This is a genomic window from Massilia pseudoviolaceinigra, assembly GCF_030846505.1.
GTDB classification, from domain to species: domain Bacteria; phylum Pseudomonadota; class Gammaproteobacteria; order Burkholderiales; family Burkholderiaceae_D; genus Telluria_A; species Telluria_A violaceinigra.
Map to the genome: position 1 here is coordinate 115,344 of NZ_JAVCWL010000016.1, position 57,671 is coordinate 173,014.

Here is a 57,671-nt window from a genome sequence, read left to right on the forward strand (position 1 = left end):
GGGGCTGGCCGCGCCCCTGGTCGTCAGCGGCGACTACGACTACGCCAGCGGCGGGCGCGGCCTGCGTGAAATCATCGCCGGCCTGGGCCGGCTGCCGGACGCGGTCATGTGCGGCAACGACATCATGGCCATCGGCTGCCTGGACACGGCGCGCCACGACCTGGGGCTGGACGTGCCGGGCCAGCTGTCGGTCACCGGCTTCGACGGCATGGCGCCGGCGGGCTGGCTCAGCTACAACCTGACCACCCTGCGCCAACCGGTGCAGACCATGACCCTGGCCGCCAGCGCGATGCTAACCGGCCTCATCTGCACCAGCACCGGCTGCCCCGAGCGGCGCGTGTTTTCCGCCACCGTGGTCGAGGGCGCCACGGCGCGCCTGGGACCGGGCGCCTGAGACCAGTTCGTCACCCGCTTCAAAAGTTCCCTCCAAAACGCACCCGCTTGACCCGCGCCAAAGCCTGCATGCCGGGGAATCGTGCGCCGGGGCGCGCTCGCTATAGTCATCCGTGACATCGATGCACGGAGAGCCTGATGAGCGTGACGATCCTGCCCGGCCAGGGCGAGCTGGCCCATGACGAACAGCACACCCACCCGCACGGCTGGCGGCGCTGGCTGTACGCGACCAATCACAAGGATATCGGCACGCTGTATCTGTGGTTTTCGCTCAGCATGTTCATGGCCGGCGGCGTGCTGGCCCTCTTCATCCGGCTCGAACTGTTCCAGCCCGGCCTGCAGTTCTTTTATCCCGAGCTGTACAACCAGTTCGTCACCGTGCACGGCCTGGTGATGGTATTCGGGGCCATCATGCCGGCCTTCGTCGGCTTCGCCAACTGGATGATTCCCTTGCAGATCGGCGCCTCCGACATGGCGTTCGCGCGCATGAACAATTTTTCGTTCTGGCTGCTGCCGCCGGCCGCCGTGCTGCTGCTGGCGGCCTTCCTCACCGGCGGCGGCGCCAGCGCGTCGGGCTGGACCCTGTACCCGCCGCTGTCGCTGCAAATGGGCGCGGGGATGGACCTGACCATCTTTGCCATCCACCTGATGGGCGCCTCCTCGATCATGGGCGCCATCAACATCATCACCACCATCCTCAACATGCGCGCGCCCGGCATGCGCCTGATGAAGATGCCAATGTTCTGCTGGACCTGGCTGATCACCGCCTACCTGCTGATCGCCGTCATGCCGGTGCTGGCGTGCGCGGTGACCATGCTGCTCACCGACCGCCACTTCGGCACCACCTTCTTCAACGCGGCCGGCGGGGGCGACCCGATCATGTACCAGCATATTTTCTGGTTCTTCGGCCACCCGGAGGTGTACATCATGATCCTGCCCGGCTTCGGCATGATCTCGCACATCATTCCCGCCTTCGCGCGCAAGCCGCTGTTCGGCTACGCCTCGATGGTGTACGCCACCGCCGCCATCGCCATCGTGTCGTTCATCGTGTGGGCGCACCACATGTTCACCACCGGCATGCCGGTCACGGCCCAGCTGTTCTTCATGTACGCCACCATGCTGGTGGCCGTGCCGACCGGGGTCAAGGTATTCAACTGGATCGCGACCATGTGGAAAGGCTCGCTGACCCTGGAAACGCCGATGCTGTTCGCCATTGGCTTCATCTGGGTGTTCACCATCGGCGGACTGTCCGGCCTGCTGCTGGCGGTCGTTCCCATCGATATCCAGGTGCACGACACCTACTATGTCGTGGCGCACTTCCACTACGTGCTGGTTGCCGGCTCGCTGTTCTGCCTGTTCGCCGGCTTTTACTACTGGGTGCCGAAATGGACCGGTCACATGTACAACGAATGGCGCGGCAAGTTCCATTTCTGGAACTCGCTCATCTGGGTCAACGTGACCTTCTTCCCGATGCACTTCCTGGGGCTGGCCGGCATGCCGCGCCGTTATGCCGACTACGCCACGCAGTTCACGGACTTCCACATGCTCACCTCGGTTGGCGCGTTTCTGTTCGGACTGACGCAGGCATACTGGCTGTTTGCTGTCGTGCTGCCCACCGTGCGCGGGGGCGAGAAGGCCGCGGACAAGCCGTGGGATGGCGCCGAAGGACTCGAATGGACGGTCCCCAGTCCCGCCCCCTTCCACACCTTTGAAACGCCGCCGCTGGTCAAGTAACGCTCATGGAACGCGAATGGCTATTGAAGAAAAACTGTTCGATGTCGCCGCGCCAGGTGGGCGTGGCGTATGGCTTGCTGTGCCTGTTCCTGCTGGTGATCGGGCTGGGGTTTGCGCTGCATGGCGCGTGGTTCGTGCTGATTTTTGTGGTGCTCGACATCGGCGTGCTGGCGGCGGCGCTGCTGTGCTATGCGCGCCACGCGGGCGACCGCGAACGCATCGCGCTCAGCGACGGCTGCCTGCTCGTCGAGCGGGTCGAGGCGGGCCAGGTGAGGAGCATCCGGCTGGAGGCGTGCTGGACCCGCATCGCCATGCCGGACCGCCAGCGCAGCCTGATTGCACTGGAGTCGCGCGGGGTGCGGGTCGAGATCGGCGGGTTTATTGGGGAAGAATTGCGTGCGCAGGTGGCGCAGGAATTACGCCGTGAACTGCGCAAGTCAGCGTTTTTGCGTTAAGAAAAATAGGCGCGTGGGCGCGTTGGGGCGCGCGCGTTGCCGCACGCGCCGTGTACCTGCGTCAAAACTCGTCCCACTCCTCGGCTGCCGGCGCTTTCGTCAGCGCCGGCTTGGCCTTCGTGACCGCCAGGTGCGACGACGGGGTCGAGCGCGCCACTGGCGCCGCGCTGCGTGGGGCGGCGCCGTTATGCCGGTCGTCGAGCTTGAAGACGTTCACCGCGCGCGCCAGTTGCGTAGCCTGGAACTGCAGGCTTTCCGCCGCCGCGGCCGCTTCTTCGACCAGGGCCGCATTCTGCTGGGTCACGCCATCCATTTCGGCAATCGCCTGGTTGACCTGCGAAATACCCTGGCTTTGTTCGCCCGTGGCCACCGTGATCTCGGCGATGATGGCATTGACCCGGCCAACGCTGGCCACCACCTGCTCCATGGTGCTGCCCGCTTCGTCGACCTGGCGGCTGCCGATAGCCACCTTGCCCACCGAATCGTCGATCAGGGCCTTGATTTCCTTGGCCGCCGCCGCGCTGCGCTGGGCCAGGTTGCGTACTTCCGAGGCCACGACCGCAAAACCGCGCCCCTGTTCCCCCGCGCGCGCCGCTTCCACCGCGGCGTTCAGGGCCAGGATATTGGTCTGGAAAGCAATCCCATCGATGACGCTGATGATGTCGACGATCTTGTTGGACGACTCGTTAATCGACGTCATCGTGGCAATCACCTGCGACACCGCCGCCCCGCTCTTGCGCGCCACGTCCGAGGCCGATGCGGCCAGCTGATTGGCCTGCTTGGCGTTTTCGGCATTGTCCCTGACGGTCGCGGTCAGCTCTTCGATCGACGCCGCCGTTTCCTCCAGCGAACTGGCCTGTTGCTCGGTGCGCGCCGACAGGTCGTTGTTGCCCTGCGCGATCTCGGAACTGGACTGGGCCACGTTGTCGGCGCTTTCGTGCACCTGTACCAGCACGGTATGGATCTTGGCCACGAAGGCATTGAAGCCGGCGCCGATGACAGCCAGTTCATCCTTGCCGTGCACGTCGAGCCGCACCCGCAGGTCGGCCTCGCCCGAGGACAGATTGGTCATCGTCCGGCCCAGCGTGCGCAGCGGACGGGTCAGCCGCGACACCACCATTACCAGGATGCCAGCCGTGGCCAGCGCGCAGACCAGCGCGACGATCAGGGTGTAGAGCAGCAATTCGCGCGCCGACGCCGTTGCCACGCTCTGCGGAAAACTCAGTTCTACGCTCCACGGCGCAATCTCCGGGTGGATCGAGAGCGGCTGCAGCAGCCGGATGTTGCCGCGGCCATCGTCAAATTCGTACGCCTTGCCCTGGCGGATGCGCTCGAGCGCGGCGGGCGGCAAGTCGTCGGCTGGCTTACCCAGGCGCGCCGGCAGCGGGTGGCTGGCATACACGCCGCCGTTCGAGACCAGCGACAATTTGCCACCCTCGATGACCTTCAGTTCAGCCAGGATCATGCTCAGGCGCGGCAGCATGAAATCGGCGCTGGCGGTGCCGATGAACTTGCCCTCGATCATGATCGGCGCCACCAGCGACGCCATCAGCACATCCTTGCCCGCCACCGGATACACGTAGGGCTCGGTGAAAAATACCTTGCCGCTGCGCTTGGGAATGTCGTACCAGTCGTTGGCGCCGGGATCGGTGCCGAACACGATCGGTTCGACATTGACTTCGTTCTTGTCATTGCGGGTGAAATACGGCATGAAGCGGCCGCTGGCGTCGTAATGCGGCTTCTTGTCGGCGAACTCGGCATCCTTGGCGTCGAGTGCGTTCGCCTCAAAGGTCACCGCCGCCCCGATCAGGTCCTCGCTCCCCAGCAAGGTCGCCTTGGTCATCTCGTAGATCTGCTCGCGCTGCAAGGGCTGGCCCAGCGCCTTGGTCGAGCGCATCGCCGAGCCGAGGCTGATGATGCTGGCCAGGTTGGTCGACAGCCGGCTCTGCAGCGCGCCGACGACCTCGCGCGAGGAGGTGCGCGCCAGTTCCATGGCCGCCGCTTCCGCGCTGGCGCTGCTCTTGAAGCCGATCACGGCCGCCGTGACGCCCAGGCTCAACACCACCAGCGCGGTGGCGGCGATACAAATCTTGCTGTTGAGCGAAAGACCCGATCCGAATGCTGCCATGGTTTTCTTATCCTCTTCGGTATTATGGGACATCAAAATGTCTTGGTCAGCGCCACCACAAAGGTTCCGACCGCCGGATTCGACACCGCCACCTTGCCGGACGAATCGGCAATGCCGAGCGTATAGGCGTCGTACGCATTGGTGGCGCCGCGCGCCTTGGTGTAGGCGCCGGACATGGTCCAGCCGCCGTCGAAGGCCTTGCTCACGCCCACCTTCACATCGCGCCAGTTCCAGATATCGTTGCCGGCGCCATGGACCCGGCCATCGCCCGCATGCAGGTTCAGGGTATAGCCTGAGCCGAGGTCGACATTGGCGCCCACGTCCAGGTAACCGGTGCCGCGCGCATTGGTGATGCCGAAGAAGTCCTTGGTATAGGTGCTGTTGTACTTGGCGTAGAAGAACTTGTACGTCATGCCCAGCGACAGTTCGCCGTAGTCGTACGACACGCCGGTGGCGTTGTACTTGGCACCCGGATACTTGTAGTAGTACAGGAGCGCGCTGTAGCCGATGGGACCGGCCGTGCCGGTGTAGCCACCGTACATGTCCACTTCGAGCGTGCCGTCTTCGACAAAGCGGTTGCTGACGGTCGACATCCAGATCCCCGCCGAGAGCCCGCTGGGATGGCCGATATCGAACCCGCCCTGCAGCGCCGGCTTGCCCCAGGTCTGGCGGAAGCCCCGCGAAATGTACTGCGACGCCAGGGTGACGTTGGCGGTCATGGTGGTCGTGGGAGCCGCGGCGGCCGGTTTGGCATCGGCAGGCGTGCTCTGGGCCGATGCCTGGGAAGCGAGCGCGAGCAGGGAGACGAAAGAAAGCGCGTAACGCTGTTTGACGATAGAAGGCATCTTGAATTTTCCGTAAGGTTACTGGACACGCAAGGGCAAGCGCACCAGGTACATCTTGAGCGAAGAGTCAGACGAGGGTCAGGTCAAACGTGCGGCTGTACTTGCCGGCGGCGTTGGGGCCGGCAACGGCACCCGGAAATGCTGGGGCTCGGAACAAAGTGGACTTGCGCACGCGCAGGCCATGCGCCAAGGATAGGCGCGAGCGCGCGCCAATGTCAAACGTGTTGCACTCAGAGAAGGGAATCCGTTGTATAACGGAGAGTGGAGCGCCGGCAGATACCTCTGCTGGCCGTCGGCGTGTGCTGCAATGCCCGGCACGCGGATGCCGACCGGCGCCGTTCACGTTGCCGCAGCTGTATTCCGGCAACGCGGCGCGCGCTGCGGCGATGCCGTTGCGACATCACCGCAGCGCGAGGGCATGGCCCCCGCGTTTTCCTGCTTACGGTGCGGCGCCCGGCGCCTTGCCGGTGCCGTACACCGTCTCCAGCGCCAGCGCTTCGCTCGCGCGGTAGATCGTATCGTGGCGCTCTGTCGGCATCGGCTGATAGGTCCAGCTGACGTTGGCCGGCGCATGCGCGCGCAGCGATGCCGCCAGGCGCGCCGTGCCGGGCACGATGTTCTCCTCATCGGCCGAGGTCAGGAAAATCTTCGTCGGCTTTTTCGGCAGTGCCTTGATGCGTGCATCCGCGGCGCGCACCAGCGCTTCGTCATTCCACCAGACGCTCGGGCTGATCGCCACGTAGCGGTCGAACAGTTCCGGCTCGGCCAGCAAGGTCTCGACGATGAACAGGCCCGCCAGCGACTCGCCCACGATGCCGCTGTCGGCCGTGGTGCGGTAGTGCGAGCGGATGTGCGGCATCAGCTCGGTGCTGATGAACTGGCGAAATGCCGCCGAGCCGCCCACGCGGAGCGCGATTTTCCTGTCGTTCGCCACCGTGGTCGGCCCGGTGAGGTCGCGCCGCCGCTCCGTGTTTTCAATGCCCACCAACAGCACCGGCATCATGCGCCCGGCCGCCACCAGCGTCTGCACGGTCTCGGCCACGTGCGGGAAGTCTTCGGCCTTGCCGCCGTCCGGCATGTAGAGCACCGGCAAGGGGGCTCCCGTTTGTCCGCCGTGACCGCTCGGCACGAACACATTGATTCGCCGTGTTTCCGACAACACCTTCGAGTCGAGCGTGAACGTGTGCGACACCACCGGCGCGGCAAACGACTGCATGGCGGCACAGCCAACCATCAAGGCAAACAGAACATTTTTCATGGGAAGTCCAGGGTGGAAAGAGCAACATACTGCCACCAAAACATTGTCTATACAACACAGTTATCACAAACGATGCATTGCACGGCCGCGCATGGCAAGCCGGTGCTGCCGGCCATCCTGCAACAGTGCTCAAATCTGCGGCTTGATGGCCTTCTCCGGCGCCGGCGGCGGGGGGCGCGAGGGCACACCCCTGGTCGCGATGAAGTGCGATTTGACGTCGATGACCTTCAAGGTGAAATCGTGCACCATGCCTTCGTACTCGTAATAGCTGAGCACAATACGCTTCCCGCATTTTTCGGGAAATGTGAGCGGCGCCGAGATGCTCAGGCCCGTCATGTGGAGGCGCTGCATCCTCAGGTCGCTGCACGGATTTTCCGGGTACTGGCCATGGAACTGCGCCCCTGCCCAGTCGTAGTCCCAGGAATTGACCCTCTGCCCGGATATGGGGGTAAACGATGGTTCGCCAAATTTTTTCTTCAGCGAGGCAAGCAAGTCCGCCATGGACACCCGCGCACCGGGTCCCATTTTCTGATAGCGTGCCACGAACCAGACCACCCCGCGCTCGTCCTGCAGCGCCACGAACTGGTCGGCGTAGCCGTGGATGGAGCCACCGTTCGTGTCGCCCGCGACCGCCTTGATCCCCTTGACCTCTCCGCCCTCGTAGTTCCACACGGTCGACATCGCGTAGGCGTTGTTGGCCCGCTTGATGGCGATGCTCGCCTCGGACAGCGTGCTGCCGATGCGCACCCCGGAAATATCGCTTGCCGCGGCACACTGGGCAAACATGATCGATAACACGGACACCACGGCGCAACGAACCTTCATCAAATCCCAGCCTTTTATCGATATCGGACAAGGGGACATTCTATATCGCAACAAAAGCGGTCGTCATGCCGGATGCGCTTATTTTCAAACGCGCCCGCGACGCCTCAGGATGGCTTGGCCGGCGCCGGATTCGCGCCCGCCAGCAAAAGCAGCTGATCGCGCACGCGCGGAAAATACGCCGGCCGTTCGCCGCGCGCGAGCAGCCAGTCGAACCAGGCGCCGTCGGCCGCCAGCCGCGCCACTTCCAGCAACGGCGCGCCATCGGTGTCCGCATGCGCCTCCAGGCGGCGCGCCAGCCACGCATCCCAACGCTGCTTGAGCGCGGGATCGGCGATCAGCGACACCGGCAGCGCAACGCTCCAGGCACTCGCTGGATCGGCCGGCACGTCGGCGAACACGATGCGCACGTAGGCGCGCGTAAAGCAGCCGTAGCAGCCGTCGTCACCGGCAAGGCAAGCGTCCAGATCTGCGTCCAGGCGCGCGATCATGTCGTCGAACATGCTCTCGACCAGGGCCTGCTTGTTGGCGAAGTGGTGGAACAGGCCGCCCTTGCTTACCCCGGCCGCCTGCGCCACGGCCTGCACGGTGACCCCGGCCAGCCCTTCCTCCACCGCAATCTTCGCAGCGCAGCTGAGCAAGGCGCTCCTGACGCGCCCGGGCTGTTTCTTCCTCGCGGAACCGGTATCCATGGTCAATGGACCGTCGAGGTCGAAAAGGCCTGGACCAGCACCACGCCCGTCACGATCAGGCCGATGCCGACGATGGCCACGGGATCGAGGCGCTGTTTGAACACGATCACGCCGATCACCGCCGTCAGGACAATGCCCACCCCGCCCCAGATGGCATACGCCACGCCCAGCGGCACATGCTTCAATGCCAGCGACAGGAGATAGAACGACCCCGCATAACACAGTGCCATCAGCGCGGTCGGCAGCATCTTGCTGAACTGCTCGGATTTGCCGAGGAACGTGGTGCCGATCACTTCGCACCCGATGGCGCCTGCCAGTGCAAGATAGGAAAACCAGGCAGTCATGTTCAAACTCCGTCAATTGATTCAGGGCCGATTTTAACATACCGACCGCGCGGTATGGTTTGCAAAACATTGCAAGTTGTACTATTCCGCAGGCGACCTCTGCTGATAAACTGCGAGGCGCGCACCGCCTGTCCTGTGCCCCTTACCCTCCGATGACAATGACCCGACCATTTACCCTGCCCGTCCTCGCAAGCTCCTGTCTCCTCGCTCTGGCCGCTACCAGCGCCAGCGCCCAATCCACCGCCCCGGTTCCCGCGACCGATGCCGAGATTCTCGCGATGATCAAGGCGCGCGTCGATATCGATAAAAAAGGCACCGGCATCGCGGTCGGCCTGATCGATCCGCGTGGCAGCCGGGTTATCTCGTACGGTTCCCTGAGCGTGGGTGGCGCACCGGTGGGCGCCGATTCAGTTTTTGAAATCGGCTCGATCACCAAGGTATTTACCGCAACGCTGCTGAGCGACATGGTGCAGCGCGGCGACGTCAAGCTGGACGACCCGATCGGCGCCTACCTGCCCGCGGGCGTCAAAACGCCGCTGTTCAAGGGCAAGCCGATCACCCTGCGCGAGCTGTCGGGGCACCTGTCGGGCTTACCGGGCACGCCGCCGAATCTGGCACCGGCCAATCCGGGCAACCCCTTTGCCGATTACACCGTGCCGCAAATGTACGCTGCCCTCAGCGCGTTCGAGCCAACGCGGGCCAGCGGCGAGATCTACGCCTATTCCAATTACGGCGTTGGCCTGCTTGGCCATATCCTCAGCCTGCGCGCCGGAAAGGATTTTGAAACCCTGGTACGCCAGCGCATCAACAAGCCGCTGGGCATGGACAGCACCGCCATTACCCTGAGCGCGGAGATGAAAAAACGCCTCGCGACCGGCTACGGGATGCCCGGCGTGCCGGCCCGGAATTGGGACATGCCGGTCCTCGCCGGCATGGGCGCCTTGCGTTCGACCACCGCCGACCTGCTCAAATTCGTCGGCGCCAATGCCGGCATTCTGCCCTCCCCGCTCTACCCTGCGATGCAGGCCGCGCACAAGCCGCAGCGGGCCATCGACAAGCGGCCGGGCGAATCGATCGCTCTGGGCTGGCATATTCTTGACGCCCACGGCTCGCGCATCGTCTGGCATACCGGCGGCACGGGCGGTTACCGCACCTATATCGGGTTCGACCAGGACACCCGGCGCGGCGTTGTCCTGATGTCGAACGCCCACAGCGGGTCGGAGGATATCGCGCGGCGCGCCCTCAACCGCGCCTTCCCCCTGACCGTGTACACCCCTCCTGCGGCAATGATGGAGGCACTGGCAAAACGCGGTTACGAGCACATCGAAGCGATCTATCAGGAACTGCGCGCCGGCGACCCCCAGTTCAAACTCGGCGAACCGATGCTCAACCAGTGGGGCTACGAGATGCTCATGCAAGGCAAGCTGAAACAAAGCCTGGAGATCTTCAAGCTCAATGTCTCGCTTTACCCGGCCAGCAGCAATGTTTACGACAGCCTGGCCGAAGCGTATGAAAAGAACGGACGCATGGAGGAAGCCATTGCCAGCTACCGGCGCGCGCTCGAGATCGATCCAGCGGCGAAGAACGCGCAGGACAACCTGAAAAGACTGGGCGTGCCGACGCAAGGCGAACCGAAACAGGCCGAATAAGCGCAGGGCGCGTTCAGTCGCGTCGTCCGATCCAGCGCGCCAGCGTGTCGATCAAGCTCGCGGAGGGCGGCGCGACACGCTGCTGGACACTGGCGCTATCGGCGGGCGCCACACGCGCAAAGCCCGCACGTTCAAGCAGCATGGCCAGTTCAGCGACAAGCTGCTCGAACTCCACCCACAACAGATCGCGCCCGCCGATGTACACCTGCGTCAGTTGCGACTCCCACAGCTGCAGCGCGCCGTTGGCGGCAAGCGCGCTGCGCCAGACCGAAAAACACTCCCCGGCGTCATAGCGTCCGTTCGACAGGCGCCTCCACGCCGGATGCTCTCCGATCGTTCGGTCCAGCAGCCAGTTGAAATGCTCAAGAGGCGTTTTATCATGGCGGCATTCGTCTTCCAGCGCCGTCCAGACCAGTCTGACGTCGACCGAATTGGCCCGCAACAGGAGAACCAGGTCCAGCATATCCTTGAAGCGCGGCCGCACCAGGCACTGATGCAGCTTCCACGCCATCTGCAGTTCGGCCGCCACGCTTTTCTGCACCATGAACGGCGCGCCGAACCGGGGCCGGTACAACAAGGGCTGCGGCGGGGGCTCGAGCTTGAGGCCGAAACTGACGTCCATGTCGCGGATCTCGACCTTGTGTTCACCGATCCAACCGACGATGTCGGTATTGACGGTCGGGAAATCGTCGTCCATCGCGTACTCGATCATGCGCCAGAAGGCATTCTCGGAAAAACTGCGGAAACGCACACCGTCATCGAGTTCGGTTTCCGTCACCGCCGTGAGCCACGGCTGTCAGCACGCCGGCATCCGCGCCGTCCAGCCCGACCCAATCGAGGTCGCCCGGAATGCGCCGCCATCCCTCGTCGATCTGCTGGCTTGTGACGTAACTCCCCTTGAGCATGAAAGGACCGTCCACCCGCGCGGCGCGCCTGAGAAAGGCTTCTTCCACCGCAATGCGCTGCGCGGTCGCGTCGGCCAAACCGGTGTGCCCCGCGTACTCACGTATGGTTGTCAGATCAATCGTCATCGGCATGCTCCAGCCATCCGCTATCGAGAGTGAGATTGCTGTCGAAGACAACGCTTTCCCACTGCTGTTTTCCAATCACCCATCCTTGCGCAGCGATGGCATCGCTCAGGGCCGCAACGCGCCGGCGCAACGCGGCATGGCCGCCCGTCTCGCGCAAGGTCACATAGCGGATGTCGCCGCCGCGAATGGCGTTGTTGGACAAGTGAGCGCCGTATTGTTCGCTCAGGGCCGCCAGCTGCATGCGGATCGGTTCCGGCACGACCATGCGGCCATGCCATTCAACATAGTGGTGCCTGGCGCCCGGTGTGCGAATCACGTCCGCCGACGCATCCTGCTCAATCTTGCAGCGCACCACCTCGAAACCGGATTGCGCGGCCTGGCCGGCGAGCGCTTGGGCGAAGCGGACCACCTCCTCGAGAGCGCCATCGCGGCACAGGGTCAGCATCGGTTGCACCGGGTGGACGCCACGCGCCAGTTCGATGACCATGGGCTTGGCGCCGATAGACGCGGCGTAGCAGTCAAACGCAGGCCATCGGGCCGCCGCGAGCGGCGCCGTCGTCAAGTGAATTTCATACATGTGCTTCAGGCTGCGCGGTGCGAGTTATCGAAAAGCAACATGATACAGCGCGCCGCCGTCAGGTAGGTCGACAATGACTACGTCTGCGACGCCGCCAGCGTTGCGCGGCGCCCCGCCGTCGTCAGGAACACCACGTAGCCTGCCAGCAGCAAGCCGGCGAATACCATCGCCATCACAAAATTGTAGTAAACCATCGTTCCCAGGCACACCAGCGCGCCGAGCAGGGCGAACAGCGGAAAGAATGGATACAGCGGCGCACTGAACGGCCGCACCATCTGCGGCTCGCTGCGGCGCAGCTTGAACAGCGCCAGCATGCTGACGATATACATCGTGATTGCCCCGAAGACTGACATGGTGACGATATTGGCCGTCAGGGTCTGCCCGCCGATCTTGATCAGTTCATCGCTGTAGATCGCGGCGATGCCGACCACCCCGCCGGCCAGCACGGCGCGCTGCGGGGTCTGGAAGCGCGGGTGAATCTTGGCGAAGTAATGCGGCAGGTAACCTTCGCGGGCGAGCGCGAAAATCTGGCGCGAATAGCCGAAGATAATGCCGTGGAAGGAGGCAATCAGGCCGAACAGGCCGAGCCACACCAGCATGTGCAGCCAGCCGCTGCTGCCGCCGACGATCATCTTCATCGCCTGCGGCAGCGGATCGTTGATGTTGGACAGCTTGGTCCAGTCGCCCGCCCCGCCGGCGAACAGCATCACGCCCAGCGCCAGCGCCACCAGCGTCAGGATACCGCTGACGTAGGCGATGGGAATCGAGCGGCGCGGGTCTTTGGCCTCCTCCGCCGCCATTGCCACTCCTTCGATGGCCAGGAAAAACCAGATCGCAAACGGAATGGCGGCGAACATGCCCGGAATGGCCGCCATGCTGAAACTGTCCTGGCCGGACCATCCGCCCTTGGTGAAGTTGGCGAGCGAAAAGCCCGGGGCGACCACGCCCATAAATACCAGCAACTCGAAAATCGCCACGATGGCCAGCAGCAATTCCAGCGTGGCCGCCACCTGCACGCCGATGATGTTCATGGTCATGAAGATGAGATAGGCGCCGAGCGCGACCAGCTTGGGATCGAGGGCGGGAAACTGCACGTTCATGTACGCGCCGATGGCCAGTGCGATGGCGGGCGGGGCGAACACGAATTCGATCAGCGTGGCGGCGCCGGCGATGTAGCCGCCGACCGGGCCGAAGGCGCGCTTGCTGTAGGCGAACGGGCCGCCCGCATGCGGGATCGAGGTGGTCAGTTCGGTAAAGCTGAAGATGAAGGTGGTGTACATGGCGGCGATGAAGAGCGCCGTTACGGCAAAGCCGAGGGTGCCGGCCGAGGCCCAGCCATAACTCCAGCCGAAATACTCGCCGGAAATGACCAGCCCGACGGCGATGCCCCACAATTGAAAGGTGCTTAGTGCCTGCTTGAGCGCGGGCGCGCCTGCGTTATTCGCGTTCATGAGTGACTCCAATCCGGGTAAGGTGGCGAAACTTGAGACGAAGATTGCTCGATGCGGCCGGCCCAATCGCAAGCGGGAAGGTGCTATCCGAAGAGGATAAATAGTGCCGACGAGTTAAGTATGCCGTTAAATCAACGGTTTTGGCGAAGAAAATTCAACATATCACCTGTCAAATCCGACCCAGTAATACTCATCCTTGCCTTCGCCCCTGAACAGGTAGCCGTTGCCCCAGAAGGCGACGAAGTGCTGCTCGGTCATTCTGTTTGTCGGATACCAGTCGGGCGCATGCTTTGCGGAATAAGCGTGGTGCCAGCCCGGCTTGGCCAGCCACGATGGGCCGGGATCCAGCACTGTTTTACCGGTTTTGAGGGTGCCGCGACCAAACCCGGTAACGTCGTTGCGCCCGGCCAGCCACGCTTCGATGGCAGCGCTCAGCTGCGCCGAACGCATCTCGACATAGGAGATTCTGGAGGCGTCTTCCAGGGGACGTCTGCATTCGATCAGGAGGGAAGCGCGGGTGTACGCAGTCTTCGCATGTGCGTTGCCTGGTGCAAGAACGCTCATCTCGATCGACATATCGGGCCTGCCGTCGCGCAGCGCGCTGTCGGCATGGCCAGCGGAAAACGTCCAGCTGAGCTGCTCGTAGTCGTTCGTCAGGCAAGCCGGCCGGCCCCAGCAATACAGATAGGCTATGGCATACAACAGAAAAACCATGACCACGACGTAGACGATGGTACTGATCTTTTTCAACTTGCTTCCCTTAAATAGCGCATCGCCGCAGCTGTGGAGTGGTCATGCCTGCGCGCTTGCCCACATCGGCAGCCCGGCAATGTTCCATCACCGCCAAGACAAAAAAGGCCTGCAACCTTGGTTGCAAGCCTGCGCATACGGCACCAGTGTAGCCCGTTATGACATCATTTTACACGTGCATGGCGCTGGCCATGTCGAGCGACCAGGTGCCATCCATCGGATCCGGGTAGCCCTTGAGCAAAACCTGCTCGCTCAGGCCGGACGTCGATTGCTTGCGCTGGCTATCCCTTTCCTCTTCGGTCCGGCGTGGATCGCCGCTCAGGTAAGGCGCCAGCGCGGACAGCAGATCGCGCTGGAACGCTTGCTGGACTGGCGTGACCGTATCGGACACCAGATTGCCCATCACATAATTGATCACGCGGGCCGACTGGCTGGCTGATTGATTGAGCGTGGCCTTGACCAGCCGCCCGTCGTTGTACGCCAAGTTCACATCGCTGCTGGCGGCATCCTTGATCTGATGGAAGTTGTAGTTTTGCGATTGCTCGGTGTAGTCCAGCTTCAGTTGCCCGCCCGGCGTGCCCGGCGTATGGAAGCTGGCGTTCAGTTCGGATTTCTGCTGCTGCGAAATCGAACGCTCGCCCTGGCTGCGCCCGCCGATGCTGGTGCTTTGCGACACGTCGTAGGTGAAGCTGTCCTGTTCGCTCGGACGCATCGGATTGATCGACGTGGACGCCTGGCTCACCGATGCGCTGAAGTCGGCCAGCCCGGTGAGCGCGGCATGGTCCGCGGCCGCCAGTTCCCACTTGCCGCCCAGGGCGGCGCCGGCGCGCGGCTGTGCGGCGCCGACATTGGCGTTGAGGCCGGAAAAAGCCTCCTTGAACATCGTCATCAGCCCGCCGTCGGCACGGCCCCTGCTTGCGGCGTGGTCGAACTGCTTCAGGTGATTGGCCAGTGCCCTGGCCTGCTGTTCAGGGCTGCCCAGGCCCGACAGGTTGCTGGTATCGACGCTGATGGAGGCCGTACCGGACGGGCCGCTCAGGCTCACCTTGCGTTGCACGCCATCGGCGTGAAAATCCAGCGCTTGCGTGCTGTCGGGATCGGTATCGAGTTTGATCACGGCGCGCAGGTCCACTGTCGCCAGCAGCGCCGGATCGAATTGCGTGAGGCCCGCCAGCCTGACCGAAGGCGGCTGTTCCGCCATGCCGTCGATGGCGTCCTGGAAAGCGCCGGCCAGGCCGGCCAGCGCGCTGCGCTCCGTATCGCTCAGTTCGCCGCTGCTGCTCATCTGCACCGCCAGGCCATCGGTTTGGTTATCCAGCGCGAGCTTGACCTCGATGCCGCTTTTGGTGGTGATGCTGAGCGAGATCTTGTCGTCGCCCTGGCCATGCAAGGCGGGTGGTGCGGCCGAGATGCCGTAGGGCGACCACAGCGTTGCCGCAGGTGACAGCCGCACCGATTGCGAAACATTGTTGATGTCGCCCCTCAATTGCGTCAGCAGGGCCGCGCCCAGTCCGCTGAAGCGGCCGGCCACCGAGCGCGAAGCGACATTGATGGCGATCAGTGCGCTCACGCCGTCTTGCGCTGTCGATTCCCATGTCAGCGCGGAGGTGCCGCTCAGGGATGCCGAGACGCTCTGCGGGCTCAGATTAACGATGGTCGAGGGCGTCGCCCTCTGTTCTGCTGGGGCTTCACTCCGGCTCGTGGCGAAGGCCGGGCTACGCACCGGTGTGGGGTTCCAGCCAGGGAGGGAAGTAATGGCGGTCATGGACACTGTGCGAATAGAGTGAATCAGGCTCAAGGAATGGTTATTTATCAACTGGGCACTTCAGGACGGCTTGGCCACCGAAGCAACATTGACATAAGGTTATAACGACCGCCGGTGCGGAATCATGAGGGCTCGCCGAAAATTGATCTGACGAAATGCAGATATCCCATGCACTCGGGCAAACGCGTCCCGATTCAGGTGTGGCCGGACGCTGGCGATGGCACCCGTATTCGAGGATTTGCCAGCCTGTGCACTGGGTGACGAGAACTGCGCGCTGCCGCTGTCGCCGGGTCTGGCGTTGAACCCGGCCAAGGGCGACCGCATCCGGATGGCCGATGAATATCGGCTACAAATCGCCCTTGCCTACCATGCGCCCGGTCTTCCGGCGGCCCAAGCGGTCGCGCTGGTGCGCCAGAGCGGGCAACATGAATGATCGGGGATTGTTCGTATTGGCTGTACGATGACGCGGCACTGGACTGCTGCGATTGCCAGCTAACCGAACGGCTCGCCAGCAAGAGTTCGTGGATAATTGATCTGGGTAACGATTCTCACGAAACGACGAAGGTCCGATGAAAAGTGTAATGGCTGCCAGAAACGAACTTGACGCTAGCGCCCCCCCAAGCCGGATGCAACGCGTCGCCAGTCTGGTCCTTACCAACGACCGCGACCAACGGCGGGCCATCACGATGGTGTTGACCACCACTGCCCTGTATTCGGTCTGTCTTGCGCTATTGACCTTTGGCGTCATCTATGACGTGTTTCCCATAGAAAACATCAGCATTCTCGCGTTGCTGCTGACCCTGGCCGGCCCGATTTTCTATTTCATCATACGCAGCGGCCTTAATCTCCGTTTCAGCGAGCCCAAGCTTGCTTTCCCGCAGGCGCTGGTGGCACAGTCCATGGTTGCGTTCGCCTATGCGGTGTGCGGCCCGATTCATTCCGCCACGATCATTTTCCTGGCCGTGGTCACCGTGTACGGCATGTTCGACATGACTATGCGCCGGGTTCGCCTTGTCTTACTGTATACCCTGACCGTGATGGGTCTTGTCATGGCATGGAAAGTGCGCACCGACCCGCAGGTCTACCAGGGCCCGCTGGAGCTCATGTATTTCGCCATGATGGCGACGTCCCTCACGGCCATCTCCTTGCTGTCGATGCTGGTATCTAAAATGCGCAAACGTCTGCGCAGCCAGAAGGACGAGCTGGCCCGGGCGCTGGAGCGCATACAGGTCGCAGCAACCCACGATGAACTGACCGGGCTGGACAACCGGCGCCACATGATCACCCTGCTGGGGGAGCACATCACCCGGCGCGCACGTGGCGGACCCGGCTTTGCGGTAGCGCTCGCCGATATTGACCACTTCAAAAACGTCAACGATACCCATGGCCACCGTGTCGGTGACGAGGCACTGATGACATTCGCTCACCTGGCGCGCGCCAAGCTGCGCAGTACTGATATCGTCGCACGCTGGGGCGGCGAGGAATTCTTGCTGTTGCTGCCGGAAACTAACCCTCCGGGCGACCCGCACACGGCGATCGAGCGGCTGCGCGGGTCGCTCGCGGCGGCATCGGCCAGCGCCCATGTTCCAGAGTTGCGGATTGCTTTCTCGACCGGCCTGACACGCTACATCGACGGTGAACCGATCGATGACATGATAGAACGGGCCGATCGCGCGCTGTACGCAGCGAAGGACGCCGGGCGCAACCGGACTGTGGCGGCATAAGATGGTGGCCGGGGATGCGGCCGCTCGACGTGCTCGAGGGATCTTGGTGTGGATCGACTTCCGCGATACTCCTTGAAGTTTCACGATTTTCCCGGAGCTATTTAGAGCGGTTGAGCAAACCTACCTCGAATCCCTTCGGCCAATCCTCGGGTTTGCCAAGAGCGGCCTCTAGTAACCATTCCGGCGCTAAATTCTTATGTTCTGGGTCAGCCGCAGAAATCATTACCAAGGCAAAACTTTTACCTCTCACGCCGGCAATTAAATCGGACAGCCGCCTAAGCTCAGCTATCCACTCCACCATTTGCTTATCGAGAATTACTTCTACTTCATCAAGTAGTGGCGGCAAAGACTCGACTACCGGATCGATGGAACGATTTTCCACGGGGATCTCATTGACTTGTTGATTTACGGTGTGCGTCCTTTTCCCCTGCTCCATTATAACCCCTTCATGTTTTGCGTTCTGACCGGTTAAGTGCGCAACGTCGAACTTTCCCTGTTTTTATTACAAACAATTGTGTTGGCAATAGATCACTTACTTCAAATGAACCATGTTGAAACTTAGCGTCAATCCGTCGTCAAACGTCCATTGTTCTGCCGTGCCAGCGCGTGTTTTCAAGCAGGTGACCCGCCAGCCACTTCCATTCACCAGTGCAAAATTTTTCAATATGGAAACCGATTGAGCTGATCAGCGCATGAGCGATAAGGGTGTCCGGAGTAGTTGTTGAAATCCGCATACGTGTTGCCACTCCAACCGGCTGATGTGGTTTAGACATTTGAAACATACGTTCTGGTACGAATACTATGGCCTTAGCTTGAAGAGTAGTATTGAGAGCCTTCCTGAAGATAACGCCAGTCTTTCCAGGGAAGCGCTGATAAATTTAACTTTTGCTCGAAATCACGCGTCAAGTCACTGATTTCATCGAGCGCGGGTGACTGAATGTCGGAATAAATCAGCACTTCCCTGACACATAGGGGCGATCAATTGATTCGCCCCTATGCTACTCTTAATCTTACTCTACGCGGAGAAGGCGTACCGAGCTATTAATGGTCGTGCCAGTGATTATAAAGTAAGCGCATACCGGTGACGCTGGGTCAAAGTTAAACCATGGCAAGGCGGTCCGGTCTTCCCCCCCAGAAACTGCTATACATAACTGAACTGGTTGTGGAATACCCCCGACTGGGCCTGGCACCCCGTGATCGCCCGGGTTATATGTCTCGCTTTGCCCTGATGGAATTACTCCTCCCTGTGAACCGCTCACTACACCAGAACCATTCCAATCAAAATAATTGCAGCCCGTGGCGCAAACAAAGCCACCGTCATCCGTCAGATTAAAGCTCCCAATGGTTTGCATTTTTGGCCCTTTGTGTTTAATTTTCGTCAAAGTTCACGATAATGAATGCCAAGCCTAACACGGCTTCTACGCATTGGATGCAAAAAAGGCACTATGGACGCACGGATGTATTCATCCGACACCATGCCGGGCTCGTGCGATAAAATGGACGCCGCGCGTACGTGCGGCGCAATCACGTTCTGGCCGCGTACCCGGAGCCCGCGGAGCGCCGCAGCGCGCGCAGCGATCAGCGCGCACCTTGCCGTCAGCCGTGCATCGCCGGGCGCTCCGGCACGTTCTGGAATTGGCGCGCCACCAGCCTTGCATAATAAGGGTGAGAGCCAATCAATTCATGATGGTTCCCGGCACCCGATATTTTTCCTCCCTCCAGAAAGTAAATGCAGTCCGCATGCATGACAGTGGCCAGGCGATGCGCAACGACGATGTTGGTACGCCCCTGCATCAGCGATTCGAGCGCTGTTTTCACCTGGTGCTCGGTTTCGCTGTCCAGGTTCGACGTCGCCTCATCCAGGATCAGGATGGCCGGGTTGCGCAGGAACATGCGGGCGATGGCGATCCGTTGCCGCTGGCCGCCAGACAGGTTGTTGCCCTGCTCGATCAGCAGCGTGTCCAGTCCCTGCGGCATCTGGTCGATGAACGCCAGCGCACCGGCTTTTTCCGCCGCCGCCAGCACCATCGCATCGGTATACCGGCCAGCCAGGCCGTAAGTGATGTTCTCGCGCACGCTGCCGGGCATGATAGGCGCACCTTGGGCCACGTAGCCGATCTTGCCGCGCCAATCGGCCAGCCCAAGCTGCTCGATCGGCACGCCGTCGTAAAGCAGTTCGCCTTCCGACGGCTGGTAAAAGCGCTCGATCAGCGACAGGATCGTGGTCTTGCCATTACCGCTCGCCCCCACCAGCGCCGTCGTCGTCCCGGGCCGGAACACCAGATCGAGTCCTTCCAGGACCTTGCGCTCCTGGCCAGGGTAGGCAAACGACACCCCCCTGAACACCAGCGTGCCATCGTCGCCGTCGCAGGTGGCGCGCGCAGCGCCCTGCTCTTCTTCGCACTCGTCGAGCAGCGCGCCGATACGGCTGGACGCGCCCTTGGCCTTTTGCAGCTCCGCGGCGAAATTGGTCAGCTGAATCAGCGGCGCGGCCACGTTGAAGATGTAGAGGATGAAGGCGGTCAGGGTGCCGATGGTGATCGCCCCGCTGCTCACCCGGCCAGTCCCGTAGACCAGGATGATGATGATCGCCGCCGTCAGCGCCAGGCCGATGACCGGCTCGAGGGCGGCATTGATTTTCGAGGCCTTCAAGCCAAGGCGCCGCAGCTCCTCGATTTCCTCGCCGCTGCGTGCGCGCTCGCGCCCTTCCGCAGTGAACGCCTTGACCAGGCGTATTTCGGAAAACACGTGGGTCAGGATGCCGCCCAGCTTGGCCGTGCGATCCTGCGTGCTGCGCGCCAGCCCTTCGAGCAGCAAGGCCAGGGGGATGACCACGCAGAAGGCGCCCGCCACGCAGCCGAGCAAGGTCAGGGTCAGGCGCACGTCGAGCATCAGCAGTACGCCCACCGACCCACCCAGCAGCAGCACGCCGGTGAGCAGGTTCACCGCCTGCTTGGTGGCCAGGTCGGAAATGGCATCGCAGTCGCTCAACACGCGGCTGACACGTTCGCCCGTGCTGTCCTGGTCGAAGGCCGCCACCGGCAGCTTGAGCAGCTTGTCGACCAGCATGGCGCGCAGGCTCGCCACCAGCCCATGCCCGACGCGCGCCAGCAGGTAGGCCGACAGCGCCGACGCCAGCGCGGCGCCAACCAGAATCGCGGCCAGCAAGCCGATACTGAGCGGATCGGTCTTGCCTGCCGCCAGTTCGTCCACCACGCGCCGGGCCAGCAGGGGAAAGCACAAGGTTCCGGCGGCCGACAGCAGTGCAATGGCTGCGGCGGCGCCCAGCTGGCCGGCGGATGGCCGGGCGACGCGCAGCAACCGCCATAACAGGCCGTACGACGTTGCGGCCCCGCTCACAACATCAGTTCCATCTTGCCGAACAGGACATCGGCCTGCTTGCCCTGCCCGCGCACGGTCTTCTCGACGATGCGCGCTTCCTTGAACTGGGTCGACTCTTCCGAGTACAGGATGCTGGTGATGTGCGTGAGCCAGGGTTCGGCCCCCATGGCGTAGATGAACAGGCGCTTCGGATCGAAGTATTCCTGCATCTTGAGAGCCTTGGCGGCGTCGCACCCATCGAGGCGGCGCGACTGATCCTCGCCGCGGGTGAGCATTTTTTGCAGCAGGGGGCCGTACAGCCAGGTTGCCGGCGCGCCGACGCACTCCATGCCGAGGAACAGGCAGTCGATCCGCGGCATCATTTTCTTGAGCGGCTCGTAGAATTCCGGCGCCGGCGGATTCGAATCGGCGAAGAACAGGCACGCCGCGCCCTGCATCTCGATGCCGAAGGCGAGCTTGGTGCGAATATCGAGATCGGCATGTTCGCCGTAGAACGGCGCGCCGATGATGCGCCCCCCCTCGAACTCCAGCGTTTCGTACTCGCCCAGTTCCACCACGTGCCCGAAACCGCAGCGCAGCAGCATCAGCTTGAGCGAAATATCCTGCAGGTTGCCGCCGCCGGCACGGCCCACCACCACGCAATCGACCTTGCTGCGCAGGCGCAGCAGCGTTTCGAAGACGATGTGATCCTGGTGCGGGTGCGTGATGAGCACATAATCGAGCCGCTCGGGCAGGTCGTCGAACGTGAAATGGTCGATGCGCGACTCGTCCGGGTAGCTGATCAAGGGGTCGATCAGGATACTCACGCCGCCGCACTCCATCAGCACGCAGGCGTGGCCCAGGTAGCGGATGCGCACCGTATCGGCCGGTCCGCTCCGATGGCCCTCGGCCACGCGGCGCTCGGTGAACATGGTTTCCAGCAGCGGCATGTCGCGCGCCGGGTCATCCACGCGTGGGCGCAGCATTTCCATCAGTTCGGCGGCATCGTGGGCGCCGCCGTGCAGGTGGTTCCACAGCGGGTCGCCGAACGGCAGGCGCAGTTCGACCGAGCTGTCGCGGCGCTTGATCTGCGGTGTGCTCAGGACGAAAGTACGCGGCTCGTAGGTCGCTTTTTCGAGCACACAGGTTTGCAGCGAGGTGTCGTACAGCGGGCTGTCGTAAAACACCGATTCGATGAAACGCGCATTGGGCTGTTTGCACAAATCGTACGACAGCTCGACGCCGTTGCGGATCTGCGGATCGATCTGGGCGTACAGGCCGGGCACGCCCGCGCCCTTGGCCTGGTTTTGCAGCATCTGGTACATCGCGCCGATGGCGTCGGCGCAGCGCAGTTGCGGCGCGCAGCGCTCCAGGGTGCGGTCGCGAAAGCGCGCCATGTCGGCCGGGTCGTCCGCGTAATTGATGAACGGGCCGCCGAGCAGCTCCGGAATCAGCGCCGACTCCAGGTGCTGGGCCGGGTCTTCGATGAACGACTCGAGCATGGCCAGGTGCGCATGCTTGGTGTACAGGCCGAAGGTGAGCGGCGACACCAGGTACGGATGCGCGAACCAGGAATTGACCAGGGGGACGCTGCGAACATTCGGTGCGAGGGATTTCAGAGTTTTCATTGGCGTTTCGCTTTGGAAGAAGAGTTGATGAATGGGTTGAGCGGCATCACGTCGGCATCGACCGCCCATGCGTCGGCCGCGGCGCCGGCCAGCAGATCCACGAACGGCTGCTTCAGGATGTTCATGTGATTGCTGCCTTCGAGCGTTTGCACATCGACCCGGTCGGCCAGGCGCTGCCAGCGCGCCAGCTTCTCGGGAGCCGACATGGCCGCCCTGCGCGCCGAGCCGGCCGTCTCGGCAACGTCGGCATTGACGAGCAGGATCGCACCCGCATACGGGCCAGCCGGCTCGTAGCTGGTATTGAGGTGGCTGCCGAATACGCGCAGCAAGCCTTGCAGCTTGTCCACCGGCGTGCGCGGCGGCAGAACCCCGGCCGCGCTCAAGCGTTCCATCAGGTGCGCCAGTTGTCCCGCTTCGTCCAGGCCAGCGAGCCTGGCGCGGTCCACGCCGAGCGCCTGTGCGCGGTCCATCTCCAGCAGGTCGATGAACAGGGTCAGGGTTTGCAGGCGGTCCGAATGGCGTACCGGCCCGGGTGGCTCGCAATCGACCAGTACCACCTGCGCCACAGTTTCGCCAGCCTGCACCAGCAGGCGCGCCAGTTCCAGTGCGATCCAGCCGCCGAACGAGTGACCCAGCAGGCGGTATGGCCCGCGCGCGGCGTGCGCCCGCACTTCGGGCAGGTAGGCACGGGCGGCCGCCTCCACGGTGGCATGCGGCACGCAGCTGCCGTCGTGGCCCCGTGCCTGCAAACCGATCACCGGTTCAGCATCGCCCAGGGCGTGCACCAGAGGCAGGAAGGCGGTGACGTTGGCACCCGCGCCTGGCACGCAGAACACCGGGGAGTGTCCCTTGCGGCCCGACTGCAGGGTGATGGCCGCCTTGTCGGGCGCCACCGCCTCCAGCGTCGGCAGCGCTTCGGCGTCGGCCAGCACGCGCTTGATGCGCGCCGCCAGCGTTTCGATGTACGGCTCCTCCATGATGGTCTTGTGGTCGCCCCCGATGACGCTCAGGTGCAGGTGGCGGCGCAGCAGCGCGTGCCAGCCGATCGAGGGATCGGCGCCTTCGGCCGGTTCGCCCGCGAACAGATGCACGGAGATCGGCAGCGGCTGCGGAACATAGTTGGCGCAGGCCAGGATCAGCTGCGCGAAGCGCGCCGAGCGCCACGTCAGCTCCTCGGTGGTAAAGGCGGCCGGCAGCCAACCGCGTTCGCGGCAGGTGGCCACGGCCGCATCGATGCTGCCCAATGCCTGCAGGTCGCGCACCCGCATCATGTCCAGGCTCGTGTCCAGGTAACTGGCGTACACCTCCAGGAACACCCAGCGCATCGCCGCTTCATCGGGCATGGCTTCGGCGACCTTGTAGCCGGGCCGGCCGCTATCGATCAGGCCGAGGAATTCCACCGATTCGTCTTCGCCCAGCAGCTGGTGCGCCATTTCGTAGGCGATCAGCCCCCCGCCGGACCAGCCGGCGAGGCGGTACGGGCCGTGCGGCTGCACCGTGCGGATCACGTCCAGGTAACGGCGCGCCAGTGTCTCCATCCGCACCGGCCGGTCGGCATCGGCGCGGCCGGCTTGCACGCCGTAGACAGGCATGTCGTCGCCAAAGTGACGCGACAGCCTTTCGTACGACAGCACCTCGCCGGTGGGCTCGTGCAGGAAGAACAGGGGCCGGCGCGCGCCGCCCAGGCGCAGCGGCACCAGATGGTGCGACAGCGACAGCGCCGCCGACCGCTGGATGCGCGCGGCGATATCCTTGAGCATGGGGCTGTCGAAAATGCTGCGCATCTCGACCTGCATTCCCTGCTGGCGCAGGCGCTCTACCATCTGGATGGTCAGCAGCGAGTGGCCGCCCAGCGCGAAGAAGTCATCCTCGCGCCCCACCAGATCGACATCGAGCAGCTCCGCCCAGATGCACGCCAACGCGGTTTCCACCTCGCCCTGCGGCGCGGCGTACTGATTGCGGGCGTAGGCCGCGCCTTCCGGTGCCGGCAGGGCCTGACGATCGAGCTTGCCGTTGGGCGTGAGCGGCAAGGCATCGAGCACCACGATCGCGGCCGGCACCATGAATTCGGGCAGCACCTGCGCCAGGGCCGCGCGCATCCCCTGCGCATCGACCTCGCCGGCGCCGGCGACCACGTAGGCCACCAGGCGCTTGTCGCCCGGCCGGTCTTCGCGCGCCGCCACGACCGCATCGTGCACGCCATCCTGGCGCCGCAGCTGCGCTTCGATCTCGCCGAGTTCGATGCGCAGGCCGCGCAGCTTGACCTGACGGTCGTTGCGGCCCAGGTAGTCGAGCGTGCCGTCGGCAGTCCAGCGTCCCAGGTCGCCGCTCTTGTACATGCGCGCCCCGTCATGGCCAGCGAATGGATCTGGCACGAAGCGCTCCTGCGTCAGCTGCGGCAAATTCAGGTAACCGCGCGCCACGCCCACGCCACCGATATGGATCTCGCCCGCGACACCGGTGGGTACTGGCTGGCCGTGGCGGTCCAGCAGGTAGATCGCGGTATTGGCGATCGGCCGCCCGATTGGTGGCGCGCCCGTGTGGCCGCCCGCCACGCACGGCTGGAAGGTGGCCCAGATCGTCGTTTCGGTCGGGCCGTAGGCATTGACGAACACCCTGCCCGCCGCCCAGCGCTCGACCAGCTCCCGGCTGCACGCCTCCCCCGCCACGACCAGGGTGCGCACCCCCGCCAGTCCGGTGCCCGGATCGAGTCCGTTCAACACCGCCGGTGTCAGGGTGACGTGGGTGATGGCGTGCGCGGCCAGTGCCTCGGTCAGTACCGGGCCGGCGAGCAGCGCGCCGGGCGCCGGCACGTGCAGGGCCGCGCCGTGGCACAGCGCCATGACCAGCTCGAACACGCAGGCGTCGAAACTCGGCGAAGCGCATTGCAGCACGCGGCTGGCCGGGTCGATGGCCAGCGTGCGGGTCTGTGCCTGCGCCACATTGCACAAGCCGCGGTGCTCGACCATCACGCCTTTCGGCTGCCCGGTCGACCCCGACGTGTAGATCACGTATGCCAGGCTGGCCGGGGTCAGCCCGACCGCTGCCGGATCGGGATCGGTGAGCGGCTGGCGCAGCCATGGCTGCGACTCGCCATCGAGGACCAGGACCGGCACCGTGGCCGCCGCCGGCATGCCCGCCACGGTCAGCAAGGCCACCGGCGCACTGTCGCGCAACATGTAGTCGAGCCGTTCGCGCGGATAGGCCGGGTCCAGCGGGACGTAGCCCGCGCCAGCCTTGAGCACGGCCAGGATCGCGACGACCAGCTCCACGCCGCGCGGTGCGCAAATGGCCACGCGCTCGTCAGGCTGCACGCCCAGACTACGCAAATGATGCGCAAGCTGGTTGGCGCGTTCGTTGAGCTGCCCGTAGTCCAGGCAGCGGCCCTGGTGCTCCAGCGCCGCTGCCCGTGGTGCGCGCGCCACCTGCTGCTCGAACAGCTGGTGGATGCACAGGCTGTCCGGGAACGCCTGCGCGGTGTCGTTCCAGCGCACCAGCAATCGTTCGCGTTCGGCCGCGTCAAGGATGTTGATGCCCCATGCCGGCAGGTGCGGCGCCGTCTCGAGCGCCTCGACCAGTCCATTCAGCGCCTGCGTCATGTAGTCGCATATCCGCTGCGGATCGACCGGTTCGGCGATCTGCGCACTCAGGCCGAAGTCTTCGCCCAGGTCGTCAACCGACAGGCTGAATGGATAGTTGCTGCGTTCTTCCGCGGCCAGCACCGTGATGCCCTGCGCCCAGGCGCCGGTGACGCTGTCGCTGGCCTGCTGCCCGCTGTGGCGATAGTTAAGCAGTGCCGAGAACAATGGCGTGCCGGCCGCCAGTGCGCTGCTGCGCTGCGCCAGGGCGAGCGACGCGTGCTCGTGCTGCATCAGCTGCGCCAGCAGCGCGTGCGTTTCACGGATGCCCTGTTCCACGCTCACTTCACCGAGGCGCACGCGTAGCGGCAGGGTATTGATGAACAGGCCCAAGGTGCGTTCGGCACCGGCGCCCGGCTGCATGCGGCCGAACAGCACGGTGCCAAATACCACGTCCTCGCGGCCGGTGGCCTGCCCCAGTACCTGGGCCCAGGCCCAGTGGAACAGGCTGGCCGCACTGACGCCGAGGCTGCGGGCCTGGCGCCTGATGCGTTCCGACAGCGCTGGCGCGAGCAGTTGCTGCGCCTCGCGCACCGTGCTGCCGTCGCCCTGCACGTTGGCCAGGCCAAACGGCGCCGTCGGCTCGTCGACATCGCCCAGCATGGTGCGGAAAAAGGCTTCGTGCTCCTGGCGGCTCACGCCCAGGCGCGCTTGCGCGACGAAATTGCGGAACGGGACAGGCGGCGGCAGCTCGTCGGCGCGTCCGGCTTCGATCATCGCCATTTCCTCGAACAGCAGATCGAGCGTGGTGTGGTCGGTAACCAGGTGGTGCTCGAGGAGCAGCAGCAACCAGCGTCCATTGTCCGGATCGGGCGCGGCAAAACCGCGCATCAGCGGGGCCTGACCGAGGTCGATGCGCATGCTGCGCGGATCGGCATGGGCGCGCAACATGGCGGCCACGTCGCCGTTTGCGAGCGCCGGCGTTTCCAGCACGAACGGCGCTTCGCGCCACACCACCTGCACCGGCTCGGGCAAGCCTTCCCATTGCACGGAGGTGCGCAAGGCGTCATGGCGCGCGATGACCTGCCCCAGTGCCTGCACGAAGCCGTCGAGCCGCTCGCGCGAATCGAACGCCAGCGTGGCTGCCGACAGATACAGGTCGCCTTCGGCCTGCAGCAGGTGGTGGAACAGGATTCCCTCCTGCAGCGGTGCGAGCGGATAGATGTCCTGCACATTGGCGGCGCCGCCGGCGACCGTGCCCGCAATGCGCGCGATCTGTGCGGCGTCGAGCGCCACCAGCGGCAGCATGTCGGGCGTGATCGCAGTGCATCCGGACGGGATGCGGTTCGGTGGAACCACCACCTCGCGCGCATTCTCCGTGCCGGTGGCGCCGGCCAGACCGGCGACCGTCGGCCGCAGGAACAAGGTGCGGATGTCGACCGGCATCTGGCTGCGGCGCATGCGCTCCATCAGCTGCACGGCCAGCAGCGAATGGCCGCCGAGTTCAAAGAAATTGTCGTCGCGGCCGACACGCTCGACATGCAGCAGTTCGGCCCATATCCGCGCGAGCGCGTTTTCCGCCTCTCCCTGCGGTGCGCAATAGGCACGCTGCGCATAAGCCGTTCCTTCCGGCGCCGGCAAGGCATGCCGATCGAGCTTGCCGTTCGGCGTGAGCGGCAAGGCATCGAGCGTGACGAAGGCGGCCGGCACCATGTAGTCGGGTAGTGCCTGCGCCAGGGCTGCGCGCAGCACCCCGGCATCGGCCGCGCCAACGACGTAGGCCACCAGGCGCTTGTCGCCGGGATTATCCTCGCGTGCCAGCACCACGGCCTGGCGCACGCCAGGCTGCCTGGCCAGCAGCGCCTCGATTTCGCCCAGCTCGATGCGAAAGCCCCTCAGTTTCACCTGATGATCGTTGCGCCCGAGGTATTCGAGCGATCCGTCCGCCAGCCAGCGGCCCAGGTCACCGCTGCGGTACATGCGTGCGCCCGCCTCGCCCGCGAACGGGTCGGGCACGAAGCGCTCCTGCGTCAGCTGCGGCAGGTTCAGGTAACCGCGTGCCACGCCCACACCGCCGATGTGGATTTCGCCGGCCACGCCAAGGGGCACCGCTTGGCCATGGCGGTCCAGCAGGTAGACCGGCGTGTTTGCCACCGGGCTGCCGATCGAACGCGGATTGGTGCCGGGTTGGCAGGTCAGTATGCTGGCGTTGATGGTCGCTTCGGTCGGACCATACGCGTTGACCAGCACCGGACGGTGGCCGGGCCGGGCCCACCATGCGTCGAGCGCGGCGGCGGCCACGCCTTCGCCGCCGATGCTGATCTGGCGTAGCGATGCCGGCAGCGCCACGTGCGGCGCCTGGGCGATCTGCTGCCAGAACATGGTCGGCAGGTTAGCCACGGTCAGCGCATTCGATTCGGCCAGTTCGCACCAGCGCTGGGCGTCTGCAATCCACACTGGCGAGCCCAGTACCAAAGTGGCGCCGCTCACCAGGGCGCCGAAGATCTCCTCGACCGACATGTCGAAGCTCGGCGCGGCAAATTGCAGCACGCGGTCGGCGGGACCGAGCGCGTACAGCCGCCCAAGCGCCGTGATCTGGTTGCACAGGCCGCGGTGCTCGATCATCACGCCTTTCGGCGCACCGGTGGAGCCGGAGGTGTAGATCACGTACGCCAGGTGCGACGCAGCCAGGCCGACTGCCGCGGGTTCCGGGTTATCGGTCGGCTGGTGAAGCCAGGATGGCGCTTCCAGATCGCTCTGCGTGAGCTGCGCCACCGGTGCGCTGTCGCGCAGCATGTAATCGATCCGCTCCTGCGGATAGGCCGGGTCCAGCGGCACATACGCGGCGCCGGCTTTCAGGACGCCGAGAATGGCGACCAGCATGTCCAGGCTGCGCGGCGCGCAGATGGCCACGCGCTGGTCCGGCTGCACGCCGAGCTGGCGCAAGTGATGCGCCAGCTGATTGGCACGGGCATTGAGTTCGCTGTAGCTCAGTGCCCTGCCCTCCTGCTCGGCCGCGGTCGCGTGCGGGGTGCGCTCCACCTGCTGTTCGAACAGCTGGTGGATGCAGGCATTGTCCGGATACGGCTGGCGTGCGTGCCGCCATGCCGCTTCCAGTTGCTGGCGTTCGCCCGCGTCCAGCAGGTCGATGCGGTCGAACGCCTGGATGTCGTCGCGCACCATGCCTTCCAGGACCGTGTGCAGGCGCGCCAGATGCCGTTCGATGGTGGCGCGGTCGTACAGCGCGGCCGCATATTCCATCGTGCCGACAATGCGCTCGCCGCTTTCCTGCAGGGTCAGCGACAGGTCGAATGCGGTGCTGCGGTCACTCGGCTCCGGCAATTCTTCCAGGCGCAGGTCGCCCAGCTGCACGGCGTCGTGCGGCATGTTCTGCCACGCGAACATCAACTGGAAGATGCTGCTGTAGTTGAGCGCCCGCTCCGGATTGAGAACCTCGACCACCTGCTCGAACGGCACGTCCTGGTTGCTTTGCGCTTCCAGCACGCGCTGCTTGGCCTGGGCCAGCAGGTCGGCCACCGTGGGGCTGTCGCTGACATCGAGCCGCAGCGCCACGGTGTTGACGAAGAAGCCGATCATGGGTTCGAGTTCGACCCGGCCGCGATTGGCGACCGGCGAGCCGATGACGACTTCGTCCTGCCCGGCCAGGCGCGCCGCCAGCGCGGCCCATGCCGCCAGCAAGGTCATATACAAGGTGGTGCCATGCTTGCGCGACAATGCCTTCAGGCCCGTGCACAGGGCGGCATCGATGGCGAACGACAGGCTCTGGCCCGTATAGTCCTGCATCGCGGGCCGCGGGCGGTCGCTCGGCAGGGTAGTCAAGGCAGGAGCGCCCGCCAGTTGCCGCTTCCAGTAGGCCAGCTGCTCCTGGGCCGGCGCCGCGCCCAGCCAGCCACGCTGCCACAGGGCGTAGTCGGCATATTGCACCGGCAGCGGCGGCAGAGGGTCAAGATCATGCGCCAGCCCATCGACCGCATAGGCGTTGTACAAGGCGCTCAGTTCGCGCGCCAGCACACCCATCGACCAGCCGTCCGACACCACATGGTGCACCGTCAGCAGCAAAATGTGTTCCTGCTCGCCCAGGCGCAGCAGGCGGGCACGGATCAGCGGACCTTGGCCCAGCTCGAGCGGGGTACTCGCTTCCACCCGGCCCCAATGGTCGACGCCCGCCTGCGGCTGCGCGTCGGTGCTCAGGTCATGGCGCACCAGGGTCAGGCCGGTGCTGGCGGCGATGCGCTGCACCGGGGCGCCGTCGAGCAGCTCGAAATGGGTGCGCAGCGCTTCGTGGCGGTGCACGATGCGGTCCAGGGCGCAGCGCAGCGCGCGCTCGTCCAGCCGGCCATGCAGGCGCATGCCGCCGCTGATGTGGTAGGCGGCACTGGCGGCCTCGCCCATCTGGGCGATGAACCACAGGCGCTGCTGCGCGAACGAGACCGGAATGTCATGCGGGCGCGGGCCGGCTACCAATGGCGGCAAGCCTTGCGCCGGCGCCTTGTGCGCCAGGGTCGCGAACGCATGCAGCACCGGCTGGGCAAACAGGTCCGACAGCGCCACCTCAAGGCCGAGACGCTGGTGCAGGCGCGAGATCATCTGCACCGCCAGCAGCGAATGACCACCGAGTTCAAAGAAGTGGTCGCGCCGGCCGACCTGCTCCACCTGCAGCAGTTCACTCCAGAGCGCGGCCAGCGCCGATTCCACCGGGCCTTGCGGCTCCTCGTAGACGCGGGTGCTGAAAGCGCCATCCTCCGGCGCCGGCAAGGCGCGCCGATCAAGTTTGCCGTTCGGCGTGAGCGGCAAGGCGTCCATGCAGACGTAGGCCGCCGGCACCATGTACTCCGGCAGACGGCCGGCCAGGTGCAGGCGCAGCGACTCCGGCGTGCACAGTTCCGGTTCCGGGGTGCTGAAGTACGCCACCAGCCGCCGCTGGCCGGGCTGGTCTTCGCGCGCCAGCACCACGCAATCGCGCACGCCGGGGGCGGCCAGCAGCACCGTTTCGATTTCGCCCAGTTCGATGCGGAAGCCCCGCACCTTGACCTGCTTGTCGACCCGGCCGACGAATTCGATGTTGCCGTCCGCGCGCCGCCGTCCCAGGTCGCCGCTGCGGTACATGCGCGCGCCTGGGTTACCCGCAAACGGATCGGGGACAAAGCGCTCCTCGCTCAATTCGCGCCGGTTCAGGTAGCCGCGCGCAATGCCGGCGCCGCCGATATGGATTTCGCCGGCCACGCCCAGCGGCACCGGCGCACCGTGGGCGTCGAGCAGGTAAATGCGCTTGTTGCCGATCGGCTGGCCAATCGGCGGGTCGCCCGCCTGCTGTGCATCGCAACGGAAAACCGTGGCGCACACCGCGGTTTCGGTCGGACCGTAACCGTTGATCAGGGTGCGGCCGGCAGCCCAGCGCCGCACCAGCGCGTGGCCCGACGCTTCGCCGGCCATGACCAGGGTGGTGATCGAATCCATGCGCGCGCTGTCGGGCAAGGCCGCCAGCACGGCCGGCGGCAGGATGGCGTGACTGATGCCATGCTTGTCGGCGACGGCGAGCAGGCTGTCGCCGGCCAGTGGCACATCCGACGCCACCATGTACAGGGCGGCGCCATGGCACAGCGCCATGATGACCTCGAAAATGCAGCCGTCGAAACTGAACGACGCAAATTGCAGGATGCGGCTTGCGGCCGTGACGCCGAAACTGTCGATCTGCGCCTGCGCCAGGTTGCACAGGGCGGCGTGCTCCATCATCACGCCCTTCGGCGTGCCGGTCGAACCGGAGGTGTAGATCACGTAGGCCAGATGCGCGTCGGTCAGGCCCAGCGCGGCCGGATCGGGATTGGTGGCCGGTTTATCCTGCCATGGCGCGGCCGCATCGTCCAGTTCCAGCACGGTGGCGGTGAGCAGCGCGCGGCTGGCCGGCAGCCGTTCCTGCAGGTCGGCGTGGGTCAGCACGACGCGCGGGCGGCTGTCGTCGAGCATGAATGCCAGGCGCTCGGCGGGATAGCCTGGGTCGAGCGGAACGTAGGCGGCGCCGGCCTTGAGCGTGGCCAGCAAGGCGACGATCATGTCGGCCCCGCGCGGCAGCGCAATGGCGACCCGCATATCCGGCCGCAGGCCCAGCTTGATCAGGTGATGCGCGAGCTGGTTGGCGCGCGCATTGAGTTCGGCGTAGCTGAGCGGTGCGCTGTCGTCCACCACCAGCGCGGCGGCGCTGGGCGAACTGGCCGCGTGCAGTTCAAACAGTTGATGGATGCAGCGGCCTGCGTCGATCGCTACAAAGGTATCGTTCCAGCCGTCGAGCAGTTGGCGGCGTTCGTCGGCGGGCAGGATTTCCAGCTCGCCGCTGGTGGTGGCCGGTGCATTGTCGAGCGCATCGGCCAGATGGTCGAGCGCCGTGTGCATGTAGCGGCACACGCGCATCGGGTCGATCGGACGCTGGGCGTTGGCCGTGAGCGAAAATGCTTCGCCATGGTCGTCCACCTTCAACACCAGCGGGAAGTTACTCAATTCCTCGCCGTGCAGCACCTTCATCCCTTCCCATACCTGCTGCGCCGGTGGGCTGTGACGGTAATTGAATCCGGCCGAGAACAGCGGCACCGAGGCCGCCATGCCGCTGCAGCGCTGGGCCAGCGACAGTGGCGCGTGCTCGTGATGCAGCAGTTGCGCCAGGCGTTCATGGGTATCGCGCACGGCCGCTTCGACCGGGGTGTCGTCAAGGCGGATGCGCACCGGCAGCGTGTTCATGAACAGGCCCAGGACCCGGTCGGCGCCGCTGCCGCCATGCATGCGGCCAAACAGCGCGGTGCCGAAGACGACATCATCGCGCCCGCTGGTGCGCGCCAGTACCTGCGCCCACGCCAGGTGGAACAGGCTGGTGGCACTGACGCCAAGGCGGCGCGCATGCTGGCGCAGGCGCAGGGCCAGCCCCGCGTCGAGCGGCAGGCGCGCCTCGTCGACGTTGGAGCCGTCGCCCTGCATGTCCAGCAAGCCAAATGGCGCGGTCGGTTCGTCGACGTCGCCCAGCATCTGGCGGAAGAATTGCTCGTGTTCCTGCACACTCACGCCGAGGCGCGCCTGCGCCACGAAATTGCGGAACGGGACCGGCAGCGGCAGTTCCTGCGCGCGGCCGGCCTGGATCAGCGCCATTTCCTCGAACAGCACGTCGAGCGTGGTGTGGTCGGTCACCACGTGGTGCAGCAGCAGTTGCAGCAGCCAGCAGCCGGTCTTGTCGTCGAAAGCGGCAAAGCCATGCATCAGCGGCGCGCGCCGCAGGTCGATGCGAAAGTGACGCGGATCGGCGTGGGCGCGCAGCTCGGCCGGCGTGTCGACGCCGGGCAGGACCAGTGTTTCGACGTCAAACGTGGCGTCGCGCCAGACCACCTGCACCGGCTCGGGCAAGCCTTCCCACAGCAGCGCGGTGCGCAGCGCATCGTGACGCATGACCACCTGCTGCAAGGCGCCTGTAAAGGCATCGAGCCGCTCGCGCGAGTCGAACGACAAGGTGGCCGACAGCAGGTAGGCATCACCCTTGTTCTGCAGCAGGTGATGGAACAGGATGCCTTCCTGCAGGGGCGCGAGCGGATAGATGTCCTGCACATTGGCGGCGCCTCCGGGGACGGTGGCGACGATGCGCGCGATCTGTTCGGCGTCCAATCCCACCAGCGGCAGCATGGCTGGCGTGATCGTGGTGCAGCCGGCCGGGATGCCGTTGGGCGGCACCACCACGTCGCGCCGGCCGGCTTGCCCGGCCTGGTCCACCGCTTGTGCCAGCGCGGCCAGGGTCGGTTGCGAGAACAGGGTGCGAATGTCGGCGAACAGCTCCTGGCGGCGCATGCGTTCCATCAGCTGCACGGCCAGCAGCGAGTGGCCGCCCAGTTCGAAGAAGTGGTCGTTGCGCCCTACCCGCTCCACTTGCAGCAGGGTGGCCCAGATGGCGGCCAACGCCGTTTCGGTCGGACCTTGCGGCGCCTCCCAGGTCCGCTGCGCATACGCCGAGCCTTCCGGCGCCGGCAGTGCCTTGCGATCGAGCTTGCCGTTCGCGCTCAGGGGCAAGGCATCGAGCACGACGCAGGCGGCGGGAACCATGTACTCGGGCAGCTCGCGCGCCAGCGCCGCGCGCACCGACTGCGTGTCGACCTGGCCAACAAGATAGGCGACCAGGCGCTTGTCGCCCGGACTGTCTTCGCGTGCCAGTACCACGGCTTCGCGCACGCCCTCTTGGCGCACGAGGTGCGCTTCGATTTCGCCAAGTTCGATGCGCAGGCCGCGGATCTTGACCTGGTGATCGTTCCGGCCGAGGAATTCGACGCTGCCGTCGGCCAGCCAGCGCCCCAGGTCACCGGTTTTGTACATGCGCGCGCCCGGCTTGCCGGCGAACGGATCGGCCACGAAGCGCTGGCGCGTCAGTTCGTCGCGGTTCTGGTAACCGCGCGCCACCTGCACGCCGCCGATGTGGATTTCGCCAGGCACGCCAATCGGCGCCGGCTGGCCGTATCGATCGAGCAGGTAGATGGCGGTGTTGGCAACCGGCCGGCCGAGCGGAATATTGTCAGGCAAATCGACGCCGGCGCAGTGCCAGGCGGTGACGTCGACGGCCGCCTCGGTCGGGCCGTACAGGTTGTACAGCTGCGCGTCGGGCGCGCATTGCCGGAAGCGCCGTGCCAGTGCGCCGGGCAAGGCTTCACCGCTGCACACGACCCGTTTCAGGCCGGTGCAGCGCTCGGCCGCGCCGCCATCGACGAACGCCTGGAGCATCGACGGCACGAAGTGGACGGTGGTGATGCCGTGTCGTTCGATGGTATCTGCCAGGTAGGCCGGGTCTTTATGGCCGTCCGGGCGTGCCATCACCAGGCGCGCGCCATTCATCAGCGGCCAGAAAAACTCCCATACCGACACATCGAAGCTGAACGGCGTCTTTTGCAGCACCGCGTCACTCGCGTCCAGGCGGTAGGCTTCCTGCATCCACAGCAGGCGATTGACCACGCCCAGATGCTCGTTCATCACGCCCTTGGGCTGGCCGGTGGAGCCGGAGGTGTAGATCACGTACGCCAGGTTCGATGGGCTCAGGCCCAGTGCGGCGGCGTCGGGATTTTTGCCCGGGAGCGCCTGCCATGGCGGATTGGTGGCGTCGAGCTGCAAAACGGGCAGGTCCGACGGTACGGCGAGGCGGCGCGCCAGACTGGCCTGGGTCAAAAGCACCAGCGGAGCGCTGTCTTTGAGCATGAAGGCGAGGCGTTCCTCCGGATAGGCCGGGTCGAGCGGGACGTAGGCGCCGCCGGCCTTGAGCACGGCCAGCAGGCCCACCACCATTGCGGCGCCGCGCTCGAGGCACAGCGCGACGCGCTGGTCCGGCCCCACGCCAAGCATGCGCAGATAGGCGGCCAGGCGGTTGGCCTGCTCGTTCAATTCCCCGTAGGTCAGGCGCGTGTCGCCGGCCTCCAGCGCAACGGCGAGCGGGGTACTGCGCACCTGCGCTTCGATCAGTTCGTGGATGCACAGGTCCTGGCGATAGTCGCGCACGGTGTCATTCCAGCCGCGCAGGACCTGCTCGCGCTCGGCCGCGTCGAGCAAGCCGGCGAACAAATGCGCGCCGTCTGCCTCGCGCGCCATCGTCACCAGGGCCGCCTGGTAGGCTGCGGCGATGCGTGCTCCCTGGCGCGCCGATAGCCGCGCCGGATCGCGTTGCAGCGACAAGGTCAGCCTGTTTCCTTCCTGGGCCGCGTTGAAGGTCAACGCGTGGTTGGTGGCTTCAAACGCCTGGCCTTCCAGGAATTGAAGCGACTCCACATTGCGCAAGCCGTCGTAGACATAGAAGTTGACGAAGTTGAAGGCCGTCTCGAACAGCGCGCGGCGCCCGTTTTCCTGCATGATGCGGGCGTACGGATAGGCGCGGTACGGCATCACCGCCAGTTCCGACTTGAAGGTGGCCACGATCAGGTCCTTCCAGCTGCCTGGTTCGATCGCCTGGCGCAGGGGCAGCGTGTTCAGGTACAGGCCAAGCACCTTGTCGCCGTCCTGTTCGCCCGGACGCGAATGCGAAACCATCCCTGTCAGGACGTCGCTCTCGCCCGAGAACAGTGCCATCACGCGCACGTGCGCGGCCAGCAGCAGTGTACGCAAAGGCACGTGCAGCTCGCGCGCCAGGGCGTCCAGCTGCGCCGTCACACCTTCCGGCAGCGTGATGGCGGCTGTGCGCGACGCATCGACGTCGTTGTCCGCATCGCGCGGCGGCAGGCTGGCGACCGTGCGGCCGGCCAGGTAACCGGTCCAGAACTCGGTGGCGGACGTCGAGGCGAGGATGGCCTGTTCGGCGGCGACGGCCTGCCTGAAGCTGCACGCAAGCGCCGGGGCGTCGATACGCTCGCCCGCCCGCAAGGCCTGGTATACCTGGAACAGTTCGGTGACGAACGATGCCACGCTCCAGCCGTCCAGGATCGCATGGTGGAAGCTGAGCGTGAGCTGGAAGCTGTCGCGGCCACGTTGATGGATGAAGATCCGGAACATCGGCGCTTCGCCCAGCGCAAAGCCGTTGCCGCGCTCCTGACGCAGCCAGTCGCTGATCAGGTGTTCCTGCCGCGCCGCGTCGAACGCGCTGATGTCGCTGATGTCGGCGGCGATGCGCGCGCCCCTGTGCACCAGTTGCAGGGCGACGCTGTAGGTGCGCAGGTCGAACGAGGTACGCAGGACCGGGTGGCGCGCCACGACCGTGTCCAGCGCCTCTTGAAACATCCCGGCATTCCAGCCCTCGATGCGCAGGTGATGGCTGAAGACATCGTGATACACGCTGCCGTCGGCCGACATCTGGTTATGGAATACCATGCCCAGTTGCAGGCAGGTCAGTTCGTAGGCGTCTTCGACGTCGCCTGGCAGCAGCGCGGCGTCGGCGGGCGAGAGCGCCATCGCGCTGGCGGCGGGCGCGGTGGCGGCGGCGTCGGGTTGGGCGCGCGCCAGTGCGGCGGCCACACCGGCCACCGTCAGGTGGCTGAAAATGTGCTCAATGGCGAGCGCAAGCCCTCGCTCGCGCGCTTTTGAAACGATCGAAATGGTGCGCATCGAGTCGCCGCCCAGGGCGAAGAAGTTATCGTGCACGCCGACCCGGTCGATCCCGAGCACGTCGGCCCAGATCGACGCGATGCATTCTTCGGCTGGGTTGCGCGGCGCGCAGTAACCCGCGTCGCTGCGCGCCACATCCGGCGCCGGAAGCGCTGCATGGTCGAGTTTCCCGTGCACGGTCAGCGGCAGGCCGTCCAGGCACACGATGTAGGCCGGTACCATATAGTCCGGCAGCACCTGCGCCAGCTCCTCGCGGATCGCCATGCCGTCGCCGTGGACCTCCCTGTCGCGCGGGACAACGTAGGCGGCCAGGCGCTTTTCGCCCTGGGCGTCGTCGATTGCCAGCACCACCGCCTCGCGCACGACGGGCAGGTGCAGCAGGCGCGCCTCGATTTCGCCCAGCTCGATGCGAAAGCCTCGCACCTTGACCTGGGCATCGTTACGGCCCATGAATTCGATCGATCCGTCGCGCAGGCGCCGGCCAAGGTCGCCGGTGCGGTACAGGCGCTGGCCGCCGCCGGGCTGGAACGGGTCGTCGATGAAGCGTTCGGCGGTCAGCTCTAGCCGGTTCAGGTAGCCGCGCGCCACGCCGGCGCCGCCGACATGCATTTCGCCGACCACGCCGATTGGCGCGGGGCGGCCCTGCGTATCGAGGATGTGCACAGCCAGGTCGGGAATCGGCATGCCGATCGGGCTGCCGCTGCCCTGCGCGTCCGCCGGGGTGAGCTCGCGGTAAGTTACGTGCACGGTCGTTTCGGTGATGCCGTACATATTGACCAGGCGCGTGCGTTCGCCATTGCGGGCGTACCACGGCTTGAGCATGGCCGGTTGCAGCGCCTCGCCGCCGAAGACGATGTAGCGCAGGCTGTGGACGGCGTCGCTCGCCCCCTGGCTGGCGATGAAGCGGCGGAAGGCACCGGGTGTCTGGTTCAGGACCGTCACGCCCTCCGCGCACACCAGCCGGTAAAAATCGTCCGGCGAGCGCGCGGTGGCCTGCGGCACCACGACCACGCGGCCGCCGTGGAGCAAGGCGCCCCACATCTCCCATACCGAAAAGTCGAAGGCGTACGAGTGGAACATGGTCCAGACATCGTTCGGGCCGAAGCCGAACCAGTGGGCGGTGGCGGCAAACAGGCGCCCGACGTTGGCGTGTTCCACCATCACGCCTTTCGGCAGGCCGGTCGAACCCGAGGTATAGATGATGTAGGCCATGTGGTGCGACCGCAGCCCGACGGCGTCCGCGCGCGGGTTGCTCGTGGCGTTGTGCGCCCAGGCGGGCTGGCTTTGCGAGAGGTCGAGCACCGGCACGGCGTGCTCCACTGCCTGCAGCGTGCCCTCATGGGTAATGAGCACCTTCGGCGCGCTGTCGTGCAGCATGTGCGCCAGGCGCGCGGCCGGGTAGGCCGGGTCGAGCGGCACATACGCGCCGCCGGACTTGAGCACGGCCAGGATGGCGACCAGCATGGTGTGATCGCGCTGCACGCAGATGGCGACCCGGTCGTCCGGCCGCACGCCCAGCGCGCGCAGATGATGCGCGAGCTGGTTGGCCAGCGCGTTCAGGTCACGGTAATTCAAGTCCGTGTCGCCATGGCGCACGGCGATGGCGTCCGGCGTGCGCTCGACCTGCTGCTCGAACTGTTCGTGAATGCAGAATGGCTGCGGGAAGCTGCGCACGGCATCGCTCCACGGCGCCGCGCCGTGTGCGGCGGCGACAGGGGTGCGTTCGCCCTTTTCGAGCGCGCCGGCCAGTGCTTCCAGTTCGCGCAATACGTCGTCGCAGATCTGGCGCGCTTCGACCGGCAATGCCACCTGTACGGTCAGCAGGAAGTCCTGACCCAGGTCATCGACCGACAGGCCGAATGGATAGTTGGTGCGTTCCTGGGATGACAGCACCTCGATGCCTTCGTCCCAGCCGCCTTCGGCCTGTTCGTCGCGGCCGGCGCTGTGGCGGAAATTGAGCAGCGCCGAGAACAGCGGTTTGCCTGCCGGCAGAGCGCTGCAGCGCTGGGCCAGCGACAGTGGCGCGTGCTCGTGGCGCACCAGTTGCAGCAAGTTGTCGTGAATGGCGCGCAGTTCTTCCTGCCCGCTGGCAGCGCCCAGGCGCACCCGCAGTGGCAGGGTATTGATGAACAGGCCCATGGCGCGGTCGGCGCCGGCGCCGCCCTGCATGCGGCCGAACAGCACGGTGCCGAAAATGACGTCGTCAACCCCGCTGCCTTGGGCGACGACCCTGGCCCAAGCCCAGTGAAACATGCTCGCCGCACTGACGCCGGCGGCCCGCGCCTGGCGGCGGATGCGCTGCGACAGCACGGGCGTGAGGCGGCGCTGGACTTCCTCCACGTTGCTGCCATCGCCCTTGACGTCGGCCAGGCCGTAGGGCACGGTGGCTACGTCGACGTCGCCCAGCATCCGGCGGAAGAACGCTTCGTGCTCCTGCGCCCTGCCCTCCAGGCGCGCCTGGGCCACGAAATTACGGAACGGGACCGGCTCGGGCAGTTCGTCGGCCCGGCCGCCCTGGATCGCCGCGATCTCCTGGAACATGACGTCCAGGGTCGTGTGGTCTAGGATCATATGGTGCAGCAGCAGTTGCAGCAGCCAGCGCCCGCTCTTGTCGTCAAAAGCGCTGAATCCCCGCAGCAGCGGCGCCGTGCGCACGTCCAGGCGCACATGGCGCGGATCGGCCAGGGCGCACAGTTGGGCGACCGTGTCGCCCGCCGGCAGTGCCGGGGTGTCGACCGTAAAGCGCGCCCGGCGCCAGACCACTTGCACCGGTTCACTCAAACCTTCCCACAGGATGGCGCTGCGAAGCACGTCATGGCGGTCGATCACCTGCTGCAGCGCCGCGACAAAACCATCCATGCGCGCGCGCGAATCGAAGGCCAGGGTGGCCGACGACAGGTAGGGGTCGCCCTCGGCCTGCAGCAGATGGTGGAACAGGATGCCTTCCTGGAGCGGCGCGACCGGGTAGATATCCTGGATCGCCTGCATCCCGCCCGGCACGGTGCTGGCGATGCGCGCGATCTGGCGCTCGTCCAGCGTCACCAGCGGCAGCATGGCAGGGGTAATCTCGGCGCAGCCGGCGGGAATGGCATTGGGCGGCACCGCCACTTCGCCTCCGCCGGTACCGGCGGCCTGGTCCACCGCCTGCGCCAGCGCGGCCAGCGTCGGCTGCGAGAACAGGGTGCGGATGTCCGCGCCCAGATGCACGCGGCGCATGCGTTCCATCAGCTGCACGGCCAGCAGCGAGTGGCCACCGAGTTCGAAGAAGTGGTCGTGGCGGCCGACCTGATCGAGTTGGAGCAGCTCGGCCCAGATGGCAGCCAGCGCCGTTTCGGTGGCGCCTTGCGGCGCCTCGTACGAACGCTGGGCGTAGGCCGAGCCTTCGGGCGCCGGCAGCGCCTTGCGGTCCAGCTTTCCATTGGCGGTGAGCGGCATGGCATCGAGCACGACGCAGGCGGCGGGCACCATGTAGTCGGGCAGTTCGCGCGCAAGGGCCTCGCGCACGGCGTCGGTGTCGACGTCGCCGACCAGATAGGCCACCAGGCGCTGGTCGCCGGGACTGTCCTCGCGCGCCAGCACGACCGCTTCGCGCACGCCGTTCTGGCGGCTCAGATGCGCTTCGATCTCGCCCGGCTCGATGCGCAGGCCTCGGATCTTGACCTGGTGATCGTTCCGGCCCAAAAATTCGATAGTGCCGTTGGCCAGCCAGCGCGCCAGGTCGCCGCTCTTGTACATGCGCGCGTCCGGGAGCTGCGAAAACGGATCCGGAAGAAAGCGTTCCTGCGTCAATAGCGGCTGGTTCAGGTAGCCGCGCGCCACGCTGGCGCCGCCGATGTGGATTTCGCCCGCCACGCCCACCGGGACCGGCTGGCCGTAGCGATCGAGCAGATAGATGCTGGTGTTGGCAATCGGACGGCCGATGTGGACCACGGCGTCGCCGGCACTAACGCGTCCCGATGTCGCCACCACCGTCGATTCGGTCGGTCCGTAGTTGTTGACAACGTCGAACCCAAGACCGCCGGCAGGCAGTTTGCCCAGTCGGTCGCCGCCGACCAGCAGGGTTCTGAGCGGCTTTTTCGCGCCGGCCTCGCGCCGGAAGGCGATGTCGGCAAGCGCCGTCACCAGGAAGCTGCTGTGCAGCTCCTGCTTCTCCCACCAGTCCAGCAGTGCCACCGGATCGCCCGCGGCGTCGGCTGGCGCCAGGGCCAGCGCGGCGCCCATGCACAGCGGCGGCCAGACTTCCCAGGTGCAGGCGTCAAAGGCGATCCCCGCGGTGCTCGATGCGCGTTCTCCCGCGATCAGCGGAAAGGCGTCGGCGTGCCAGCCGACCAGGTTGGCCAGGTTGCGGTGTTCGACCATCACGCCCTTCGGCTTGCCGGTCGATCCGGAGGTGTAGATCACATACGCCAGGTGCGATGGCGAAAGACCGGTCGACGCGCGTTCGGGATTGCTGGCCGGCTGGCTTGCCCACGGCGCGAGCGGGGCATCGAGTTCCAGCACCGCGGCCGTCATCAGGGCCCGGCAAGCCGGCAGGCGCTCCTGCACCGACGCTTGCGTGAGCACCACCTTCGGACGGCTGTCGTCGAGCATGAAGGCAAGGCGGTCGGACGGGTATTGCGGGTCGAGCGGCACGTAGGCGCCGCCGGCCTTCAGGGTGGCGAGCATTGCCAGCACCAGTGGCGTACCGCGTTCAAGCGCGATGGCCACGCGCGTATCGGGGCGTACGCCGAGCGAGATCAGATGGTGCGCCAACTGGTTGGCGCGCTCGTTGAGGGCCTGGTAGGTGAGCGACGCGCCCTCCGCTTCCACGGCGGTCGCACCTGGCGCCTGCGCGGCCCGCCGCTCGAACAGTTCATGGGCGAAGGCGTCGCCGTAATCGCGCCGGGTATCGTTCCAGTCCACCAGTACCTGGCGCCGTTCGGCCTGGCCGAGGATGGCGATCGACGCCACCGGCTGGCTATCGTCACATACCATGCCTTCGAGCAGGGCCTTGAAGTAAGCGGCGTGGCGTTCCATCGTGGCGCGCTCGAACAGCGCGGTGGCAAAGCCCAGGCGGCCCATGATGCGTCCGCCCGCTTCCTGCATGTCCAGCGCGAGGTCGAACTTGGCACTGTGATGGTCGAATTCGAGTTCGCGCAACTCGATCTGGCCAAGCTCCAGCGCTTCGCGCGGCGTGTTCTGCCAGGCGAACATCAATTGAAAGATCGGGCTGTGCGCCAGGGTACGCTGCGGATTGACCGCTTCGACCACCTGCTCGAACGGTACATCCTGGTGGCTTTGCGCCTGAAGCACACATTCGCGTACCTGAGCCAGCAAATCGCTCACGCTCGGATTGGCGCTTACGTCGATGCGCAGCGACAGCGTATTGACAAAAAAGCCGATCAGCGGTTCCAGCTCGACCCGGGTGCGGTTGGCAACCGGCGAGCCGATGACCACCTCGTCCTGGCCGGCCAGGCGCGCGCACAGGGCGCTCCATGCCGCCAGCAAGGTCATATACAAGGTGGTGCCGTGTTTATGCGATAGCGCTTTGAGTCCGGCGCTCAGATTCGCATCGAGCTCGAAGCCGATGCTCTGGCCGGTGTAGTCCTGCACCGCGGGGCGCGGCCGATCGGTCGGCAGCGTGAGCAGCTCGGGGGCGCCGGCCAGCTGCCCGCGCCAGTAGGCCAGTTGCTGCTTCTGCACGGCGCCATCGAGCCACTGGCGCTGCCACAGGGTGTAGTCGGCATACTGCACGGGCAGCGGCGGCAGCGGGTCGTCCCAATGAGCGACGCCTTCGTCGGCGTAGGCGCGATACAGCTCGCCCAGTTCGCGCATCAACACGCCCATCGACCAGCCGTCGGAGACGATGTGGTGCAAGGTAAGCAGCAGAATGTGCTCCCGCTCGCCGAGGCGCAGCAGCCGGGCGCGGATCAGCGGCGCGCGTCCCAGGTCGAACGGTTCGGCCGCTTCGTGGCGGCTCCAGTGGGCAATCGCCGCCTGGCGCGCATGCGGGTCGTCCGCGCTGATGTCATGCCGCACCACGGCGAAGCGTCCGTGCGGCTCGATGCATTGCTGCGCGCGGCCATCGACCAGCGCGAAGCGGGTGCGCAGCGCTTCGTGGCGCTGCACGATGCGGTCCAGCGCGGCATTGAGCGCGTCTTCGTCGAGGTGCCCGTCGAGCGCCAGGGCACCCGGAATATGGTAAGCCACGCTGGCTTCCTGTCCCATCTGGGCGATGAACCACAGGCGCTGCTGGGCAAACGACAGCGGCCACGAGCCGCCCGGCGTTGCGCGCACGTCGATCGGCTCGCGCTGGGTGGAACCCTTGCGCTGGAGTTTGGCGGCCCGCGCGCGGGCCAGCAAAGCTTCCCTCTCGGATGGATCCAGGTTTTCCAATGATGCGTTAGTCATTTTTCAAGCCTTATGTTGAGAGATCACAAATTCAAGTTCATCGGCGTCGAATGCCAGCAACTCGTAATCGAGGATGACGCTGGCGAGCGCGCACAGGGTTGGGTTGGCAAAAACGTCCATGAGCGGCACGTCGACATCCCACGTTTGCCGGATGCGGACGATCAGCTGCATCACCAGCAGGGAGTGGCCACCGAGTTCGAAGAAGTGGTCATGCCGCCCTACCCGCTCCAGCCGCAACAGCTCGGCCCAGATGCGGGCCAGCGCCGCCTCGGTTTCGCCCTTGGGCACGGCGTAGGCGCGTTGGGCATAGGCCGCGCCTTCCGGCGCCGGCAGCGCCTTGCGATCGAGTTTGCCGTTCGCGCTCAGGGGCAAGGCGTCGAGCACGACGCAGGCCGCCGGCACCATGTAGTCGGGCAGTTCGCGCGCCAGCGCCGCGCGCAGCGCTTGCGGATCGGCTGCGCCAACAACGTAGGCCACCAGGCGCTGGTCGCCCGGACTGTCCTCGCGCGCCAGAACCACCGCTTCGCGCACGCCGTCCTGGCGCGCAAGGTGCGCTTCGATCTCGCCCAGCTCGATACGCTGGCCACGGATCTTGACCTGATGATCGGTGCGGCCCAGGAATTCGACGGTGCCGTCGGCCAGCCAGCGTCCCAGGTCGCCGGTCTTGTACATGCGCGCCGCTGGCTTGCCCGCGAACGGGTCGGCCACGAAACGCTGGGCGGTCAGTTCGTCGCGGTGCAAATACCCGCGCGCCACCTGCACGCCGCCGATGTGGATTTCGCCCGCCACCCCGGCCGGCACCGGCTCGCCATGGCGGTCGAGCAGGTAGATCGTGGTGTTGGCGATCGGCCGGCCGATAGGAATGTTGTCGGGCAGGTCGCTCCCCTCGCAGTGCCAGGCGGTGACGTCGACCGCAGCTTCGGTCGGGCCGTACAAGTTAAGCAGTTCCGTCTGCGGCAGACATTGCACGAAGCGCCGCGCCAGGGCGCCGGGCAAGGCTTCGCCGCTGCACATGACGCGCCGAAGCTGCGCGCAGCCCTCGGCGGCGCCGCTGTCGACGAACGCCTGCAGCATCGACGGCACGAAGTGCGCCGTGGTGATGGCGCGACGCCTGATGGTGTCGGCCAGGTAGGCCGGGTCCTTGTGGCCTCCGGGACGGGCCATCACCAGGCGCGCGCCCTGCATCAGCGGCCAGAAAAACTCCCAGACCGACACGTCGAAGCTGAACGGAGTCTTTTGCAGCACCGCGTCGGCGGCATCGATGCTGTAGGCGTCCTGCATCCACAGCAGCCGGTTGACCACCGCGGCATGCTCGTTCATGACGCCCTTGGGCTGGCCGGTGGAACCGGAGGTGTAGATCACATAAGCCAGGTGCGCGGGCGTGAGGCCCAACTGGGCCGGGGCCAGGTTGGTCGTCGGCATCGATTGCCACGGCCGCTCGGCGCAATCGAGCAGCACGGCCGGTACCTCGGCAGGCAGATCGATGCCGGCCTGGGTCAGCAGCACGCAAGGTGCGCTGTCGGCCAGCATGAAGGCCAGGCGCGCACACGGATAGGCCGGGTCGAGCGGCACGTAGGCGGCGCCCGCCTTGAGCACCGCCAGGATGGCGACGACCATCTCCAGGCTGCGCTCCAGGCACAGGGCAACGCGCTGCTCGGGACCGGCGCCGTGCGTGCGCAGGTAATGCGCCAGCTGGTTTGCCTTGTCATTCAGTTCACGGTACGTCAGGCGGCTGTCGTCCAATTCCACGGCAACCGCGTGCGGCGTTGCCCGCGCCTGTTCTTCGATGAACTCGTGGATGCACAGGTCTTGCCGGTACTCGCGCCGGGTGCGGTTCCAGCCGCGCAGTACCTGGGCGCGCTGCGCGTCCGACAGGATGTCGATGCGGTCGATGGCGCAGGCGTCGTCGTTCGCCATCCCGGCCAGCAGCAGCTTGAAACAGCCCAGGTGGCGCTCGATGGTGGCGCGGTCGAAGAGCGCGCTGGCAAACGTCATCCAGCCGCCGATGGCGCCATCGCACTCTTCCAGGTCGAGCGACAGGTCGACCGTGGCGCTCGGGTGCTCCAGGATGATTTCCTCTGCATGCACGCCATCGAGCGACGCTGCCGCCTGCGGCGTGTTCTGCCACGCGAACATCAGCTGGAAAATCGGGCTATGCGACAGGGTGCGCTGCGGCTTCATGGCCTCGACCACCTGCTCGAACGGCACGTCCTGGTGGCTTTGCCCCTGCAGGACGCACTCGCGCGCCTGGGCCAGCAATGCGCCGACACTGGGGCCGCCGCTCAGGTCCAGGCGCAGTGCCAGCGTGTTGGCGAAAAAACCGATCAGCGGTTCGAGTTCGACGCGGCCGCGATTGGCAACCGGTGAGCCGATCACCACCTCGTCCTGTCCCGCCAGGCGGGCGCACAGGGCGCCCCATGCCGCCAGCAGGGTCATGAACAGGGTGGTGCCGTGCTTTTGCGACAAGGCTTTAAGGGCGCTGGCCAGCTCGCGCTCGATCCGCACGGGCACGCTCTGCCCCGCATAGTCTTGTACGGTGGGGCGTGGCCGGTCGGGCGGCAGGGTGATAAGACCTGGCGCACCGGCCAGTTGCTGCTGCCAATATGCCAGCTGGATGCGTTGCACCGCCCCGTCCAGCCACTGGCGCTGCCAGAGCGCGTAGTCGGCATACTGCAGCGACAGCGCCGGCAACTCGTCGCCGCGATACAGCGCGCGCAATTCGGCGGCCAGCACGCCCATGGACCAGCCGTCGGCGGCCATGTGGTGCATGGTCAGCAGCAGGCAGTGGTCGTGTTCCCCCAGCCGCAGCAGGCGGCCGCGAATCGGGGCCCCATGGGCCAGGTCGAACGGCGCCTGCGCTTCGTGCCGGCTCCAGCGCGCGATCGCTTCGTCACCGGCTTCCCCGGCATCGCGCAGGTCGTGGCAAACGAGCGTGAAGGCGCTAGCGGGCGCGATGTCCTGCACCGGGTGGCCGTCGACCATGCCGACACGGGTGCGCAGCACTTCGTGGCGCCGGATGATGGCGTCGAGCGCAGCCTGCAAGGCAGCCGTGTCGAGCGCGCCGCGCAGGCGCAGGCCGCGCAGCATGTGGTAGGCGGCAGCGGCGCGCTCGCTCATCTGCGAGATGAACCACAGGCGCTGCTGCGCAAACGACAGCGGCGCCACGGCGGGCCGCTGGCCGGCCACGATGGCCGGCAAGGTGCTGGCGGCCGATGCGCTGACCAGCATGGCGAAGGAACGCAGCACCGGCTTGGCGAACAGCGCGGCCAGCGGCACCTCGAGGCCGAGGCGCTGGCGCAGGCGCGACGTCATCTGCACCGCCAGCAGCGAATGCCCGCCCAGGTCGAAAAAGTGATCGTTGCGACCCACCCGTTCGACCTGCAGCAGTTCGGACCACAGTTCGGCCAGCGCGCCCTCGACCGGCCCTTGCGGCGCGGCGTACTCGCTGTGCGCGAACGCGGCGCCCTGCGGTGCCGGCAGGGCCTTGCGATCGAGCTTGCCGTTGGGCGTGAGCGGCAGGGACGCGAGCGGCACGTACGCCGCCGGCACCATGTGCTCGGGCAGAACGCCCGCGAGCGCGTGATGCAGGACGCCCGCGTCGAACCCCGCGCCAGTGGCGACCACATAGGCGACCAGGCGCTTGTCGCCGCGCCCGTCATCCCTTGCCAGTACCACAGCCTCGCGCACGCCGGGCAGACGCCCGAGCTGCGCTTCGATTTCGCCCAGCTCGATGCGAAAGCCACGGATTTTCACTTGCTGGTCGTTGCGGCCCAAGAATTCCATTGCGCCGTCGGGCAGCCGACGGCCCATGTCGCCGGTCTTGTACAGGCGCGCGCCGGGAACGCCGCCGAACGGGTCCGGCACGAAACGCTGCGCGGTCAGGTCGGGGCGATTGAGGTAGCCGCGTGCCACGCCGGCGCCGCCGACGTAAATCTCACCGGGCACGCCGGCAATCACCGGCTCGCCATGAGCGTCGAGCAGATACAGTTGCAGGTCGGGGATTGCGTGTCCGATCGGGCTGGCCTCGCGCCGGCCGGCCAGGTCGGCCGCCATGATGGGCCGGTACGTCACGTGGACCGTGGTTTCGGTGATGCCGTACATATTGACCAGCTGCGTGGCGGCGGCATCGCGGCGCGCGAACCAGCGCGCCAGGCTTCCCACCTCCAGCGCTTCGCCGCCGAAGATGACGTGGCGCAGGCGGTGCGGCTGCGCTCCCTGCTGGTCCATCACTTGCAGGAAGGCGCTCGGGGTCTGGTTGAGGACCGTGACGCCGCGTTCGCATAGCAAGGCGTAAAAAGCTTGCGGGTTGCGCGTGGTGAGGTATGGCACGACCACCAGATGGCCGCCATGGAGCAGCGCGCCCCACAGCTCCCATACCGAAAAATCGAAAGCAAAGGAGTGAAACAGGGTCCACACGTCGGATGGGCCGAAGCCGAACCACGGCTGCGTGGCGCTGAACAGGCGCGTCACGTTGCCGTGTTCGACCATCACGCCCTTGGGCTGACCGGTGGAGCCGGACGTGTAGATGACGTAGGCCAGGCTGCGCGGCGTGGCGCCCGTGTGCTCCGGGTTGTGCGGGGAAAGCGACTGCCATGGCTGCGCGTCGCCGTCGAGGGCGAGCACGCCGACCCCGTCCGGAACGACGCCGCCGGTCCGGGTGAGCATCAGCAGGGGCGCGCTGTCGTGCACCATGTAGGCCAGCCGCTCGGCTGGATAGGCCGGGTCCATCGGTATGTAGGCGGCACCGGCCTTGAGCACCGCGAGGATGGCGACGACCATGTCCAGGCCGCGTTCCATGCAGATGGCGATGCGCTGCTCCGGGCCCGCTCCCAGGGTACGAAGATGATGCGCCAGGCGGTTGGCCTGTTCGTTCAAGGCCGCGTAGGTGAGACAGTGATCCTCGTACGTCACCGCCACCGACTGCGGCGTGCGCGCGGCCTGCCGCTCGAACAGGTGGTGGATGCAGTGCTCCTGGACGGGCGCCGGCGTGACCTGGCCGAGCGTCTGGCGGCGCTCGTCGCCGTCGGCGATGGCGATGCGCCAGGCGGGCGATTGCGGCGCCTGTTCGAGGGCGTCGACCATGCCTTCGAGCGCGCGCTGGAGGTAGCGGCAGATGCGGGCGGCATCGACCGGGCGCGCGATCTGCACGCTCAGGTCGAAGTTCTCGCCCAGGTCGTCCACCGACAGGCCAAAAGGATAGTTGGTGCGCTCGTGCGCCGCCAGCATCTCGATGCCGCTGCGCCAGCCGGAATCGTCGTTGCGGTCGATCCGCTCGTTGGCGCTGTGGCGGTAGTTGAGCAAGGCGGTAAACAAAGGCACGCTATTGGGCAGCGCGCTGCAGCGTTGGGCCAGGGCCAGGGGCGCGTGCTCGTGTTCCATCAATCCGGCAAGCAGCGCGTGGGTCTGGCGTACGCCATCGTGCACGCTCACCTCGCCCAGCATGACGCGCAGGGGCAGCGTGTTGATGAACAGGCCCATGGCGCGGTCGGCGCCGGCGCCACCTTGCATGCGGCCGAACAGCACGGTGCCGAAGACCGCCTCGTCGCGCCCCGTGGTCTTGGCCAGCACCTGGGCCCAGGCCCAGTGAAACAGGCTGGCCGCGCTGACGCCGGCCGCCCGGGCCTGCCGGCGCAGGCGCTGCGCCAGCGCCGGGGGCAGTTGCGCCCGGACTTCCTCGATGTTGCCGCCGTCGCCCTTGATGTCGGTCAGGCCGAACGGCGCGGTTGGCTCGTCAACGTCGCCGAGCATCTGGCGGAAGAACGCTTCGTGGTCGCGCGCCCTGCCCTCGCGGCGCGCCTCGGCGACGAAATCGCGGAACGGGACCGGTTCGGGCAGCGCGTCCGCGCGCCCGGCCTGGATCAGCCCCATTTCCTGGAACATGATGTCGAGGGTGGAGTGATCGAGGATCATGTGATGCATCAGCAGTTGCAGCATCCAGCTTTGCGATGGCTCGTCGAAGGCGGCGAAGCCGTGCAGCAGCGGTGCCTGACGCACGTCGAGGCGGAAATGCAGCGGATCGGCCACGGCGCGCAGTTGCGCCGCGGTGTCGCCCGGCCCCAGGGCCGGCGTATCGACGGTGAACCGCGCATGGCGCCACACCACCTGTACCGGTTCGTCCAGCCCTTCCCACAGCACGGCGGTACGCAGCACGTCGTGGCGCTCGATGACTTGCTCAAGCGCGGCCACGAAGCCGTCCATGCGCGCGCGCGAGTCAAACGCCATCGTCGCTGACGACAGATACGGGTCGCCCTCGGTCTGCAGCAGATGGTGGAACAGAATGCCTTCCTGCAGCGGCGCGACCGGATAGATGTCCTGGATATTGGCCATCCCGCCCGGTACCGTGCGGGCGATGCGCTCGATCTGGCCGGCGTCGAGCTTCACCAGCGGCAGCATGGCGGGCGTGATCGCGGTGCAGCCGGCCGGAATGGCATTCGCAGGTACCGCGGCGATGACGCTCCCATGGCCGGCATCATCGACCGCACGCGCCAGCGCGGCCAGCGTCGGTTGCGAGAACAGGGTGCGGATGTCGGCGGCCAGGTCCTGGCGGCGCATCCGTTCCATCAGCTGCACGGCCAGCAGCGAGTGGCCGCCGAGTTCGAAGAAGTGGTCGTGGCGGCCGACCCGGTCGAGCTGGAGCAGCTCGGCCCAGATCGCGGCCAGCGCGGTTTCGGTGGGCCCTTGCGGCGCCTCATAGGCACGCTGGGCATACGCCGAGCCTTCCGGCGCGGGCAGCGCCTTGCGGTCCAGTTTTCCGTTGGCGGTGAGCGGCATGGCTGCCAGCAGCACATAGGCTGCCGGCACCATATAGATGGGCAGCTGGCGCGCCAGGGCGTCGCGCACGGCCTGCGGGTCGACATCGCCGACCAGGTAGGCGACCAGGCGCGGCTCGCCGGGGCTGTCCTCGCGCGCCAGCACCACCGCTTCGCGCACACCGTCGTGGCGACTGATGTGCGTTTCGATCTCGCCCAGTTCGATGCGCAGGCCGCGAATCTTGACCTGGTGGTCGTTACGGCCCAAGAATTCGATGCTGCCGCCGTCGAGCCAGCGCGCCATGTCGCCGGTGCGGTACATGCGCGCTTGGGGCGTGCCCGCGAACGGGTCGGCCAGGAAGCGTTCCTCGGTCAGCTGCGGCTGGTTCAGGTAGCCACGCGCCACGCTGGCGCCGCCGATGTACATTTCGCCGGCCACGCCCGGCGGCACCGGCCGTCCATGCCGGTCGAGCAGGTAGATGCAGGTGTTGGCGATCGGACGGCCAATGTGGATCAGCGGGTCCCCCGGAACAAGGCGTCCCGACGTGGCCACCACGGTCGATTCGGTCGGACCGTAATTGTTGACGACTTCGAAAGGCAGATCGGCAGCGGGAGCCTTGAGCAGGCGGTCGCCGCCGATCAGCAGGGTTCGCAAGCGCTCGTTGCCCTTGCGCTCGCGCCGCAATGCCACGTCGGCCAGCGCGGTGACCAGGAAGCTGTTGTGCAGGTCCTGCCGCTCCCACCAGTCGAGCAGCGCGACCGGATCGCCGGCGGCGTCGGGCGGCGCCAGGGTCAGCACGGCGCCCATGCACAGGGGCGGCCAGACTTCCCAGGTGCAGGCGTCGAAGGCAATGCCCGCACTGCTCGAAGCCCGTTCGCCGGCGGCCAGCGGAAAGCTGCCGGTATGCCAGCCAACCAGGTTGGCCAGGTTGCGGTGTTCGACCATGACGCCTTTCGGTTTGCCGGTCGAGCCGGACGTGTAGATCACGTAAGCGAGGTGCGTCGACGCCAGGCCGTTCGAGACGCGCCCGGGATTGGCCGCGTCAGCGTCGGCCCACGGCACGAACGCCGCATCGAGTTCGAGTACCGTGGCCGTCATGAGGGCGCGGCAGGCCGGCAGCCGTTCCTGCACCGATGCCTGGGTGAGCACCACCTTCGGACGGCAGTCGTCGAGCATGAAAGCGAGGCGCTCGGATGGATAGTGCGGGTCGAGCGGCACGTAGGCGCCGCCCGCCTTGAGGGTGGCCAGCATGCCGACCACGAGCCCCACGCCGCGCTCCAGGGCCAGCGCTACGCGCGTGTCCGGCCGCACGCCGAGGCGAAGAAGGTGATGGGCCAGGCGGTTGGCACGCTCGTTCAGGTCGCGGTAGCTGAGCGTTTCTCCGTCCGCCTCCAGGGCGATCGCCGCGGGCGATTGCGCCGCGCGCAGTTCGAGCAGTTCATGCACGAACGACGCGCCGACTTCGCGCCGGGTATCGTTCCAGGTGCGCAGCACTTCATGGCGCTGGGCGGCGTTCATCACATCGATGCGCGATACCGGTGTTTGCGGTGCGTGTTCCAACGCCTCGGCGATCTGTTCGAGCGCCGTGTGCATATAGTCGCAAATCCGGTCCGCCGGCACCGGCAGCGCGATCAGGGTACTGAGCCGGAAATCGTGTTCCAGGTCGTCGACGCGCAAGCTGAATGGGTAGTTGCTCAGCTCCTGCACCGGCTCCATCGCAATGCCCTCGCCCCAGCAAACCGTGTCGAGCCCCACGCCGTGGCGGTAATTCAGCAGCGACGAGAACAAGGGCGTGCCGTTCGGGAGCGCGCTGCAGCGCTGGGCCAGTGCCAGCGACGCGTCTTCGTGCATGACCAGACGGGCCAGCGCCGCATGGGTGTCACGCACGCTCTCCACAACGCTGGTGTCGCCCAGGCGGATGCGCAGCGGCAGCGTATTGACGAACAGGCCCATGGCGCGGTCGGCGCTGGCCCCGCCTTGCATGCGCCCGTACAGGACCGTGCCGAAGACGATGTCGTCGCGCCCCGTGCCGCGCGCCAGTACCTGTGCCCATGCCGCATGAAACAGGCTGGCCGGGCTGACACCGAGCGCCCTGGCTTGTTGCCGCAAACGTTGCGACAGGCTTATGCCGAGCATGCGTTCGGCCTGGCGGATGGTGCTGCCGTCGCCGCGCACGTCGGCCAGTCCGAAAGGCGTGGTCGGCTCGTCGACATCGCCGAGCATGTCGCGGTAAAAGGTTTCGTGCGCGTCCGCCCTGCCCGGCCGGCGCGAGCGCGCGACAAAATCGCGGAACGGGACTGGCGGCGGCAAGGATTGCGCGCCGCCGCCCTGGATGGCGGCCACCTCCCGAAACAGCAGGGCCAGCGTGGCGTGATCGACCACCATGTGGTGCAGCAGCAGCTGCAACAGCCAGCACTGCCGGTCGGCGTCGAAGGCGGCAAAGGCGCGCATCAGTGGCGCCTGGCGCAGGTCGAGGCGGATGCGGCGCGGGTCGGTATGGGCGGCCAGGCCGGCTGCCGCCTCGCCCTGCGCAAACGTGAGTACCTGCACGTCAAGCGGTGCGCTACGCCAGACCACTTGCACCGGCTCCCTCAACCCTTCCCACACGACGGCGGTGCGTAGCGCGTCATGGCGGCCGATGGCCTGCTGCAGCGCCTGCACGAAACCATCCATGCGCTGGCGCGAATCGAAGGACCAGGTGGCCAGCAGCAGATAGGGATCGCCTTCGGTCTGCATCAGATGGTGGAACAGGATCCCTTCCTGCAGCGGCGCGAGCGGGTAGATATCCTGGATGTTGGCCGCGCCGCCGGGTACAGCCGCAGCGATCCGATCGATCTGTCGCGCGTCAAGTTCGATCAGCGGGAGCATGGCGGGGGTGATTCTGGCGCAGCCGGGGGCAATGGCGTTCGGCGCGACCGGAGCGTCGGCGCGGCACCGTTCCCCATGTTCAACCGCCAGGGCCAGGGCGGCGATGGTCGGCTCGGCGAACAAGGTGCGGATATCGGCGGCGAGCGACGCGCCGCGCATGCGTTCCATCAGTTCGACCGCCAGCAGCGAGTGGCCACCGAGCTCGAAGAAGTGGTCGTCGCGCCCCACCGGCCCGCATTGCAGCAGGTCGGCCCAGATGGCGGCCAGGGCCTGTTCGAGCGGCCCTTGCGGCACCGCGTACGGGCGCTGCGCAAAGGCGGACGGCCCGGGAGCCGGCAGCAGCTTGCGGTCGATTTTTCCGTTGGGGGTGAGCGGCAGCGCGTCGAGCGGCACGCATGCGGCAGGGACCATGTAGGCCGGCAGCGCGCTGGCCAGCGCAGTGCGCACCGCGCGCGCGTCGGCGGTCCCGGTGATATAGGCCACCAGGCGCGCATCGCCCGGGATATCTCCACGTGCCAGCACCACCGCTTCGCGCACGCCGGGCTGGCACGCCAGTTGCGCTTCGATTTCGCCAAGTTCGATGCGCAGCCCGCGGATCTTGACCTGCTGGTCGTTACGGCCCAAAAATTCGATGCTGCCGTCGTCCAGCCAGCGCGCCAGGTCGCCGCTCCTGTACATCCGTGCATCGGGCACGCCCGCGAACGGGTCGGCCAGGAAGCGCTCCCCGGTCAAGCGCGGCTGGTTCAGGTAGCCACGCGCCACGCCGGCGCCGCCGATGTACATCTCGCCGGCCACCCCCACCGGAACCGGATGGCCATGGCGGTCGAGCAGATAGACGCTGGTGTTGGCAATGGGACGGCCGATGTGGATGACCGCGTCGCCCGGAAGAATGCGGCCGGACGTGGCGACCACGGTGGTTTCGGTCGGTCCGTAGTTGTTGACGAGTTTGAAGTCGACATCGGCGGCGGGCGCCCTGGCCAGGCGGTCGCCACCAACCAGCAAGGTGCGCAGCGGCCTGGCGGCGCGCGCATCGCGCTTCATGGCGATATCGGCCAGCGCGGTCACCAGGAAGCTGGTGTGCAGATCCTGCTGGTTCCACCAGTCCAGCAATGCGACGGGGTCGCCCGCGGCATCGGCTGGCGCCAGCGCCAGTACGGCGCCCATGCACAATGGCGGCCAGACTTCCCAGGTACAGGCGTCGAAGGCGATGCCGGCGGTACTCGAAGCGCGTTCGCCGGGGGCCAGCGGAAAGGTGTCGCAGTGCCAGCCGATCAGGTTGACCAGGTTGCGGTGTTCGACCATCACGCCTTTCGGCTGCCCGGTGGAGCCGGACGTATAGATGACGTAGGCCAGGTGCGATGAAGCCAGGCCGTTCATGGCGCGCGACAGGTCGCCGCAGGGCTGCTGCTGCCACGGCGGCAGCGGCGAGTCGAGTGCGAGCACGGTCATTCCGGCAGCCGGCTCGATGCCATCCAACAGACGCGACTGGGTCAGCAACACCGCTGCGCCGCTGTCGGCCAGCATCCAGGCGACGCGCGCTGGCGGATAAGCCGGGTCGAGCGGCACATAGGCGCCGCCGGCCTTGAGCACGGCGAGCATGGCGATGATCATGTCCGCACCGCGCTCCAGGTAGAGGGCAACGGTCGCATCGGGCGCCACTCCCCGGGCGCGCAGGTGATGCGCAAGCTGGTTGGCGCGCGCGTTGAGGGCGCCGTAGCTCAAGGCGCCGGCGCCGGACTCGATCGCGATGGCATCGGGCGCGCTCTGCGCCTGCCGTTCGACCAGCTGGTGGACGCAGACGTCTTGCGGGTAGTGGCGCGCGGTGGCGTTAAAGTCGGCGAGCACGCGGCGGCTTTCCGCAGCGCCCAGCAGCGGCAATGCGGATAATGCCGACGGGGCGCCGGCTGCCACTGCCTCGATCACGACGGCAAGCGCACGTTGCAGCGCCGCGACATACGAGTAGGCCAGTATCTGCCTGTTCCAGTGAAAATCGAGTCGCGTGTGGTCTGCGCCGCCCTGGACGAGCACTGCCAGCGCAGCATGTCCCAGGCCGTGGCCGAAGAACGCCAGGCCGTCTTCGGCAGCGTCGGACGCCGCGTCGTCCACGCACAGGACCACGTCGACCAGGCGCTGCGCCGCATCTGCGCGCCAGGCAAGACGCGACAGCGGGTAGCGTTCATGCGCCACACATAGCCCCACTTCGTCGGCTACGCGGCGCATATTGTGGGCGAAGGTGTCGTCATCGCGCAAGCGGATGGTTACCGGAACGACCGTCGAGAAGCGGCCAAGCGCGCGCTGGTGCTGCCGTTCGAGGCCAATGACGATCGCGCCGTCGGCCTCCTGCATGCGGTCGAACCAGGTGGCGAGCGCCGTCAATAGCACATCGGTCAGCGTGCAGGCATGCTGGTTTGCGGTTGCTTCAAGGCGCGCACGCAGCGCCGGCACGATGTGCCACGACACTGTATTTGCCGCGCTGTTGTCGGGCGCACGGGCGTGTGGCGCGAACAGCGGGGCCGGCGGTACGGGAAAACGCTCTTGCCAGAATGCCCGGTCGCGCGCGCAGGCGGCCGAGGCCAGATAGGCGTCGTCCGCGCGCAACTGGTCGAGCAAGGGGTGCGGGGCCGGGGCGAGGACCTGTCCGGCATCGACAATGGCGCGATGGAGCAGCCGGAGGGCTGCGCTGTCGCAGACAAGAGGATGGCAGCGACATACCCACGTGCCGTCCTGCGGGCCGGAGCGGACCAGCAGCAATTGCCAAAGCAGGCTGCCGTCGATGGCGAAAGGCGCATTCCTCGCCTCTTCTATATAGTGCGCCGCGCGTTGCGCGCTGTCGGCGTGGCCCGACAGATCGACAATGCGCAGTGGCGCTTCGGCCGCCGCCAGGATATGCGGAACGGGAATGTCGTCGACCACGCCGCCCGCCTGGACCAGCACCATGCGCAAGGCATCGTGCGCGTCGACCAGGCGCTGGAGAACGGCGCGCATGTCCGACGGATCGCATGGCCGCGTTACCGGACAAACCCATCCGCCGCTGCAGGAACCGCGATCGGCCAGATGTGCCAGGCTGGACCAGACTGCTTCCTGTGCGATCGAAAACCGTGCGGCCAACATGGCTGCGGGATAATGGGTATGCTTGTCTCCACTCGTCCGTTCCATTCCACTCCTCCGAAGTTGATGCTCGGCAGCAAACTGTCTGCCTTTACAATGTCGTTATTAACTTGGGCAAGACTGAGCACGGGCACCATGCATATCGGATAAGTGGTCGGCGATAATCATGGCAGGCGTGCGCAACGATTATCGAGAGAACATTCCGCCGTGACCTCGGCGTTTATAACCGATGCCATTTCCCGTAATCGCATTATGTTTATTTTTATTAACTAAAATTCCGGCTTTATGATCGCCGCCACGGCTCCGGTGGCTTGCTGGCGTGTCTTTTCCCACCCGCGCGCGGTGTGGCCCCCTGCATGCGCAAGGTGATTGTCAGATTAAAAAATGTTCTGGCTAGGTGGGCCCGGCAAGGGAATCGCAGCGGCTACACGCGTGACTGGCCAGAGAAAGAGGCAGATCGGGAAGACGGGAATCCCTGGATGTTCGATATTTTAGAAGGCACGACATAAACTCATATCCTATGCAGGTGCATTGAAAAGCGTAAATATTCGTATTTCCCGGCGGCATAGCTATCAGCTCGCACAGCCAGAACAGTAAAGGAATTATCACGGTTTGTCATTTTCTTTTTTTAATATTCGAATTGCATAAAAATTAATTCAATGAAATGAATATGGCGATAAAAAAGAAATATTTGCCATATATAAAGTGACATTATCTTTTTACTGAGCAGCATCGATTAAGTGCAGGAAATTTTTCTTGTGTCCAGGGAGATGGGGAATATGGCAGCCGGTCTAAATTGGCTGTGGCCAAGCGCAAGCCAGCGTCGCGCGGGAGCGGTACACGTATGCCGGCTATTCGCCAGCGGGACTTGCTGCGCGATGAAGGGCATGTGGCTGTGCGGATGGCGCCAGCCGCATTCGACGATCCGGTCGACCCGGCGGACCCGGGCGCCGGAGGGCACCCGGCTGCTTCACCTAGACGAGTTGCTGCAAGTTGCAGGCAGCCGTCCGTCAATCAAGTGCCACGTGGCACGCGCCAAGCCGATGGAGCGTAATATCGTAGCTGCCGGGCGTTACCTGCGCGTCATGCGGCGCTTATTTCGGCTGGCGATTCAAGGTGTCCTCCCCGGAGGCGGGCGCGACATCAGGAAGTTTCCTTATGTCTCGCATCCAGGTACGCCCGCCATCGGCGCTCGAAAATATGCGAACGTCCCGATCGATATAAAGCAGTACGGATTTTTTCACGACCATCCTGGTACTTTTCAACGGAGTTTCCGCTAGCAAATCTGTCCAGGTCCGCCCCCCGTCCTTCGAATGCCTGATACGTGAGCTGGTGACAAATGCCCCGCCGAC

At 65.8% G+C, this 57,671-nt stretch carries 25 protein-coding genes (2 of these 25 cut by a window edge); 6 read left to right on the forward strand and 19 right to left on the reverse strand.

Annotation, left to right across the window (positions count from 1 at the left end; all coding sequences use genetic code 11):
- The 3 genes from RBA40_RS17225 to RBA40_RS17235 form a co-directional block, all read left to right on the forward strand.
- A protein-coding gene (locus RBA40_RS17225; protein WP_306649013.1) for a LacI family DNA-binding transcriptional regulator crosses the window boundary here: on the forward strand, nt 1–394 show its final stretch. 680 nt of this gene lie to the left of the window's left edge; 394 of the gene's 1,074 nt are visible here — the last part of the coding sequence; its start codon lies off the left edge, out of view; its stop codon occupies nt 392–394.
- A 137-nt stretch (nt 395–531) separates the two neighbouring features.
- On the forward strand, nt 532–2,127 hold the full coding sequence (gene ctaD, locus RBA40_RS17230) for a cytochrome c oxidase subunit I (protein ID WP_306649014.1): 1,596 nt from the start codon (nt 532–534) through the stop codon (nt 2,125–2,127).
- A gap of 5 nt (nt 2,128–2,132) precedes the next feature.
- Nucleotides 2,133–2,582 (forward strand): DUF2244 domain-containing protein, encoded by a 450-nt coding sequence (locus tag RBA40_RS17235; RefSeq protein WP_306649015.1) that lies wholly within the window; start codon nt 2,133–2,135, stop codon nt 2,580–2,582.
- Between the two features lie 61 nt (nt 2,583–2,643).
- Here RBA40_RS17235 and RBA40_RS17240 read toward each other — a convergent pair whose 3' ends face one another.
- The 6 genes from RBA40_RS17240 to RBA40_RS17265 all read right to left on the reverse strand — a co-directional run bounded on the left by RBA40_RS17240 (nt 2,644) and on the right by RBA40_RS17265 (nt 8,671).
- A complete protein-coding gene (locus RBA40_RS17240; RefSeq protein WP_306649016.1) occupies nt 2,644–4,743 on the reverse strand; it encodes a methyl-accepting chemotaxis protein in 2,100 nt (699 codons plus the stop codon).
- On the reverse strand, nt 4,743–5,555 hold the full coding sequence (locus tag RBA40_RS17245; RefSeq protein ID WP_306649017.1) for a TorF family putative porin: 813 nt from the start codon (nt 5,553–5,555) through the stop codon (nt 4,743–4,745). The genes RBA40_RS17240 and RBA40_RS17245 overlap by 1 nt, the downstream gene beginning before the upstream one ends.
- A 439-nt stretch (nt 5,556–5,994) precedes the next feature.
- Nucleotides 5,995–6,813, reverse strand: coding sequence for an alpha/beta hydrolase (locus tag RBA40_RS17250; protein WP_306649018.1), 819 nt, complete (start codon nt 6,811–6,813; stop codon nt 5,995–5,997).
- Nucleotides 6,814–6,942: 129 nt separating this feature from the next.
- A complete protein-coding gene (locus RBA40_RS17255) occupies nt 6,943–7,677 on the reverse strand; it encodes a hypothetical protein (protein WP_306649019.1) in 735 nt (244 codons plus the stop codon).
- A gap of 65 nt (nt 7,678–7,742) precedes the next feature.
- Nucleotides 7,743–8,276, reverse strand: coding sequence for a TetR/AcrR family transcriptional regulator (locus tag RBA40_RS17260; protein WP_306649020.1), 534 nt, complete (start codon nt 8,274–8,276; stop codon nt 7,743–7,745).
- A 53-nt stretch (nt 8,277–8,329) separates the two neighbouring features.
- Nucleotides 8,330–8,671: a DMT family transporter gene (locus RBA40_RS17265; protein WP_306649021.1), complete on the reverse strand. Its 342-nt coding sequence runs from the start codon at nt 8,669–8,671 to the stop codon at nt 8,330–8,332.
- A 158-nt stretch (nt 8,672–8,829) separates the two neighbouring features.
- Between RBA40_RS17265 and RBA40_RS17270 the strand changes: the two genes are divergently transcribed.
- Nucleotides 8,830–10,320: a serine hydrolase domain-containing protein gene (locus RBA40_RS17270; protein ID WP_306649022.1), complete on the forward strand. Its 1,491-nt coding sequence runs from the start codon at nt 8,830–8,832 to the stop codon at nt 10,318–10,320.
- A 13-nt stretch (nt 10,321–10,333) separates the two neighbouring features.
- On the opposite strand, the gene RBA40_RS17275 is transcribed toward RBA40_RS17270, so the two are convergent.
- The 6 genes from RBA40_RS17275 to RBA40_RS17300 all read right to left on the reverse strand — a co-directional run bounded on the left by RBA40_RS17275 (nt 10,334) and on the right by RBA40_RS17300 (nt 15,894).
- A complete protein-coding gene (locus RBA40_RS17275; RefSeq protein WP_306649023.1) occupies nt 10,334–11,098 on the reverse strand; it encodes a nucleotidyl transferase AbiEii/AbiGii toxin family protein in 765 nt (254 codons plus the stop codon).
- A complete protein-coding gene (locus tag RBA40_RS17280; protein ID WP_306649024.1) occupies nt 11,076–11,351 on the reverse strand; it encodes a hypothetical protein in 276 nt (91 codons plus the stop codon). Before RBA40_RS17280 ends, RBA40_RS17275 begins: the two co-directional genes overlap by 23 nt.
- Nucleotides 11,341–11,913, reverse strand: a complete 573-nt coding sequence (locus tag RBA40_RS17285; protein WP_306649025.1) for a hypothetical protein — start codon at nt 11,911–11,913, stop codon at nt 11,341–11,343. Before RBA40_RS17285 ends, RBA40_RS17280 begins: the two co-directional genes overlap by 11 nt.
- 92 nt (nt 11,914–12,005) lie before the next feature.
- Nucleotides 12,006–13,379: an ethanolamine permease gene (gene eat / locus RBA40_RS17290; protein WP_306649026.1), complete on the reverse strand. Its 1,374-nt coding sequence runs from the start codon at nt 13,377–13,379 to the stop codon at nt 12,006–12,008.
- 162 nt (nt 13,380–13,541) lie between these two features.
- Complete coding sequence (locus tag RBA40_RS17295; RefSeq protein WP_306649027.1) at nt 13,542–14,129, reverse strand: hypothetical protein; 588 nt, start codon at nt 14,127–14,129, stop codon at nt 13,542–13,544.
- A 169-nt stretch (nt 14,130–14,298) separates the two neighbouring features.
- A complete protein-coding gene (locus tag RBA40_RS17300; protein WP_306649028.1) occupies nt 14,299–15,894 on the reverse strand; it encodes a hypothetical protein in 1,596 nt (531 codons plus the stop codon).
- Between the two features lie 217 nt (nt 15,895–16,111).
- Here RBA40_RS17300 and RBA40_RS17305 point away from each other — a divergent pair, with 217 nt between their 5' ends.
- Nucleotides 16,112–16,327 (forward strand): hypothetical protein, encoded by a 216-nt coding sequence (locus RBA40_RS17305; protein ID WP_306649029.1) that lies wholly within the window; start codon nt 16,112–16,114, stop codon nt 16,325–16,327.
- Nucleotides 16,328–16,475: 148 nt separating this feature from the next.
- Nucleotides 16,476–17,618 (forward strand): diguanylate cyclase domain-containing protein, encoded by a 1,143-nt coding sequence (locus RBA40_RS17310; RefSeq protein ID WP_306649030.1) that lies wholly within the window; start codon nt 16,476–16,478, stop codon nt 17,616–17,618.
- A gap of 97 nt (nt 17,619–17,715) precedes the next feature.
- Here RBA40_RS17310 and RBA40_RS17315 read toward each other — a convergent pair whose 3' ends face one another.
- From RBA40_RS17315 to RBA40_RS17345, 7 genes are all read right to left on the reverse strand, one after another.
- Nucleotides 17,716–18,000, reverse strand: a complete 285-nt coding sequence (locus tag RBA40_RS17315) for a hypothetical protein (protein ID WP_306649031.1) — start codon at nt 17,998–18,000, stop codon at nt 17,716–17,718.
- Between the two features lie 193 nt (nt 18,001–18,193).
- Nucleotides 18,194–18,400, reverse strand: a complete 207-nt coding sequence (locus tag RBA40_RS17320) for a hypothetical protein (RefSeq protein ID WP_306649032.1) — start codon at nt 18,398–18,400, stop codon at nt 18,194–18,196.
- Between the two features lie 814 nt (nt 18,401–19,214).
- On the reverse strand, nt 19,215–20,978 hold the full coding sequence (locus RBA40_RS17325; protein ID WP_306649033.1) for an ABC transporter ATP-binding protein: 1,764 nt from the start codon (nt 20,976–20,978) through the stop codon (nt 19,215–19,217).
- The gene (locus RBA40_RS17330) at nt 20,975–22,567 is read right to left on the reverse strand and encodes an MBL fold metallo-hydrolase (RefSeq protein WP_306649034.1); all 1,593 of its coding nucleotides are present in this window, start codon (nt 22,565–22,567) and stop codon (nt 20,975–20,977) included. The genes RBA40_RS17325 and RBA40_RS17330 overlap by 4 nt, the downstream gene beginning before the upstream one ends.
- Nucleotides 22,564–43,593, reverse strand: coding sequence for a non-ribosomal peptide synthase/polyketide synthase (locus tag RBA40_RS17335; protein WP_306649035.1), 21,030 nt, complete (start codon nt 43,591–43,593; stop codon nt 22,564–22,566). The genes RBA40_RS17330 and RBA40_RS17335 overlap by 4 nt, the downstream gene beginning before the upstream one ends.
- Nucleotides 43,594–43,596: 3 nt before the next feature.
- Nucleotides 43,597–56,367 (reverse strand): non-ribosomal peptide synthetase, encoded by a 12,771-nt coding sequence (locus RBA40_RS17340; protein WP_306649036.1) that lies wholly within the window; start codon nt 56,365–56,367, stop codon nt 43,597–43,599.
- 1,046 nt (nt 56,368–57,413) lie between these two features.
- Nucleotides 57,414–57,671, reverse strand: part of the annotated coding region (locus RBA40_RS17345; protein WP_306649037.1) for a WD40/YVTN/BNR-like repeat-containing protein (this coding region is incomplete at its 5' end). 1,072 nt of the annotated region lie beyond the right edge of the window; 258 of its 1,330 annotated nt are in view.

Coding starts and splice junctions, on each gene's coding strand:
- ctaD (WP_306649014.1), top strand. CDS start 532: ATGAGCGTGACGATCCTGCCCGGCCAGGGCGAGCTGGCCCATGACGAA.
- RBA40_RS17235 (WP_306649015.1), top strand. CDS start 2,133: ATGGAACGCGAATGGCTATTGAAGAAAAACTGTTCGATGTCGCCGCGC.
- RBA40_RS17240 (WP_306649016.1), bottom strand. CDS start 4,743: ATGTCCCATAATACCGAAGAGGATAAGAAAACCATGGCAGCATTCGGA.
- RBA40_RS17245 (WP_306649017.1), bottom strand. CDS start 5,555: ATGCCTTCTATCGTCAAACAGCGTTACGCGCTTTCTTTCGTCTCCCTG.
- RBA40_RS17250 (WP_306649018.1), bottom strand. CDS start 6,813: ATGAAAAATGTTCTGTTTGCCTTGATGGTTGGCTGTGCCGCCATGCAG.
- RBA40_RS17255 (WP_306649019.1), bottom strand. CDS start 7,677: ATGTCCCCTTGTCCGATATCGATAAAAGGCTGGGATTTGATGAAGGTT.
- RBA40_RS17265 (WP_306649021.1), bottom strand. CDS start 8,671: ATGACTGCCTGGTTTTCCTATCTTGCACTGGCAGGCGCCATCGGGTGC.
- RBA40_RS17270 (WP_306649022.1), top strand. CDS start 8,830: ATGACCCGACCATTTACCCTGCCCGTCCTCGCAAGCTCCTGTCTCCTC.
- RBA40_RS17280 (WP_306649024.1), bottom strand. CDS start 11,351: ATGACGATTGATCTGACAACCATACGTGAGTACGCGGGGCACACCGGT.
- eat (WP_306649026.1), bottom strand. CDS start 13,379: ATGAACGCGAATAACGCAGGCGCGCCCGCGCTCAAGCAGGCACTAAGC.
- RBA40_RS17300 (WP_306649028.1), bottom strand. CDS start 15,894: ATGACCGCCATTACTTCCCTCCCTGGCTGGAACCCCACACCGGTGCGT.
- RBA40_RS17305 (WP_306649029.1), top strand. CDS start 16,112: ATGGCACCCGTATTCGAGGATTTGCCAGCCTGTGCACTGGGTGACGAG.
- RBA40_RS17310 (WP_306649030.1), top strand. CDS start 16,476: ATGGCTGCCAGAAACGAACTTGACGCTAGCGCCCCCCCAAGCCGGATG.
- RBA40_RS17320 (WP_306649032.1), bottom strand. CDS start 18,400: ATGTTTCAAATGTCTAAACCACATCAGCCGGTTGGAGTGGCAACACGT.
- RBA40_RS17330 (WP_306649034.1), bottom strand. CDS start 22,567: ATGAAAACTCTGAAATCCCTCGCACCGAATGTTCGCAGCGTCCCCCTG.
- RBA40_RS17335 (WP_306649035.1), bottom strand. CDS start 43,593: ATGACTAACGCATCATTGGAAAACCTGGATCCATCCGAGAGGGAAGCT.
- RBA40_RS17340 (WP_306649036.1), bottom strand. CDS start 56,367: ATGGAACGGACGAGTGGAGACAAGCATACCCATTATCCCGCAGCCATG.